The organism is Rhodococcus sp. IEGM 1307 (assembly GCF_030056915.1).
Taxonomy (GTDB): Bacteria; Actinomycetota; Actinomycetes; order Mycobacteriales; family Mycobacteriaceae; genus Rhodococcus_F; species Rhodococcus_F opacus_D.
Genome location: NZ_JASHKW010000017.1, coordinates 1 through 57,327, shown reverse-complemented (window position 1 = coordinate 57,327; position 57,327 = coordinate 1). Strand labels below are relative to the sequence as shown.

Annotated in this window: 50 protein-coding genes and 3 pseudogenes (1 of these 53 only partly in view); 26 read left to right on the top strand and 27 right to left on the bottom strand. The window is 67.1% G+C overall.

Annotated features, from left to right (window positions below; genetic code table 11):
- Together xsc and QM841_RS28620 are read left to right on the top strand one after the other, a co-directional pair.
- Positions 1–1,694, top strand: the 3' portion of a protein-coding gene (gene xsc, locus QM841_RS28625; RefSeq protein WP_280779192.1) for a sulfoacetaldehyde acetyltransferase. The gene continues 115 nt to the left of window position 1, outside the view; the window shows 1,694 of its 1,809 coding nt (coding positions 116–1,809); the start codon falls outside the window, past its left edge; it ends in the stop codon at positions 1,692–1,694.
- Positions 1,695–1,857: 163 nt separating this feature from the next.
- The gene (locus tag QM841_RS28620; RefSeq protein WP_005254313.1) at positions 1,858–2,613 is read left to right on the top strand and encodes a sulfite exporter TauE/SafE family protein; all 756 of its coding nucleotides are present in this window, start codon (positions 1,858–1,860) and stop codon (positions 2,611–2,613) included.
- Here the strand turns inward: QM841_RS28620 and QM841_RS28615 are convergent.
- On the bottom strand, positions 2,563–3,789 hold the full coding sequence (locus QM841_RS28615; protein WP_280779195.1) for a PucR family transcriptional regulator: 1,227 nt from the start codon (positions 3,787–3,789) through the stop codon (positions 2,563–2,565). The two genes, QM841_RS28620 and QM841_RS28615, sit on opposite strands and share 51 nt — an antisense overlap.
- A 179-nt stretch (positions 3,790–3,968) precedes the next feature.
- Between QM841_RS28615 and QM841_RS28610 the strand changes: the two genes are divergently transcribed.
- The 5 genes and pseudogenes from QM841_RS28610 (at position 3,969) to QM841_RS28590 (ending at position 8,855) form a co-directional block, all read left to right on the top strand.
- A complete protein-coding gene (locus tag QM841_RS28610; protein WP_283334645.1) occupies positions 3,969–4,226 on the top strand; it encodes a DUF3311 domain-containing protein in 258 nt (85 codons plus the stop codon).
- A complete protein-coding gene (locus QM841_RS28605) occupies positions 4,223–5,719 on the top strand; it encodes a sodium:solute symporter family protein (RefSeq protein WP_283334644.1) in 1,497 nt (498 codons plus the stop codon). The genes QM841_RS28610 and QM841_RS28605 overlap by 4 nt, the downstream gene beginning before the upstream one ends.
- Positions 5,719–7,323 carry an amidohydrolase gene (locus QM841_RS28600; protein ID WP_283334643.1) on the top strand — a complete coding sequence of 535 codons (1,605 nt, stop codon included), beginning with the start codon at positions 5,719–5,721 and terminating at the stop codon, positions 7,321–7,323. Before QM841_RS28605 ends, QM841_RS28600 begins: the two co-directional genes overlap by 1 nt.
- Before the next feature lie 103 nt (positions 7,324–7,426).
- Positions 7,427–7,628 (top strand): annotated as a pseudogene (locus tag QM841_RS28595) (ATP-dependent DNA ligase); the annotation flags it as partial.
- Between the two features lie 459 nt (positions 7,629–8,087).
- Complete coding sequence (locus QM841_RS28590; protein ID WP_283334733.1) at positions 8,088–8,855, top strand: hypothetical protein; 768 nt, start codon at positions 8,088–8,090, stop codon at positions 8,853–8,855.
- Positions 8,856–8,875: 20 nt separating this feature from the next.
- Here the strand turns inward: QM841_RS28590 and QM841_RS28585 are convergent, their stop codons facing one another.
- Positions 8,876–9,202 (bottom strand): hypothetical protein, encoded by a 327-nt coding sequence (locus QM841_RS28585; protein WP_283334642.1) that lies wholly within the window; start codon positions 9,200–9,202, stop codon positions 8,876–8,878.
- Positions 9,203–9,352: 150 nt separating this feature from the next.
- Between QM841_RS28585 and QM841_RS28580 the strand changes: the two genes are divergently transcribed.
- Positions 9,353–9,976 (top strand): hypothetical protein, encoded by a 624-nt coding sequence (locus QM841_RS28580; protein WP_283334641.1) that lies wholly within the window; start codon positions 9,353–9,355, stop codon positions 9,974–9,976.
- A gap of 138 nt (positions 9,977–10,114) precedes the next feature.
- Positions 10,115–10,495, top strand: coding sequence for a maleylpyruvate isomerase N-terminal domain-containing protein (locus tag QM841_RS28575; RefSeq protein ID WP_283334640.1), 381 nt, complete (start codon positions 10,115–10,117; stop codon positions 10,493–10,495).
- A 187-nt stretch (positions 10,496–10,682) separates the two neighbouring features.
- Here QM841_RS28575 and QM841_RS28570 read toward each other — a convergent pair whose 3' ends face one another.
- Entirely contained in the window at positions 10,683–11,258 is a 576-nt protein-coding gene (locus QM841_RS28570) for a TetR/AcrR family transcriptional regulator (protein WP_283334639.1), read from the bottom strand.
- Positions 11,259–11,336: 78 nt separating this feature from the next.
- On the opposite strand from QM841_RS28570, the gene QM841_RS28565 reads away from it, so the two are divergent.
- Positions 11,337–11,951 carry an NAD(P)H-dependent oxidoreductase gene (locus QM841_RS28565; protein ID WP_283334638.1) on the top strand — a complete coding sequence of 205 codons (615 nt, stop codon included), beginning with the start codon at positions 11,337–11,339 and terminating at the stop codon, positions 11,949–11,951.
- Positions 11,952–13,475: 1,524 nt separating this feature from the next.
- Positions 13,476–14,054 (top strand): annotated as a pseudogene (locus QM841_RS28560) (ATP-dependent DNA ligase); the annotation flags it as partial.
- Between the two features lie 321 nt (positions 14,055–14,375).
- Here the strand turns inward: QM841_RS28560 and QM841_RS28555 are convergent.
- From QM841_RS28555 to QM841_RS28540, 3 genes are all read right to left on the bottom strand, one after another.
- Positions 14,376–15,128 carry an SOS response-associated peptidase gene (locus QM841_RS28555; RefSeq protein ID WP_283334637.1) on the bottom strand — a complete coding sequence of 251 codons (753 nt, stop codon included), beginning with the start codon at positions 15,126–15,128 and terminating at the stop codon, positions 14,376–14,378.
- A gap of 52 nt (positions 15,129–15,180) precedes the next feature.
- Positions 15,181–15,528, bottom strand: coding sequence for a histone-like nucleoid-structuring protein Lsr2 (locus QM841_RS28550; RefSeq protein WP_283334636.1), 348 nt, complete (start codon positions 15,526–15,528; stop codon positions 15,181–15,183).
- A 618-nt stretch (positions 15,529–16,146) separates the two neighbouring features.
- On the bottom strand, positions 16,147–16,659 hold the full coding sequence (locus tag QM841_RS28540) for a hypothetical protein (protein ID WP_283334635.1): 513 nt from the start codon (positions 16,657–16,659) through the stop codon (positions 16,147–16,149).
- A 373-nt stretch (positions 16,660–17,032) separates the two neighbouring features.
- On the opposite strand from QM841_RS28540, the pseudogene QM841_RS28535 reads away from it, so the two are divergent.
- Positions 17,033–17,218: pseudogene (locus QM841_RS28535) on the top strand (MerR family transcriptional regulator); the annotation flags it as partial.
- Between the two features lie 143 nt (positions 17,219–17,361).
- Here the strand turns inward: QM841_RS28535 and QM841_RS28530 are convergent.
- The 4 genes from QM841_RS28530 to ald all read right to left on the bottom strand — a co-directional run bounded on the left by QM841_RS28530 (position 17,362) and on the right by ald (position 22,012).
- Positions 17,362–17,952: a dihydrofolate reductase family protein gene (locus tag QM841_RS28530; RefSeq protein WP_280779221.1), complete on the bottom strand. Its 591-nt coding sequence runs from the start codon at positions 17,950–17,952 to the stop codon at positions 17,362–17,364.
- Positions 17,953–18,056: 104 nt separating this feature from the next.
- Complete coding sequence (locus QM841_RS28525) at positions 18,057–19,172, bottom strand: hypothetical protein (protein WP_283334634.1); 1,116 nt, start codon at positions 19,170–19,172, stop codon at positions 18,057–18,059.
- A 145-nt stretch (positions 19,173–19,317) separates the two neighbouring features.
- Positions 19,318–20,787 carry a MocR-like pyridoxine biosynthesis transcription factor PdxR gene (gene pdxR, locus QM841_RS28520; RefSeq protein ID WP_105418015.1) on the bottom strand — a complete coding sequence of 490 codons (1,470 nt, stop codon included), beginning with the start codon at positions 20,785–20,787 and terminating at the stop codon, positions 19,318–19,320.
- A 103-nt stretch (positions 20,788–20,890) separates the two neighbouring features.
- Positions 20,891–22,012, bottom strand: a complete 1,122-nt coding sequence (gene ald, locus QM841_RS28515; RefSeq protein WP_005249214.1) for an alanine dehydrogenase — start codon at positions 22,010–22,012, stop codon at positions 20,891–20,893.
- A gap of 225 nt (positions 22,013–22,237) precedes the next feature.
- On the opposite strand from ald, the gene QM841_RS28510 reads away from it, so the two are divergent.
- The 3 genes from QM841_RS28510 to QM841_RS28500 all read left to right on the top strand — a co-directional run bounded on the left by QM841_RS28510 (position 22,238) and on the right by QM841_RS28500 (position 25,507).
- Entirely contained in the window at positions 22,238–23,608 is a 1,371-nt protein-coding gene (locus QM841_RS28510) for an aspartate aminotransferase family protein (RefSeq protein WP_283334633.1), read from the top strand.
- A gap of 89 nt (positions 23,609–23,697) precedes the next feature.
- A complete protein-coding gene (locus QM841_RS28505; protein ID WP_283334632.1) occupies positions 23,698–24,726 on the top strand; it encodes a phosphotransacetylase in 1,029 nt (342 codons plus the stop codon).
- Between the two features lie 49 nt (positions 24,727–24,775).
- Positions 24,776–25,507 carry a sulfite exporter TauE/SafE family protein gene (locus tag QM841_RS28500; protein WP_283334631.1) on the top strand — a complete coding sequence of 244 codons (732 nt, stop codon included), beginning with the start codon at positions 24,776–24,778 and terminating at the stop codon, positions 25,505–25,507.
- A gap of 7 nt (positions 25,508–25,514) precedes the next feature.
- Here QM841_RS28500 and QM841_RS28495 read toward each other — a convergent pair whose 3' ends face one another.
- On the bottom strand, positions 25,515–26,420 hold the full coding sequence (locus tag QM841_RS28495) for a LysR family transcriptional regulator (RefSeq protein ID WP_283334630.1): 906 nt from the start codon (positions 26,418–26,420) through the stop codon (positions 25,515–25,517).
- A 101-nt stretch (positions 26,421–26,521) separates the two neighbouring features.
- On the opposite strand from QM841_RS28495, the gene QM841_RS28490 reads away from it, so the two are divergent.
- The 3 genes from QM841_RS28490 (at position 26,522) to QM841_RS28480 (ending at position 30,472) form a co-directional block, all read left to right on the top strand.
- Positions 26,522–27,574 carry a YeiH family protein gene (locus tag QM841_RS28490; protein ID WP_005561845.1) on the top strand — a complete coding sequence of 351 codons (1,053 nt, stop codon included), beginning with the start codon at positions 26,522–26,524 and terminating at the stop codon, positions 27,572–27,574.
- 208 nt (positions 27,575–27,782) lie between these two features.
- A complete protein-coding gene (locus QM841_RS28485; protein WP_065492745.1) occupies positions 27,783–28,745 on the top strand; it encodes an MBL fold metallo-hydrolase in 963 nt (320 codons plus the stop codon).
- A 62-nt stretch (positions 28,746–28,807) separates the two neighbouring features.
- Positions 28,808–30,472: an FAD-dependent monooxygenase gene (locus QM841_RS28480; protein ID WP_283334629.1), complete on the top strand. Its 1,665-nt coding sequence runs from the start codon at positions 28,808–28,810 to the stop codon at positions 30,470–30,472.
- Here the strand turns inward: QM841_RS28480 and QM841_RS28475 are convergent.
- From QM841_RS28475 to QM841_RS28455, 5 genes are read right to left on the bottom strand one after another with little or no spacing between them, the layout of a single operon-like run.
- Positions 30,414–32,492, bottom strand: coding sequence for a heavy metal translocating P-type ATPase (locus tag QM841_RS28475; protein WP_283334628.1), 2,079 nt, complete (start codon positions 32,490–32,492; stop codon positions 30,414–30,416). The genes QM841_RS28480 and QM841_RS28475 overlap by 59 nt on opposite strands.
- Before the next feature lie 36 nt (positions 32,493–32,528).
- Complete coding sequence (locus QM841_RS28470; protein ID WP_280779237.1) at positions 32,529–32,855, bottom strand: metal-sensitive transcriptional regulator; 327 nt, start codon at positions 32,853–32,855, stop codon at positions 32,529–32,531.
- Positions 32,852–35,122 (bottom strand): heavy metal translocating P-type ATPase, encoded by a 2,271-nt coding sequence (locus tag QM841_RS28465; RefSeq protein ID WP_283334627.1) that lies wholly within the window; start codon positions 35,120–35,122, stop codon positions 32,852–32,854. Before QM841_RS28465 ends, QM841_RS28470 begins: the two co-directional genes overlap by 4 nt.
- On the bottom strand, positions 35,122–36,012 hold the full coding sequence (locus QM841_RS28460) for a DUF8832 domain-containing protein (protein WP_283334626.1): 891 nt from the start codon (positions 36,010–36,012) through the stop codon (positions 35,122–35,124). The genes QM841_RS28465 and QM841_RS28460 overlap by 1 nt, the downstream gene beginning before the upstream one ends.
- A 56-nt stretch (positions 36,013–36,068) precedes the next feature.
- Complete coding sequence (locus tag QM841_RS28455; RefSeq protein ID WP_105418026.1) at positions 36,069–36,275, bottom strand: heavy-metal-associated domain-containing protein; 207 nt, start codon at positions 36,273–36,275, stop codon at positions 36,069–36,071.
- A gap of 174 nt (positions 36,276–36,449) precedes the next feature.
- Here QM841_RS28455 and QM841_RS28450 point away from each other — a divergent pair, with 174 nt between their 5' ends.
- The 3 genes from QM841_RS28450 to ggh are packed head-to-tail and all read left to right on the top strand — an operon-like array spanning position 36,450 to position 40,081.
- On the top strand, positions 36,450–37,877 hold the full coding sequence (locus QM841_RS28450; protein WP_283334625.1) for an amino acid permease: 1,428 nt from the start codon (positions 36,450–36,452) through the stop codon (positions 37,875–37,877).
- Positions 37,870–38,697, top strand: a complete 828-nt coding sequence (locus QM841_RS28445) for a class I SAM-dependent methyltransferase (RefSeq protein ID WP_280779242.1) — start codon at positions 37,870–37,872, stop codon at positions 38,695–38,697. Before QM841_RS28450 ends, QM841_RS28445 begins: the two co-directional genes overlap by 8 nt.
- A gap of 46 nt (positions 38,698–38,743) precedes the next feature.
- Positions 38,744–40,081, top strand: a complete 1,338-nt coding sequence (gene ggh / locus QM841_RS28440; RefSeq protein ID WP_005249245.1) for a glucosylglycerate hydrolase — start codon at positions 38,744–38,746, stop codon at positions 40,079–40,081.
- Between the two features lie 52 nt (positions 40,082–40,133).
- Here ggh and QM841_RS28435 read toward each other — a convergent pair whose 3' ends face one another.
- From QM841_RS28435 to QM841_RS28420, 4 genes are all read right to left on the bottom strand, one after another.
- On the bottom strand, positions 40,134–41,822 hold the full coding sequence (locus tag QM841_RS28435; RefSeq protein WP_283334624.1) for a flavin monoamine oxidase family protein: 1,689 nt from the start codon (positions 41,820–41,822) through the stop codon (positions 40,134–40,136).
- Positions 41,819–42,619 carry a carbon-nitrogen hydrolase family protein gene (locus QM841_RS28430; RefSeq protein WP_283334623.1) on the bottom strand — a complete coding sequence of 267 codons (801 nt, stop codon included), beginning with the start codon at positions 42,617–42,619 and terminating at the stop codon, positions 41,819–41,821. The genes QM841_RS28435 and QM841_RS28430 overlap by 4 nt, the downstream gene beginning before the upstream one ends.
- Entirely contained in the window at positions 42,616–44,073 is a 1,458-nt protein-coding gene (locus QM841_RS28425) for an amino acid permease (RefSeq protein WP_280779245.1), read from the bottom strand. The genes QM841_RS28430 and QM841_RS28425 overlap by 4 nt, the downstream gene beginning before the upstream one ends.
- A gap of 93 nt (positions 44,074–44,166) precedes the next feature.
- Complete coding sequence (locus tag QM841_RS28420) at positions 44,167–44,787, bottom strand: helix-turn-helix domain-containing protein (protein ID WP_005249249.1); 621 nt, start codon at positions 44,785–44,787, stop codon at positions 44,167–44,169.
- A 108-nt stretch (positions 44,788–44,895) separates the two neighbouring features.
- Here QM841_RS28420 and speB point away from each other — a divergent pair, with 108 nt between their 5' ends.
- Together speB and QM841_RS28410 are read left to right on the top strand one after the other, a co-directional pair.
- Entirely contained in the window at positions 44,896–45,906 is a 1,011-nt protein-coding gene (gene speB, locus QM841_RS28415; protein ID WP_095868612.1) for an agmatinase, read from the top strand.
- A 47-nt stretch (positions 45,907–45,953) separates the two neighbouring features.
- The gene (locus QM841_RS28410; RefSeq protein ID WP_105418037.1) at positions 45,954–46,700 is read left to right on the top strand and encodes a glycoside hydrolase family 25 protein; all 747 of its coding nucleotides are present in this window, start codon (positions 45,954–45,956) and stop codon (positions 46,698–46,700) included.
- Positions 46,701–46,716: 16 nt separating this feature from the next.
- On the opposite strand, the gene QM841_RS28405 is transcribed toward QM841_RS28410, so the two are convergent.
- Positions 46,717–47,982: a hypothetical protein gene (locus QM841_RS28405; RefSeq protein WP_283334622.1), complete on the bottom strand. Its 1,266-nt coding sequence runs from the start codon at positions 47,980–47,982 to the stop codon at positions 46,717–46,719.
- 106 nt (positions 47,983–48,088) lie between these two features.
- Positions 48,089–48,703 (bottom strand): DUF1345 domain-containing protein, encoded by a 615-nt coding sequence (locus QM841_RS28400; RefSeq protein WP_283334621.1) that lies wholly within the window; start codon positions 48,701–48,703, stop codon positions 48,089–48,091.
- Positions 48,704–49,200: 497 nt separating this feature from the next.
- Between QM841_RS28400 and QM841_RS28395 the strand changes: the two genes are divergently transcribed.
- Together QM841_RS28395 and helR are read left to right on the top strand one after the other, a co-directional pair.
- The gene (locus QM841_RS28395; RefSeq protein WP_283334620.1) at positions 49,201–50,430 is read left to right on the top strand and encodes a glycosyltransferase; all 1,230 of its coding nucleotides are present in this window, start codon (positions 49,201–49,203) and stop codon (positions 50,428–50,430) included.
- Between the two features lie 4 nt (positions 50,431–50,434).
- Positions 50,435–52,579: an RNA polymerase recycling motor ATPase HelR gene (helR, locus tag QM841_RS28390; RefSeq protein WP_283334619.1), complete on the top strand. Its 2,145-nt coding sequence runs from the start codon at positions 50,435–50,437 to the stop codon at positions 52,577–52,579.
- 29 nt (positions 52,580–52,608) lie between these two features.
- Here the strand turns inward: helR and pip are convergent, their stop codons facing one another.
- Entirely contained in the window at positions 52,609–53,565 is a 957-nt protein-coding gene (gene pip, locus QM841_RS28385) for a prolyl aminopeptidase (RefSeq protein ID WP_283334618.1), read from the bottom strand.
- Positions 53,566–53,688: 123 nt separating this feature from the next.
- Between pip and QM841_RS28380 the strand changes: the two genes are divergently transcribed.
- Positions 53,689–54,468, top strand: a complete 780-nt coding sequence (locus QM841_RS28380; protein ID WP_283334617.1) for a DUF899 domain-containing protein — start codon at positions 53,689–53,691, stop codon at positions 54,466–54,468.
- A gap of 4 nt (positions 54,469–54,472) precedes the next feature.
- Here the strand turns inward: QM841_RS28380 and QM841_RS28375 are convergent, their stop codons facing one another.
- The 4 genes from QM841_RS28375 to QM841_RS28360 all read right to left on the bottom strand — a co-directional run bounded on the left by QM841_RS28375 (position 54,473) and on the right by QM841_RS28360 (position 57,210).
- The gene (locus QM841_RS28375) at positions 54,473–54,895 is read right to left on the bottom strand and encodes a hypothetical protein (RefSeq protein WP_283334616.1); all 423 of its coding nucleotides are present in this window, start codon (positions 54,893–54,895) and stop codon (positions 54,473–54,475) included.
- Between the two features lie 90 nt (positions 54,896–54,985).
- Positions 54,986–55,354, bottom strand: coding sequence for a gas vesicle protein GvpJ (gene gvpJ, locus QM841_RS28370; protein ID WP_005575060.1), 369 nt, complete (start codon positions 55,352–55,354; stop codon positions 54,986–54,988).
- Positions 55,351–55,953, bottom strand: a complete 603-nt coding sequence (locus QM841_RS28365) for a hypothetical protein (RefSeq protein WP_283334615.1) — start codon at positions 55,951–55,953, stop codon at positions 55,351–55,353. Before QM841_RS28365 ends, gvpJ begins: the two co-directional genes overlap by 4 nt.
- A 633-nt stretch (positions 55,954–56,586) precedes the next feature.
- The gene (locus QM841_RS28360) at positions 56,587–57,210 is read right to left on the bottom strand and encodes a saccharopine dehydrogenase family protein (RefSeq protein WP_283334614.1); all 624 of its coding nucleotides are present in this window, start codon (positions 57,208–57,210) and stop codon (positions 56,587–56,589) included.
- Positions 57,211–57,327: the final 117 nt, after the last annotated feature.

Here is a 57,327-nt window from a genome sequence, read left to right as displayed (position 1 = left end):
GCATCATGGGATCCGCCTTCATGGATGCGATGGACATCTTCGCTCCCGCCGGGATTCGACTCGTCCCGGTCGTGCACGAGCAGGGCGCGGGACACATGGCCGACGGGTATGCCCGGGTCAGCGGGCGGCACGGCATGGTGATCGGGCAGAACGGTCCGGGTATCAGCAACTGCGTCACCGCGATCGCCGCCGCGTTCTGGGCGCACAGCCCCGTCGTCATCGTCACTCCCGAGGCCGGCACCATGGGAACGGGCCTGGGCGGCTTCCAGGAAGCCAACCAGCTGCCGATGTTCCAGGAGTTCACGAAGTACCAGGGGCACGTCAACAACCCGAAGCGCATGGCCGAGTTCACGGGCCGCTGCTTCGACCGCGCGATGTCCGAGATGGGCCCGACGCAGCTCAACATTCCGCGCGACTACTTCTACGGTGAGATCGAGACGGAGATCCCGCAGCCCACCCGCCTCGACCGCGGTCCCGGTGGCGAGACGAGCCTGAACGAGGCGGCTGAACTGCTGGCGCAGGCCGAGTTCCCGGTCATCGTGTCCGGCGGCGGCGTGGTGATGGCCGACGGTGTCGAGGAGTGCAAGGCACTCGCCGAGCGTCTCGGCGCCCCCGTCGTCAACAGCTACCTGCACAACGACTCGTTCCCCGCCAGCCACCCGCTGTGGACCGGACCGCTCGGCTACCAGGGGTCCAAGGCCGCGATGAAGCTGATCAGCCAGGCGGACGTGGTGCTAGCCCTCGGCACCCGCCTCGGCCCCTTCGGGACTCTCCCGCAGCACGGCATGGACTACTGGCCGAAGAATGCCAAGATCATCCAGATCGACGCCGACCACAAGATGCTCGGTCTGGTCAAGAAGATCTCCGTCGGGATCTGCGGTGACGCGAAGGCCGCTGCCGTCGCGCTCACCGAGCGGCTCGAGGGCAAGTCCCTCGTCTGCGACGGCAATCGTGCGGCACGCGGCGAGAAGATCGACGCCGAGAAGGCCGCGTGGGAGACGGAACTCGACGAATGGACGCACGAGCGCGATGCGTTCAGCCTCGACATGATCGCCGAACAGGAAGGCGAGGAAGGCAACTGGCTGCACCCGCGTCAGGTGCTGCGCGAGCTGGAGAAGGCGATGCCGGAAGACGTGATGGTGTCCACGGACATCGGCAACATCAACTCCGTCGCCAACAGCTACCTCCGGTTCGAGAAGCCGCGCAGCTTCCTCGCCCCGATGAGCTTCGGTAACTGCGGTTACGCGCTGCCGACCATCATCGGCGCGAAGGCGGCGGCACCGGAACGGCCCGCCATCGCCTACGCAGGCGACGGCGCATGGGGGATGAGCCTGGGCGAGATCATGACGGCTGTCCGGCACGACATCCCGGTCACCGCCGTCGTCTTCCACAACCGGCAGTGGGGTGCGGAGAAGAAGAACCAGGTCGACTTCTACAACCGCCGCTTCGTCGCGGGTGAGCTCGAGAGCGAGTCCTTCGCCGGGATTGCACAGGCGATGGGCGCCGAGGGCATCGTGGTGGACAAGCTCGAAGAGGTCGGTCCCGCACTGCAGCGCGCGGTCGCCGCCCAGATGAACGAGGGCAAGACGACGGTCATCGAGATCATGTGCACCCGCGAACTCGGCGACCCCTTCCGCCGCGACGCGCTGTCGAAGCCGGTTCGCCTGCTCGACAAGTACAAGGACTACGTGTAGTCCGCTCCCTGCGAGCACGTGGCCCCCGGCGCAGTCGCCGGGGGCCACGTCCCGTGCCGTGCTGGTACCGACGATTCGCCGTCGTCTGGACCTGTCGCTTCGACGCCGCGACCCCCACACTTCTGACGGAGACAAACGGCGAACGGAAGCGGTGCAACAGGGTATGGCGGCAACAGTGTGGGATCTGTCGTTGCCTGCCCTCCTCTTCGCGCTCGGCGTGGTGGTGGCCGGCGGTGTCGTCCGCGGTTTCGGTGGGTTCGGTGGCGCGATGGTGTGGGTCGCGGGACTCGTCGTCCTGCTCCCCCCGACGTCGGTGATCCCCACCGTGTTCGTCCTCGAGGTCGTCGCGAGCGCCGCGATGCTGCCCCAGGTGTGGCGGCAGGTGCACTGGAAGTCGTTGCGCTGGTTGTTCGCCGGCACCCTGATCGGAATGCCGCTGGGGATGTGGGCGCTCACGCAACTGTCCGGTGACCTGGTGCGCGTCCTGCTGGGCGTCGCGATCATCGGCTCCGCCGTCGCCATGGCCGCCGTCCCCGACCGGCAGTCGCTGCCCGGCCCCGGGGTGACCACGGTGACGGGCGTGGCGTCCGGTCTCCTCAACGGCGGCTTCGCCCTCGGTGGCCCGCCCGCCGTCCTGATGTACTTCTCCGCGTCCACCCACGTGGCGGCCGGACGCGCCTCGCTCGTCGTGTTCTTCCTCGTCATCGACGCGTTCGGCGCCGCGGGGTCGGCCGCCGGTGGTCTCCTCACCGTGCCCGTCCTCGCACAGATCGCCCTGTTCACGCCGCTCTGCATGTTCGGCGCCGCCGCGGGGAAATGGCTGTTCGACCGCACCACCGCCCAGCAGGTCCGTCAACGCGTGCTGTGGCTACTCGGCTTCCTCGGCGCCGCCGTCCTCGTGCAGGTGGCGTTGCGCTGACCGCGTATCCCGTGAGCTCGAATCGCCCGAATCGCGCTGGAACAGACTCAGACTCGACACCGAGCGCTGCAGGCCGTCGAGGGTCCGGGGATCCCAGCCGGTCAGCTGTTGCCAGCGGTCGAGCCGGTAGGTGATCGAGTTCGCATGCAGGTGGATGTCCCGCCCGGCCGCGCTGATGGAGAACTCGTTGCGGGCGAAGGCCAGTACCGCCTCGACGAGGTGCGGATGGTCCGCGGCGACGGCGACACCCGGCTCCAGCAGCGTGGCGAGCTCGTCGCGATGATCCGCCAGGGTGGCGGCCACCCATTCGTCGGCGAAACGGACCACCTCGCCGGTCGGCGAGGCCAGATGCAGGACGCGGCGCGCGTCCGTGATGCTCATCGCCGCGCCGGCCAGGCCGGGGCGGCCCAATCCGACTCCGACCGTGGTGCCCGGGTGACCGAGCCGAACCTCGCGGATGATGTCGTCGACCGGTGCGCGCTGGCTCAGGGCGATGATGACGGTGCCGTGCCCGCTGCATTGAGTGGTGCCCGGGATCGTGTCCAGGGTGCGTTGCAGCCGTTCGAGCTGCGCTTCCGACCACTCCTCCGCGGCGACGCACACCGCTTGGAACTCGTGCTGCGGTGTGAAACCCAGCGCCTCTGCCAGCTCGCGCACATCGCGGTGGTCGCCGTCGACCGACCTCGCGAGGGCCTCGAAGAACCGGTATCGCACCCCCGCGCGGATGGCCTGTTCGCTTCGGGTCGCGTCGGTGTGTCCGACGGCGACCGCGCTGGTGGCGGTGTGGACGAGATCCCACATCATGCCGCCCGCGCGCAGCAGGTCGGTTGTCGGCTCGGCGGCGGTGGCCACCATCGTGTTCCACAATTCGCGGGACGCGATGTGGTACGTCTCGATGACGTCGGACAGTGGCAACCCCTGCATGGCCCGGCGCCTGCCGAGCTGACGCGAACGCTCGAGGACGTCGTCGGCGAGAGGCTCGCTCTCCGCGAGGGCGCGCAACGTCGCCGCGAGCTGGCGACTGATGTATCCGCGCTGCTCGTCGATCGGTACGGCGGCGTACGACTGCAATTCTGCGCGGATCTGACCCACCGCTCGGTCGGTGACCGATTCGATCTCCTCCGAGACCTGCCGGCACAGCCGTTGGATCGTGTCTTCACCCACGGACTCGGGCACCCTCTCCCTCGGTTTCCGCACTCCCGTGAAATTCACGAACCGCCTCGACGTTTTCCGGGATTCGCCCATGGCCCGAGGGGAGTGATTCAGACCACACTAGTGCCAGAGTGCACGTCGACCGGCACCGGACCCAACCCGCGACGCCGGTGGACGCAGTCGGAATAGGAGACAAAACAATCATGTCCAACGAGGCAAAAAGCGCCTTACTCGCGATAGGTGTCCCGTTCGCCGGGGTCCTGGGCGGCATCGTCGCCCTGTCCGGATCCACGGCCACGGTCTTCGGAGTCCCCATCCTGTTCGCGTGGTTGTTCCTGTGGATGCCGCTCACCTCGCTGTGCCTCCATCTCGCCTGGAAGCTATTCGACCGCAAGGACTTCGAAGCTGCCGAGCACGCCGAATCGGCCGCTGCGAACGCTGGGATGGGAGACCAGTCATGACCGCGGCCTTCTTCACCCTCGTGCTCGTCCTCGCCCTCGGGGCAGGCGTGCTGTCGCGGCGCGGCAGCAAGAAGGAGATCTCCGACTACCTGGTGGGTGGCCGGTCGTTCGGTCCGCTGCTGGTCTTCATCCTGGGAGCGGGCGAGGCGTACAGCATCGGCACCCTGATCGGGTTCCCCGGCGGCGTGTACGCGCACGGGGCGAGCTACGGCGTCTGGTTCATCGGGTACATCCTGCTGGCCTACCCGATCGGATACTTCTTCGCGCCCTACCTCTGGCGCGCGGGCAAGAGATACGGCGCCATGACCCTGCCCGATGTGGCCGGGCGCCACTTCCGGTCGCGTGGGCTGGAATTGACGATCGCCATCGCCTCGGTCGTATTCCTCATCCCGTGGGGCCAGCTTCAGCTCGCCGGACTGCAGATCGCGCTGACCGGTCTGGGTATCTCCATCGACCCCACCGTCGCGGTCTTCGCAGGCGCGGCCCTCGCGCTGCTGTTCCTCATGCTGTCCGGGGTGCGCGCCCCCGCGTTCGTGTCCTACGTCAAGGACACCGCCCTGTTGCTCGGCGCCGTCCTGATCGGACTGGCGGCAGTGATCGAGACCGGTGGCACCGAGAAACTGTTCGCCGCAGCGGCAGCCAGTGGTGGCGGCTCGACCTCACACTCCACGGTCACCGGGTCGTCACTGACGTTCGTCCTGACGACGATCGTGTTCCAATCGGTCGGGTTCTTCATCTTCCCGATCATCGTGCAGGCCGTGCTCGCGGCGAAGTCCGAGGCGACGATCAAGCGGGTCGCCAAGTTCAATCCCCTGTACATGCTCATGTACCCGTTCCTCGTCGCCGCCGCCTTCGGGGCGATCACGCTGCTGCCCACGAAGCTCGAGGGTACGGAATCCGACCAGGTGCTCCTGCAGTTGTCGCGACAACTGCTGCCCGACTGGCTGACCGGCGTCGTCGCAGGCGGCGCGGCCCTCTGCGCGATCGTGGTCCTGTGCGGGGCGGCCCTCGGAATCGGCGCGATCGTGTCGCGCAACATCATTCCCGGGATCCCGGAATCCCGCCAACGGGTCTGGGTGCGTGGAGTCGTCGTGGCGTACCTCGGGATCTCGCTCCTGCTCACCCTCGCGACACCTCAGCTCCTGCTCACCCTGGTCAACACGGCGTACTACGGCGTCACCCAGGCCGCGGTGGTCTTCGCGACGATGGTCTTCGGATGGAAGCTGCGACCCGCCGCCCTCGCCATGGGCGTGGTGCTCGGCGACGTCGTGGTGCTGTGGCTGTATCTCGACAAGCACGGCCCGGTGTCCGTGTGGCTCGCCGAGCACGGTGTCAATCTCGGCGCGGCTGCCCTGGTCCTCAACATCCTCTTCGTGGTGTCGACGCGGGTGTTCTGGCCACCCACCGATCCCGTCCGCGGCCTTCGCGCCGACGGCCGAACGTCCGGCACCGCCGCGGGATCCGTGGCCGCACGCAGCGAAGTGGGTGCCTGATGTTCAGGACACTGCTCACCGCCGATTCGATCCACACCCAGGACCCGTCGTCACCGACCGTCGAAGCGCTGGTCATCGACGGAGCCGACGTGATCGCCACCGGCACCAGGAAGGACATGGCCGACTACGCAGGCACCGGAGCCCGCCGCCTGGACCTGCCCGGCGCCACGGTGATCCCGGGACTGATCGAATCGCACATCCACCCCACCTACGCCGGCCTCACCGACGGCTGGGCGGACTGCCGGACACCACCGTGCCGGTCGATCGCCGACATCCAGCAGGCGTTGCGCGCCGCGGCCGCCGGCAGCGGATGGATCAGGGGGTGGGGTTACGACGACACCCAGATCGCCGAAGGACGGCATCCGACCAGGACGGATCTCGACGCCGTCAGCACCGATCGTCCGGTCATCGTCCTGCACATCTGCGGGCACTTCGCCGTCGCCAACACCGCCGCACTCGCGGCCGCAGGCATCGACGAATCCACGGTGCCGGTGGACGACCCGCTCTTCCCCCGCGGGGCCGACGGCCGTCTGACCGGGATGGCGTGGGAAATCGATGCGGTGGCAAGGCTCACCGCGGCGGTTCCCGCGCTGACCGAGCAGGAGGTCAACGGCGCCCTGCTTCGCAGCCTGCTGTCGGCGCGGTCGCGGGGCATCACCACCATCCACGATCTCGGGGTGGGTCTCTCGGCCGGCGAGCAGGAGCTGACCGCCTACCGCTCACTGGACGCGTCGGGTGAGCTACCGGTGCACGTCGTCGGGTTCCTGCGCGGTGACATGGCGCTCGAGGCCCTCGACGACCGCGGAGTCACGTTCGAGCGCACACCCGGGGCCGGCGCACGCTTCCGGCTGGCCGGCGCGAAGTTCTGGGCCGACGGATCGATCCAGGGGCTGTCCGCCGCACTCCGCACGCCGTACGCGTGCGACCCCAGCCATCACGGCGACCTGCTCTACCCGCAGGCGCAACTCGACGAGATGATCCTGCGGGTGCATCGTGCGGGCGGTCAGGTCGCCGTGCACGCCAACGGCGACGCGGCGGTCGGTGCCGCGATCACCTCGCTGCGGAGGGCGCAAGCCACCGACGGCCGGGTGGGACGGCACCGCATCGAACACTGCCAGGTGAGCGCGCCCAGCGACCTGGCCGCGATCCGGGAAGCCGAACTCGGGGTGAGTTTCTTCGTCAACCACGTCTTCTACTGGGGCGACCGCCACCGCGACCGGTTCCTCGGTGCCGAGCGCGCCGCCGAGATGGATCCCCTCGCCTGCGCCGACGAACTGGGGCTGCGATTCGGACTGCATTCGGACTGCCCGATCACCCCGATGGACCCGCTCGCGACCATCAGGACCGCGGTCACCAGGATGACGAGGGGCGGCACCGTGCTCGGCGGGAACCAGCGGATCGGAGTGGATCGCGCGATCCGGGCCATGACCATCGACAGCGCGTACCTGGTGCACGACGAGACCCGTGTCGGAACCTTGACGGCGGGCCGCCGTGCGGACCTGGTGGCGCTCGACGGCAGCCTCGGGGATCTCGCGGACGGCACCACCGAAATCCCCCGTCCCACAATGGTCATGATCGACGGAGAAGCGGCGGACATGCGCTAAGTCCGAACGTAAGTGCCTCAGCTGAAACGGAACCCGTCCTCGCCGATCAGGCGAGGGCGGGTTCCGGCTACCGGCGGAAACTCCGGGTGAGCTCCCGGAGGCAATGGGCGGCGGCTGGGCGGGGGAAATGAAGTACGACGGGTGCCGCCTCGTGGCTGCGGTCGGCGGCGGCGAGCCGCCGGTGTTGTGGACCCGCAACCTCAACGTCGTCACCTCCTCGTACCCGGAGGTGGCCGAAGACCCTGCGCCCGACTACGGCCCTGCGACGGCAGGTGCCGGTGACCTACCTTCCTTTCGGCGTTCTTTACCGGACTACGGGCTACTCCCCATCGCCTGCCTCGATGAGGCGAGATACCAAGCGCCGATTGCAACCTGATCGAGGGCGTCGCGTAGTAGCAACTATCGCAATGTGTGCGTTCGTCGACGCGAGTCGAAACCGGACGAGCACACCGTCGGCGCCGAGGGTGATCCGGTGCAGCATCGACCGTCCTAGCCGTCGTAGAACGGCGATTCCAGACCTGTTTCGAGGATTGAGGGGCGGTCTGCGCTCACCCAATTACCGACTCGACAATGACCCGGTTAGCGCCCCGGCAATGAGAATCTCACCGGACGGTGCTATCGGGTTCCTACTGGTCAGTGAGTTTCAGTCAGGGCCCGGCTTTCGGGACGTGCCGGTCAGCGTTCGTCTTTCGGACGTTCGCGATCGACGTCGTCGATGTTCGATCTGTGCTGTTCATCGGTTAGCACATGCAAGTATCGATGCCATGTCTGGAAAGCGAATCAACTTTGGTTACGTTGGCGATCCACCGCCTGGGTGGACTGCCCACCTAGTGTGGCGCGCCCGGATCTTACGACTGGTCGGCGAATCCATCTCGGACAAAGAACTTGAGCGCGAACTGGAACGTGAGGAGCAAGAACAACGCGACAAACGGGCTCAACGCCCACCGGGTCGCCGCGATGTACCGGAGTTCCGGAAACGACCGGACGCTTTCCTGACAACGGAGGACGAGGATCCAGTCCTCCATGAGCCGACGTTGTCCATCCCGTTCAGAACAAACAACGGGCTCGACCTCCAATTCACCCGAGTGAAGGTCTACGAGAACGGGGTGGGCTTTGATCTGGTCGCCCGAGAACCGGACCCCGACCCCACCGCCGGTATCCCGTTCGACACAGAAACCATCAATCTTGGTTTCAGGATCAGGCCGGACAAGGCCCACAAGACCAGAATTCGACTGGTCGTTGCTGTCTCACCCTCTCGTGGTGAACACGGCGCTTATGGGGGCACGGTGTTGTCCAACTCGTTCAAACCGGACGACTTCCCTGACGATCCGAACGAGCCATGGCTCTACGGGGGTGGAGACTCTCGCGGTCGTGTTCACGAGCTGGGTGTCATCGAGACGAGGGCGCATTACTTCCTCAGCCCGGTGCCCACCACAGGCACAATCCACGTCACGGTGGCTTACCCCGAGTTCGGACTGAAGATGACGAGCATTGAGTTCGATGCAGCTAGTTTCCGCATACCTGGCCGGTAGCCGATCCGTCACCGGACGCCTCACTCGTCGTGCGGTGCTTCAGCGACCCACTCTCCCTTGGGAACGGGTTCTGGATCGGCTGGCACTTCGCTGCCGGTAAGCCGCGCGAGGACAACTCGCCAGTGGAGGAGCTCTGCTTCGGTGGCCTTGAGCTCAGCGCGCACACTCTGGAGGACTTCGTGCGTGTCGTTGCTGGAGTTGGCCTCAATCCTCTGTGCGATGCGCCCGAGCCGTGCGACCCGCGCGGTCAACTGCTGGACGATCGAGTCCACCGGTTGTGCAAGCTCCTCGGATCGTGGAAGGGCGGCCGCGAACCGGTCGACAAGCTCGAACGTCGACTCGTACATCTGATCATGGTGGCAGCTGCGTAACCCCGCAGGTGACCTGTTCCGAAAACGGATCCCTGAGCGGATGCGACGGTCGACAGTTGGTCATCACCTGCCGGAATCATGGGCACCGTTCCTGACGGAGCGGATAACGGGAGACAGGAGCCGACGATGCGACGACGACTCAGTGGACAGGTCCACAGCGAGAACAGCAACTTCTTCCTGTTCGACGACCTTTTCGCGGCCCAAGCATCGACGATCGACGGGACTGCGGGTTTCCTGCAGCCTGGCCAGGGCGTGCTGGCTATCACCACCGAAGTCAGATGGGGACCCGTACAGGTGACGGTGGAGGTACATGATGGTCCGCCGACCGGCACACCATCGCCTCAGGATTGGGACAGAACAGCGGAGACCAGCTATCACACCAACAACGGCTCCCAGCGGATTCTCGACGGAGATTTCGGATCGGACCTGGGCGAGCTCGACGAAATTCTCACTGAGCCAGGACCGGCTACGGTTTTCGTGCGCGCCTTCGGCTGGGTAGCCGACTCCGGATACCCCGAGCGGTACTTACTCCAGATCTGGACACGAAGGGCAGAGAAGGAACCCTCCCGCGAACAGGCCGACTACGGAGCCGACTACACAGGCCCGCGCGGTGAGAACCGCACGGACGTCCCGCCGCAGCCGGGTAGCACTTTTGGCTCAAGCGAACAGACCAACAACGCAGGCCGGTCCGGGAAGTACCTCCATGTGCAGTACGGCCATCCATCTACGGCACCGATTGAGGATCAGTGACCAGTCAGCGATCCGCTTACGGAACCACCTGTCCGCCAGCGCGCTGTCGGCCGGCCTGTCCCGCTGGTGGTTCCCGAGAAGGACATCCGCCACGACGCACCTATCCGGAGCCAGTCCACGACCGCTACCGTGCGAAAGGTGGAACTTATTCTCGCTGCCTCGGCCGAATTCGAGCGCGTGGTGCGCCAACTGCCGGTGGACTCATGGGACCTGCCCACACCGTCACAGATTTCGGTGCGCGACCTGGTCGAGCACGTCGTGGTGGGAAATCGCTTCACTGCGCTCCTGCTTGCCGGCGTCGGTCGTGAACAAGCCCGGAACATGCTCGCAGATGACCAGCTCGGAGACGACCCGGTCGCTGCGGTGGCCGAATCGTCACGACACCAGGCCGAGGCCTTCGCCGCCGCACCACCGGAACAGCCAGTTCCAGGCCCGAACTGCGACGTCCCTGCCGAGGCGTTCCTGCGGTTCCGGCTCGTCGACCTTGTGGGACCTCCTTCGTGCGGCGGGCCTCGATGAAACTCTTGACCCGCCTGTGGTCGCCGGGCTGTCGCGTGTGGTCGAACCCATCTGGACGACATGCTCGCCTTCGGCGCGTACGGCGAGGGCCCGAGTCTCACATTGCCTCCCGACGCTTCGCAGCAGACCCGACTCCTCGACTGGTTCGGACGACGGCCCTAGCGCAACGCCAGACACGCCAGTGACGTCAGGCCCTGCCGACCACCGCGACGATCAGCGCGGCGAGTTCGCTTTTCGCCTCGTCGGACGAGAGCACTCCCGTTACCGCCGCGTGCGAGAGCGCCTCCGCAGCACCGAATATCGCCGTCATCGGTGGTTGCGCAAGTCCACCGGTGGTGCCGAAGGGGGCAAGTATCTCCCGGCATCGTTCGGAATAAACGTGCTCCGATTCACGCTTGACCTGCTCCAGCTCGGGCGAACCCTCCAGCGCTGCGAGCACACCCGTCAGTTCACGCCCCTGCGCCAGCGCGCATCCGACGTACGAGTTGGCGATGGCGTTCGCGCGCCCATTCAGTGACTCCTCCGCGGCCTCGAGATACTCCTCGAGCATCACCGTCTGACGGTCGTCGAATTCGCTGAAGAGGGCGGCCAACAGCGCGGCGCGGGAGGCAAAGTGGCTGTAGACGACCGGTTTTGCGACGCCTGCACGTTCGGCCAACCGGCCGAGGGTCAGCGCGTCCGCGCCTTCTGCTCGTACCAGGGCCCACGACACCTCCACAAGCTGGTCGTATCTGTCGGCCCGCGACAGTCTCGTGCGTGCCATCGGGCACCTCCTTGCGCTATATACGAATAGTAACCTACTCTTGGTACATAGACGTCTCACTCGCCGAAGGAAACGCTCATGACCGCACTCGTCGTAGTGTCCCATTCCGATCCCGACTCGCTGACCCAGCATGTCGCCCGAGCTACCGCCGACGCGATCCGCGCCACGGGCGGTGAAGTTGACATCGCCGACCTGGGAGTCGAGAACTTCGATCCCCGATTCTCCGAAGCCGATCTGGACCTGTTCCGCGGCAACGGGTCTGCGCCTGCTGACGTGGTAGCCGAGCAGAAACGAATCGATCGTGCAGAACATCTGATTCTCGTGTTTCCGATGTACTGGTGGTCGATGCCCGCACTACTCAAAGGCTGGATCGATCGCGTCTTCGTCAGCGGGTGGGCATACGAATTCACCCCGGGAAGCGAATTCGTGAAGAAGCTGGACCGACTCACCGTCCATCTGATCCCCGTTGCGGGCGACGACGCGGAGAGTTTCGAGCGCCACGGTGTGTACGAGGCCTTTCGAACGCAGATCGAGCGCGGCATTGTCGAATACTGCGGTGCCACAATGGGATCGACGACGTTCGTGCACGAGTCGGACACGAAGAGCCGCGATACCCTCGCCGCAGAGATCCGTGACCTCAGCGAGAGTATCGCGGCCCGCGTCGCCGGCCTGGCTAGCGCAGTTGCCCGTTGACGAACACCCTAACTAATCTTCGACCTCTGAAAAGCCGCCCAATCCGGGTACCACTCCGCCCGGGCACTTGCGAAGTGCAGAGAATGGATTTGAAACCAATGCGTTTGAGGCGCTGGCCGCAGACCCGACAGATAGACGTTCACCCCCATGCCGACGTAATCGGCGCGCGCCGCTTCCCCACGCCCGAGCGGCAACGCCTTGCCGATGTCCACCTGCACTGACCGCGGCGGGTAACGTCCTGATGGCCGGGTGTTCTGGCCATCGTTCGGTCCAACTGTCGGTGTTCATCACAGCGCAGCTCGCAGTGGGGCGTGGCCGGTTGCCTGGACCTTCGGGACCGTTCGCCAGGCCACCGAACCGGAGTCGCTACCCTCTACCGGACCAGTCGGCTTCTGCCACTCGAAGTCGACCTCTTGACCAGGGTCGAGCTTTCTGAATCCAGCGATGTCGAGCTCGCTGAAGTGCGCCCAGCAGCCACCGGGGGTCTGGGCGCAGTCATCTCCCGATGATGCAGGAAGTTCGCACCGGTCAGCGATCCGCTATCGGCACAGCACTGTGGCGCCCGTTGCGGCAGTCGGAGCCACGATCGATCGAATCCGGCAAATATCGGCGGCTTGCACACCGAACCCGTACGGGCTCGGTGTGGCGTATGACCGAGAATCCCGGAACTCGCGCGGGTTTGACAACTGGCGACACGGTGATGCTCCACGCTCAAGGGGTCTCGAAGTTCAAAATCCTCAGCATCGATGAGGACGGCCATGCACTCATCGAGTCCCTATCCATAACCCAGGAAAATATGCGTTCAGCGTCGCGGTGAAGTTTCTCGTCCCGGCGAAGTCCTGATCGTCTCTGTCACAGGGACGATCTACTCTGACAACCGCGACGAGCAACAGGTCGCCACTCACTGCCCAGACCGGTGATCATCACGGTCCTGATCTACGGTGTTCCGCGGATTGGCAGGTGTGGCGGCCTGTTTCTCTTTGCGATCTGCGGGTGAACCCGCCATCACTCGGCCTGCACCTACGGGCCCCACTCGATTGGGTAGCTGTACCGATCCGCCTCCGGCGGGCGATACACAGCGCAGGAGGTGCGCTTCCATTCAACAGAGCCCGTTCCGACCAAGGAGTTCGCCATGTTGGACCTGGGATTCTTCTACGCTTTCCCTCAGCTCCTCGACGCGTGGGTGGCACTAGGCAACGCGATCCAGTGGTGGCAGTCGCTTCCATTCAACTAACCCCGGAGGTGTTGACGTGATTCCGATCCGCCGTAACCGCGAGCGATGCGTAGTTGTCGGGGCCAACTTCAACGTGTGGAGGACGCCATGGACGACCTGAGTCTTTGGGGCATTCCCGAGTGGGCGCAGCCCGCCTTCTATGCGATCGCCAACGGTCTGGCACAGATCGCGTACTGGTGGTTCAGCGTCACGTGAGCAGCGTGAACATACGCTTGACGAATCGGCTGGTCTTCCGCATACCGGAACCGTAAGGGTCGCCCGGGCTGCGCAAATGGGCGCACAATCGGCCCATGCGGCTGATTGCGCCGATGTTGGCCACCCCGGGTGAACCTCCGGAGCAAATGGACGGTGGCTGGGCGGCGGAAATGAAGTACGACGGGTGCCGCGTCGTGGCTGCGGTCGGCGGCGGCGAGCCGCCGGTGTTGTGGACCCGCAACCCCAACGTCGTCACCTCCTCGTACCCAGAGGTGGCCGAGGCGTTGACCGAAGCATTCGGCGGTCGCGGCCGGATCGTGTTCGACGGCGAGATCGTGGCCCTCTCCCAGGGTCGGCTGTCGTTCGCGCGCTTGCAGAAGCGGATGAACACCCTGCGCCCGACTACGGCCCTGCGACGGCAGGTGCCGGTCACCTACCTCCCGTTCGACGTTCTGTCTGCCGACGGTTCCGATTTGATGGCGACGCGGTATCTGGAGCGCCGTGCCGCTCCCACCGACCTCGGTCACGAGTTACGCGGGCTCGGCGTGCCCGTGCAGATCTTGCCGCATTGCGTAGGAGTGGACGGTGCCGTCATTCTGGGGGCCGCCAGGAATTCCGGGATGGAGGGCGCGGTTTTCAAACGGGTGGGGTCGCCCTATCTACCGGGTCAGCGCGGAGACCTCGATCCGGGGTCGGTCACACGGGATTCGCTGTGACGGAACGTATCCGATCAAAGGGAAGCCGCTGTCGCCTTCCCCGGTGACAGCGGCTTCGTTTCCTTTTCGGGAACGCTACGCACTGTAGGTCTTACCCGGCCAGCGGGACGGTGACGCCATATCGCCTCTCGGCAAGTGGTCGCTCGCAGCGACTTTTCTGGTGTGGTACCCGGGGTATGTGCGCCACCGTCAGCCTGTTCAACAGCGGACCATCGGGTGGTATTCCGAGGCGGTGTGTCCGCCGGCAGTGCGTGGTGCTTGCGCGGGTCGCACCAGTGGTCAGTGGGCGTCCTCGAGAGTGATCGGCTTCAGCAGGTCTTCACCGTTGTTGCGAACGTTGTTGACGGCCTTGGACACCGGGTAGGTCTCGAGGCTGCCCGGTGCCGGCGGTGCCATCAAGGATCGGGTGTGGTCGACGTCGGTGTTGGTCGGGTCGAGCCAGTCCGCCCAGTTCTCCGGGGCGACGCTCATCGGCATCCGATCGTGGATATGCCCCACATCGTCGGTCGAGTTGGTTGTGATCACGCAAAATGTGATCAGCCAGGCGTCCGGATCGTTGTCGGGGACGTCGGGGTTGCGCCAGAAGTCGAAGATGCCGGCCAACGGGAGAATGTCGCTCTCGGCCGGGTGGATGTAGTACGGCTGCTTGAGGGGTTTCCCGGACTTGCCGACCTCGTCGGTCGGGAACCACTCATAGAACCCGGACACCGGGACGATCCCGCGCCGAGACTTGAAACACTGCCTGTACGCGGGCTTTTCGTGCACGGTCTCGGCGCGGGCGTTGATCATGCGTGAGCCGATCTTCGGATCTTTGGCCCAGAACGGTGTCAGGCCCCATTTGAGGTTGCGCAGCTGTCGTTGGGGTTGCTCGTCGTCGGTGTCTTTCGGTACCCGCGCGATCACAACTGGGGAGGTCTTCGTGGGCGCCACGTTGTAGTCCGGCGCCATCTCCGGGTCGGCCCGTTCAGGGGCGACATCGAAGGTCTCGAGCAGCGTTCCCCGGCTCGTCGTCGAGGCGTAACGACCACACATACCGATAGCCTGCCACGATCGACCACCGCGACGGGGAAGGCGCTGCGCAGGTTCAGTGGGCGTCGTGGAAAGCCTGCTCGATCTCGGTGGGGATACGTCCACGAGAGGACAGTTCGTAGCCCTGCTCGAGTGCCCAGGCGCGGATCTTCGTCGTTTCGCCCGACGGCCGTCTCTCGGCAGTGGGGTTGACCGTTCGGTCCGAGCGGTGCTTGCGGCCGCCGACGCGGGTGGAGTGCGCGATGTAGTACTCGAAGGTCTCTCGGAGTTCCTTCGCGTGCTCGTCCTTCAGGTCGATCACGTACTCGACGCCCTCGACTGCATAGTGGATGCTCTCGCCGTCCTCACCAAAGGTGGTGCCGTCGATGTCGTCGACCATCTCAACTACAACCTTGCGTGCCACAGATGTCACTCCTCAGCTCTCCAGTACGGACCAGATAACAGTACTGGCAGTATCAGTAATTTCGTGAGGTCCAGCGGGGACTGTGGGTACCCGTGGGACTACGAGAGCTGTGGCAGCTCGATCAGGTGACGCGGGAGTTCGACACTTCACCGCTTCACTGTCTCCGCTCTCACGCGCGGCGTTGCGCAGCGGCGACGTCGCGTGGTGGATCTCGGGATAGGCCGAGGGTGCGGTCGCGGTGTGCTCGTCCTCCGATGACGTCGCTCCGCAGGCGCACGATCCGCTGCGGGGCTGGAAGTCGTGCAATTGGGCCTGGAGGGCGGCGCGGGCCCGTTGGACACGGGATTTCATGCCGAACAACGAGATTCCCGCCTGCCGGACCCCCGGAATCCTGTCCGTCAGCGGAAGATCGTCCACACCGCGGCGGCGGCGAGTGCCACCACGACCACGCACATCACGACCGTGAGGAAGTGTTCGTTGTCCGCGAGGAGTTGCTGCATGACGGAGTGTGCGGTTTCGGCGCCGGTCGGAGCGAATCCACGAGCACCGATAACGGGATCGCGGACACGCACAACTCGGCGCCGATCGATGCGCACCGGGCCCCAACGGGTGAGGAGGCTAGTGCGCCTTGGCCGTCCCCTTCCTGCGTGCGGTTGTGTCCGGTCGTGCTTTCTGTGCGGATTGGTCGCGGGACTCCCCCGCCGAATCACTGGGTGTCGTGACCCGACGTTTGCGCAGTCTGTGCGGCTTCGCCTGTTGTTCTTCTTCGACCGTGGGAGACGAACGTCCGTCCTCGTCTTTTCCGTGCTCCGATATCTCGTCGACGGTGGAATCCTCGGGGTCCCGCGGGTGGGCGTGCCCGCGCCGACCGATCCTCTTCACCCCCGCGACCAGATGTCCGCCGCCGGCCACGACGTGCGCACCGCCCGACCGGAGGCGGTCGCGGAACGAATCGACGTGCCCACTGCTGGCCTCAGCCGTGGCGGCCGCCGTGTCGAGTAGCTCGTCCCGAACCGAATCGCCCAGTTCCCCAATCTCCGGAGACGAGGCCAGAAACTCGGATCCCTGTACGAGCAGATCCTCAGGCCCCTTGGGGGACCGCCCGCCCGCACCAGCGATCTTCACGGCCATCCTCAATTGGTGTGTGCGCCCCAGTAGATATCCGGCGCCGACCGCTGCGGCAACTTCAACTTTGGTTTTGGTCTTTCCTATTTTCATCATCGAACCCACCTGCTGTGTGTCGTCGCCACGCACTGCGTCGGGCGTCGGGAGCATGTGGAACATGGCGCGCCGGTGCGCGCGAGGCGTATACCGTGACTACCCCGTGTGCCCGGTCCCCAATCGCACGTGGCGGGCGCTCCGGTGCGCTGCCCGAGCGTGAGGCGGACTTATCCCGTTGACTACGCGAAGCTCATGCCGGCCGGATCCCGACCAGACGGCGCACCGCCGCGAGTCCCGCGGGCGTTCCTGGCCAGTGCTTGTCGACTGCCGCCGGTCCCGCGCGGAGGAGTACGGGCTGATCACTCCCCTCCGTACCGGCGCGGGCACCCGCCGGTACGGCGACCACGAACTGGCCCGGCTCGAACGCGTCGCCGAACTCATCGATGCCAGAGTCAACGTCGTCGGCATCGGCCTCGTCCTCGACCGCGAACACCGGACCGGCGAACTCGAACGCGACAACCGGCGCCTGGACGGAAGCCGGCGACCAGTGATCTCGAGTTGAACTTGCCGCAGGTGAGGTGATGGGGCGGATCGGCGTCGGCTGCCCGACCAGGGACAGCGATGCGCAAACGCAGCCTGAGACCCGATCTTGTGTCACCGTTCGCAGTCCGCTCAGATCGGTCGACGGCGCACCCGATAGCGCAGGTGAAGCACCCGGTTGCCCTGAATCACCTCGTCGGGATCCTCCAACAGGTGCTGTGCGTGGACCGACCCGAAGTAGCGCTTGCCGGCCCCGAACACGACGGGTACGACGTCCATGCGCACCTCGTCGATCAGGCCTGCGGCAAGCACCTGGCCACCGACGTCGCCGGCGGCGACCTCGACGATGCGGTCACCCGCGAGCTCCTGCGCCTTGGCCACGGCTGCCTCGATGCCGTCGACGAAGTGAAACGGCGCCTCGGGGTCCCAGCCCTCGGGCTTCGGCCGGTGCGTCACGACGACCACGTGGTCGATCCCGCTCGGAGGCTTTCCGTCCCAGCCGTCGGTCATGTCGAAGACGTGGCGGCCGACGAGTGTCGCCCCGATCTGGTCCCAGTACGACCGGGTGTAGTCGTAGGACGTCTGCGACACCTTCAGCTCGCCGCTTTCGTCCAACGGGACGTCACCGCTGGACAACCAGTCGAACAGCGGTCCGGGCTGGTCATTTTCGTCCGCGATGAAGCCGTCCACCGACACCGAGCTGTACATGACCACCTTGCCCATGGGGCTCTCCTCTACGTAGGGGTGCCCCAAATTTAGCGTGTCGCGTGCGGATTCCCGCCGGCATCGCGTTCGCGGATCCGCCTGCGGCTCAAGGACAGCAGTCCTCAGCGGTGAGTTTCGCCGACCCAGGAAGGATGTCTTCCACTGGTGTCGCACACCCAGGTCCGGGAATCGTCACTGTCGAGGTTGACGGTGTCGGTGAGCCAGTAGGTGTCGTCGGGCGCCCATCCCGCGATGACACTCGCGGTGTCGGTGTCGGTGTCGGTGTCGACGGCGATCGCGGTGCCCGCCGCGGCGAGATATCCCGCCACGGTGAGGTGTACGCCCTCGTACCGTTCGGAGAGCCGCGGCCAGTCGGGAATGACCCATCGTCCAGATCGTCCGGTGGTGCGGTACCAATCGTGTCGTTTCTGCGCGGTGACCTCGACGGGAAACTGTCTGCACAGTTCTGCCCACGCCTGCGCACCGTCGACCTCGTACACGCGAGCGCCGGCGGGGATGTTCATTCGTCGCGTGATGGCGCGCTCCCATCCCATGCTGTCCTCGACGAACCACAAACCGGCCGGGGTCCCGTCGAACAGCCGCCGGGACGAACACCGTGTGGGTGGAGTCGACCACCACCAGCCGGACCAGTTCGCCGACGGATCCGCCGGACGATCGCGTTCTGCTCGCACTTCCTCCGCGGCAGTCCGATCACGGTAGTCACGCAACAGTTCTGTGGTAGTCGAGTCAACGGGATCCGTATCGTCCTCACTCCAGCCCACCGACCACTGATCGGTCGCAGCGGGCGTCGTCCACCACTGCGCGTGCGGGGATCGTGCGATGTGCTCGGCGACCCGTCGAAGCTCACGGCGCACCGGCTCGGTATCGACGAGGATGTCTTCACCGTCCGGGTCCTGCCAGTAGCGCGCCGCGTCCACCGCGTCGGCGAGGGCCGAACGGAGTGCAACCGCTGTCACCTCGGGAAGCGGCACCTGGGACAGGCGATGCGCCACATCGTCTGCAGTGAGGACGGTCCGCCGAGCCTCTTCAGCGCCGGGCCCGAACAGCACGCGTGCGCCTTCGCGACCGGACTCGAGGTGATACGACGCCAGAAATACGGCGTGATCGAACGAGTCACTGCGGAACTCGGAGTGCAGAGTTCGTTCGGCGTCCCTCGCGTAGGCGAGCAGCATCCGACGCCCACGTGGGCCGGCCAACAAGGATTCTGCTGTAGTCATGTGCTGACCACCCTAGAGTCCCCGAGCCGACGCGCCTCCAATATGTTCTGACCACGGGCCGTGGGCCACTGCGGCTGCGAGGAAGCCGGCCGAACAGGCCGCCGTCTGGGCGGCAGGATGCGCGCAGGCGCGGGTGTTATCGGGTCTACCTGCCAAAGCGGAAACTCGCCTGGCACGCCTGGCCGAGAAGTGCGATGCCTTCTTCGATGGACCGCAGGGGGATCGCGCCGTAGCCGATGCGGAAGTGGTTGCGGGGCGGGACCGGCTGCGTGAAGAAGATGTCGCCCCGTTCGATGAGCACACCGCGGGCTTCCGCCTCGCGCACGAGCACCCGGCAGTCGAGGTTCTCCGGACCGGTCATCCACAAGCTGACGCCACCGGGCGGATAGGGTTCCTGCGGCCACGGAAGGTACTTGTCGACGGCCGCACACAGACGCTCCCATTTGTGTTTCATCTGGGTGCGGTGATGGCGCAGCGCGCGGTGGTACTCCCCGCTGTCGATGAGCATGGCCAGGGCCCGTTGTTGGTGACCCGGGGGATGACGGAGCACGTACCGTCGGGCCTTCCGCAGTTCGCGCACCAGGTCCGCAGGTCCGACGAGGTAGCCCAGACGCAGACCGGGGGCCAGGAACTTCGAGAACGTGCCGAGGTACACGGCGTCGCCGCTGGAATCGAGCGCTTTCAGCGCCGGGCTGGGGCTGCCGTGATAGCGGAACTCGCTGTCGTAGTCGTCCTCCACGATCACGGTGCCGGACTCCGCGGCGAGCTGCAGCAGACGTTGACGACGGTCGATGCCGAGCGTCGCGTTGGTCGGATGGTGATGGCTCGGTGTCAGATACATCAGGTCTGTGCCGCGGAGAGTCTCCGGCGGGCGCAGGCCGCGATCGTCGACGTCGATGCCGTACACCTGGGCGCCCGTGCGCAGGAAGATGTGTCGCGCATCGAGATAGCCGGGGTTTTCGATGGCAACCCGATCCTCGGGTCCGAGTAGCACCCGGCCGACGAGGTCCAGCCCCTGCTGGGAACCGACCGTCACCAGAACTTCGTCCGCACTCGCCTCGATGCCGCGCGAGGGCAGCAGATGCTGGCGGATCATGTCGATCAGCATCGGGTCGTCCGCACCGACGCTGTCCTGGAGGCTCGCGTAGGCGTGGGGTTGGTATAGCGCGTCGCGGAGACAACGCACCCACGCGCGGGCGGGGAAACTGCGGATGTCGATCTGCCCGGCCAGAAACGGGTACGGATAGCTGTGCCAGTCGACGTTCTTCTCGATGTGCGGGACGTCGGCGTCGGGGTAACTCCGGATGCGGGACGACCAGTCGATGCGCGGGATGGTCGCGCGGGCGTCCGTTGCGAGCGTCTCGATCATGTCGGGATTGACGAACATGCCCGAGCGCTGGTGGCTTTGAACGAGTCCCTCGGCGATCAGTTCCTGATACGCCAGGTTGATCGTGTTCCGGGAGATCGCGAGATCGACCGCGAGTTCCCGCGAACTCGGAAGGCGGTGGCGTGGATCGAACAGTCCGTTGGCGATGCCGTGTTCGATCGCCCGTCGAACCTGGCGGTAGAGCGGTTCGGCGGAATTGCGGTCGACCTCGATCAGTGTTCTCGGCACGCATCGCCTCCTGTGGATCCAAGAGTGGCCAGAGGTAGGCCGACCCGGCACGCCGAGAAGTTCTCGAACGAGCACTTCTCAGTATGCCGGGCCGGCGGCGAAATCAAACCAGGTTGAGCGCGTCGTCGACGCTGACCGACTCGATCCCGAGTGCCTCACCGACGGCATCGTTCGTCAGGCGCCCGGCGACGGTGCTGACACCGGCCCGGAGTGCGGCATTCTCCCTGGCCGCGCGGGCGAGGCCCTTCTCGGCGATCTGCAGGGTGTACGGCAAGGTCACGTTGGTGAGTGCGTACGTCGACGTGTGGGGCACCGCTCCCGGCATGTTCGCCACGCAGTAGAACACCGAGTCGTGAACCTTGAACGTGGGCTCCGCGTGGGTGGTGGGACGCGAATCCTCGAAGCAACCACCCTGGTCGATCGCGATGTCGACGAGAACGCTGCCCGGCTTCATCCGCGAGACCAGCGAGTTCGAGATGATCTTCGGTGCCTTGGCGCCCGGGACGAGCACGGCACCGATGACGAGGTCGGCCTGCATGACCTCCTGCTCGATCGAGTAGGCGTTCGCGGCGAGGGTGCGGATCCGGCCCTGGTACATCCGGTCGGCGGCGCGCAGCTTGTCGACGTTCTTGTCGAACAGGACCACGTCGGCCCAGGTGCCTGCGGCGACGGCGACGGCGTTCATGCCCGATACACCCGCACCGATCACGACGACGCGAGCCGGCAACACACCGGACACGCCGCCGATCAGTACGCCTCGGCCACCCTCCGGGCGCATGAGTGCCTGTGCACCGACGAGCGGTGCGAGCCGGCCGGCGACCTCACTCATCGGGAACAGCAGGGGCAGGGAACCGTCGGGAAGCTGAACAGTCTCGTACGCAACGGAATTGGTACCGGCGGCGAGCAGTGCCCGGGTGCACTCTTCACCCGCAGCGAGGTGCAGGTAGGTGAACAACGTGAGGTCCGAACGCATCCGGTGGTATTCCTCGGCGATGGGCTCCTTGACCTTGAGCAGCAGTTCCGCGCTCTGCCACACCGCGTCGGCGGAGTCGAGGATCTTCGCGCCGGCGGCGCCGTAGGCGTCGTCACCGATCGACGAGCCCTCCCCCGCACCGCGTTCCACGAACACGTCGTGCCCGTGGGCGACCATTTCGTGGACACCGGCGGGAGTGGCCGCCACCCGGTACTCGTGGTTCTTGACTTCCTTGGGGATACCGATCCTCATCTGAGACCTCCGTTAGCTGGGGCTGTTCGCCGCTCCGACCACACGTCGTGGTGCCCGAGCGATTCGATACCGAAGTCTGGATCACTCTGGCATGGGACCAGAAGGACCAGTTGAGCGCCGTCTACGGGGACCAGACTGGACCCATCGAATACCGCTCTTCTGGCCCTGACCTGCGGTCTGCCCCGTCGGTATGTTGTGGATCACAGCCATTCGACAACGAAGGAGATGGTCGTGGACGTCACCGAATTGCGAGCACGGGCCCGCCGGCACCTCGGACCTCATTTCACCCGTAAGGACACCTGGGAAAGCGACTTTCCGGTGTTCGTTCGTGGCGAGGGAAGCTATCTGATCGACACCGAGGGGGACCGTTTCCTCGACGGTCTGGCAGGCCTGTTCTGCGTGAACATCGGTCACGGCCGCGACGACATCGCCAAGGCGGCGAGCGAGCAGATCGGGACGCTGGCGTACGCCTCCAACTGGGGCAGCGCCCACATTCCCGCGATCGAGGCGTCCGCGCTCATCGCCGACCTGGCGCCCGGTGATCTCGGGACGACCTTCTTCGTCAACTCGGGTTCGGAGGCCGTGGAGACGGCCGTCAAGTTCGCCCGGCAGTACCACCGCAGCCAGGGCAACCCGCAGCGCACCAAGATCATCAGCCGCGAGATGGCCTACCACGGAACCACTCTCGGCGCGCTCTCTGTAACTCAGCTGCCCAAGATCAAAGACCCGTTCGGACCGCTGCTGCCCGGGGTACGCTCCGTGCCCAACACCCTCGGTTACCTCGGCGACTGCGGCCCGGCGAACGAGCTCGACTGCATCGCCGCGATCGAAGCCGTCATTGAGGAAGAGGGCGCCGAGACCATCGCCGCTGTGTTCGCCGAGCCGGTTCAGAACGGGCGCGGCGCCCTCGTCCCGCCGGACGGATACTGGGCCGCGCTGCGCGCGCTGTGCGACAAGCACGGGATCCTGCTGGTCTCCGACGAGGTGATCTGCTCGTTCGGCCGCCTCGGACACTGGTTCGGGCACGGGCTGACCGGTGTGGTTCCCGACATGATCACGTTCGCGAAAGGTTCCACGTCCGGATACGCCCCGCTCGGCGGCCTGATCGTGCGTGAGCAGCTGGTTCGCGAGCTCTACGACTCGCCCAAGGGCGGCGTGTTCACACACGGCGCGACGTGGGGCGGACACCCGGTGTCTACGGCGGTGGCGGTCGCGAACATCACCGCGATGCGCGACGAGAACGTGCTGGGCAACGTCTCCGCGCGCGGACCGAAGTTGAAGTCGGCACTCGACTCGCTGATGAGCTCGCACCGCTGCGTCAAGGACGTGCGCGGCACCGGATTCTTCTACGCGATCGAATTGATGGCCGACAGCGACAGCGGCCGCGAGTTCACCGAGCAGGAATCGCTGACGGTGTTGCGCAAGGTACTGCCGGAGGCGTTCGCCCGCACCAAGGTGATTCTCCGCGGCGACGACCGTGGTGCCACGATGCTGATGATCTCACCGCCCCTCGTGGCCGACGACGAGGTGCTCTCGGAACTGCTCCACGGCATCGACAGCATGCTCACCGACATCGAAAAGGCAATCCAGCCGTAGGGAACGATACGTTCCCCGAGTTCCAGCGGGTGGCGGTCGTCGAGATCGACGACCGCCACCCTTCTTCGTAGTGATGGGAGAGCGAGGCCATGGCCCCGGGCGTCACCGCTGTACCACCCACCGACGCTGCACGACTGAATGATTCGTCGCTGATCGACCACTGGGTCGCCACCCTGCGTGGGGAGGGCCGCGTCGTCGGTCTCGCCGACGGAGAAGACGAGCGCGCGATCCGCGCGGCCCACCATCTGCACCACAAATGTGTCGTCTCCCCGCGGCTGTTCGGGCGGCGGGACGCCATCCGGCGCATCGCCGAGGCCGCGGGTATCCCGCTGGCCGAGGAACTCGTCGTCGACCTCGACGAGGCGGCCGCCGACCCCGCGATCCGGGACGCCGTCGAATCGGGATTCGCCAGGTACCCCGACCGGATCGAGTCGGCGCTGTCCGACCCGGTGTGCCTCGCCGCGGGGGCACTGCGCGCCGGAGTGGTCGACGCCTGCGTCGCGGGCGCGAGCAGGCCGACGTCCGATGTGCTGCGGGCCGGGCTGCGCATCGTCGGTCTCGCGCCGGGTTCGAGCATCCTGTCGAGCTCGTTTCTGATGTTGCTGTCGGACGGAAGGCAGTTGACGTTCTCCGACTGCGCCGTCGTACCCGACCCCACGGTCGAGGAACTCGTCGACATCGCGCTGGCCGCCAGCGCCACCCACTTCCAGCTCACCGAGCAGACTCCGATCGCGGCGATGCTGTCGTTCAGCACCCAGGGCAGCGCCAGCCACCCGCGAGTGGAGAAGGTCCGCGAGGCCACGGAACTGGTGCGCGTCCGGGACCCGCAGTTGCACGTGGACGGTGACCTGCAATTCGATGCCGCGCTGGTCGCCGAGATCGGCGCGTCCAAGGCGCCCGGTTCACGGGTCGCCGGCCGGGCGAACGTGTTGGTCTTCCCCAATCTCGATGCCGGCAACATCGGGTACAAAATTGCTCAGCGGCTCGGCGGTGCAATAGCCTTGGGTCCCATCCTGCAAGGCTTGGCCGCACCGTGGAACGACCTGTCCCGAGGATGCACCGGCAGCGACATCGAACTGATGGCTCTGGTGAGCGCAGTCCAATCTTTGGCCACCTGAACATCAGACCTGCACGGGAACGTGCCACCGGATCGGGAAGGGAGTCGCGATGACGATGCTCCTCATCGGTGCCCTGTGCATCGGCATCGCGTCGGTCATCGGCGGCGCCACCGGGTTCGGGACGGCACTGATCGCGACGCCGGTGATGCTGATGGTTGGATTCGCCGTTCCCGAAGTGGTATTCGTCAATCTGGTGGCGGGCCTGATCACGCGGATCGGCGCCGCGTACCAGTTGCGAGAACACATCACTTGGGGACGGGTGGCGCTGCTCGGTGGTGGCAGTCTGCCCGGCGCCTGGCTGGGCGCGGTCACCCTCGGTCTGCTGCCGGAGCAGTATCTGAAGCCCGCAGCGGGAGTTGTGGTGATGCTGTGCGGGCTCGCGATGGCGTTCCCCAACCGGGCGGAAGTCACGCGTGCGCCGTCCACGACTGCGCACCTCCTCACCGGTTCCGTGGGTGGCTACCTCGGAACGACGACATCGCTCAACGGACCGCCACCGGTCCTGTTGTTGATGCGCGCGCGGTTGCCACCGATGGCTTTCATCGCCGATCTCGCAGGCTATTTCATCATCGCGAACGTGATGGCGCTCGCTGTCCTGTGGTTACACGACGAAATCACGGAATCGATGTTCTGGCCGCGACTCCCGGTCTTCGTCGCCGCCGCGCTGATCGGCAACGTCACCGGGCTCGCGATCGCCCGACGACTCCCGCCGGGGGTGTTCCGTTCCGCGGTCATCGTACTGGTGATCGCCGCCGGTGCGGCGACCTGCATTCTCGGGTGACAGCCGCTCACGGCTCGGCACCGACCCGGCGGACCAGACGCACCAGTTCGCCTGCGGGACCTTCGAGCTGACGCGCGCCCCGCCACACGGCGCGCAGCACCCTGTCGAGCTCGAGACCGTCGACGTCGATCACTTTCAGCTCTCCGGCGCCGACCTGCTCCGCCACCGCCAGGGTGCTCATCACCGCGGGACCGACCCCGGCCAGCACGCTGGTGCGAATCGCGGCGGCGCTGCCCAGCTCGAGAAGCGGTGCCGCCCGGTCGTATTCCTGCAATGCCACGTCAAGGGTGGTTCGCGTGCCGGATCCCGGCTCGCGGACCAGGAGCGGTGTCAGCGCCAACTCGGCGACGGTCAGCGCCTTCCGTCGCCGGGCCCACGGGTGGGTGGGATGAACGACGACGACCAGGCGGTCACGCGCCACCGTGAGACTCTTCAACGGTCGCGGCACCGTCGGCGATTCGACGAACCCGACGTCGCAGATCCTGCTGTTGATCCGCTCGAACACCTGAGTCGAGTTGTGCACCTGCAGGTGAATGGTCACGTCGGAGTGCAAACGGCGAAACTGCCCCAGCCACCCCGGCATCAGGTGTTCCGCGACAGTCATGCTGGCACCCACCGTCAACTCGGCGGCGCGTTCCGCGCGCAGTCCCTCGGCCACGTCGAGCAGCCGGCGAGTGTCGGAGAGCACCCGGCGTGCCCAGTGCGCGATCACGGTACCTTGCGGTGTCAGTATCGAGCCCGTCGGGCTGCGCTGCAACAGCGTCATGCCGAACTGGCGCTCGAGTTGCTTGATGGCGCGACTCGCATTCGGCTGCGCCATTCCGGCGATTCTGGCGGCAGCGCTGAGGCTTCCGTGGTCGTCGACGCCCACGAGCAACTCGAGAACGGGGAACTCGGGCCATCTGCGGGACATGCATCGAGTATATGACCCCGGCGCAAGACATATCACGATGATATGTGTTCATGTCGAGATGACGGCTACCGGAGACGGCCACCGTGACGGACCGTGGATCCATGAGTAGTCAACTGAGCGAGAAGTCCGAGGAACAGCGCGTCGAGAGCCCGGCAACGCTGCCGCGACTGCAGACCGCCACGGCCACTCTCCTGCCGGGTCTGGCGCTGTGCGCCGTCGCCACCGCCGTCGCCATGGGTGTCGGCCGGTTCCTTCCGACGGTGAGCCCGCTGCTCATCGCCATCGTGCTCGGCGCCGTTCTGTCGAACGTCGTGCATCTGCCCGAACGCCTGCGCCCGGGACTGCAGTTCTCTGCCAAGAAACTGTTGCGGGTGGGCATCGCCCTCCTCGGACTCCAATTGATGCTGAGCGACATCCTCGGACTGGGCTGGGGCGTCATCGTCGTGGTCGTCTCGATCGTCTGTCTCGGCATCGTGGGAACGATGTTCGCGGGCAAGCTGCTCGGCCTCAGCTGGACCCAGCGACTGCTCATCGCCTGCGGATTCTCGATCTGCGGCGCGGCCGCGGTGGCAGCGGTGGACGGTGTCGTCGACGCCGACGAGGAAGAGGTGATCACCGCGGTCGCGCTCGTCGTCATCTTCGGCACGCTCATGATCCCCGCGATCCCGCTGCTGTCGCGGGCGCTGGGACTCTCCGACACCGACGCCGGCCTGTGGGCGGGCGGCTCCATCCACGAGGTCGCCCAGGTGGTCGCCGCGGGCGGCGCGATCGGTGGTGCCGCTTTGGGCGTGGCCGCGGTAGTCAAACTCGCCCGCGTCCTCATGCTCGCCCCGGTCATGGCCGTCCTCAGCGTGCGCCAGCGCAGGCTCGCCGGCACCGACGCCGACGTGAAGCGGCCGCCGCTCGTCCCGCTCTTCGTCCTCGCCTTCCTCGCCTGCGTCGGCCTGCGGTCGTCCGGCCTGCTGCCCACGGGCCTGCTCGCCGAGGCCAAGATCGTGCAGACCGCCCTCCTCACCGCCGCGATGTTCGCCCTCGGCGCCGGTGTCCAGATCGCGACGATCAAGAAGGTCGGCGCACGACCCTTCGTGCTCGCGGGCATCTCCACCGTCTGGGTGGCGTCGATCGCCCTGGTCGGGGTACTGCTCGCGGGGTGATGCCGCTACCCACCCCGTCGCCCCCACTTCCCCCCGTCGCCCCCGTCGCGACGAACGGGACGCTCGTTGCGTCAGATCGAACGAGCGTCCCGTTCGTTCGATCGGGGCCCGGTCGAGAGACCAAATTTTGATCAAGGCTTTCATTATTTTGTGATCCGGGTTACTGTGGCCACCATCAATCAAACCTTTGATTAGTTAGGTGGATCGCATGAGCCCCACAAGCTTCGCTTCGTCGGCCGACCTCGGTGAAAAGGAGCAGACCCTCGAGGTCCTCGCCGACGGCGTGTACGCCCTCACCGCCGAGGGGGATCCGAACATCGGCGCCATCGAGGGCGAGGACTTCGTCGTCTGCTTCGAGGCGCTCGCCACCCCGGTGGCCGCGCAGGACTGGTTGCGCAAGTTGCGCGAGCACACCGACAAGCCGGTCCGGTACCTGGTGCTCTCGCACTACCACGCCGTCCGCGTGCTCGGTGCGTCCGCGTTCGACGCCGAGACCATCGTCTCGCATGAGACCACCCGTGCCCTCATCGAGGAGCGTGGAAAGGAAGACTGGGCAAGCGAATTCGGCCGAATGCCGCGCCTGGCCAAGGCGGCCGACTCGGTGCCCGGACTGACGTGGCCCACCCTGACGTTCGCCGACAAGCTCACCATCGACCTCGGCGGCGGACGCGGCGACCTTGTGCTCCAGCACTTCGGACGCGGGCACACCGAGGGCGACATCACCGCGTGGCTGCCGAAACAGAAGATTCTGTTCGCCGGCGACCTCGTGGAGGCGCAAGCCGCGCTCTACACCGGCGACGCCTTCCACCGCGACTGGTCCACCGGCACCCTCGATGCGATCAAGGCGCTCGGCGCGGAGGTCCTGATCGGCGGACGCGGCGCCGTCTCCCACGGGCGGGACGCCGTCGACGCCGCCATCGAGCAGACCCGCCACTTCATCGAGGTCATGCTGGCCGAAGTCGGGGCGGTGCAGCAGCGCGGGGGCACCCTGAAGGAAGCGTTCGAAGCCACCCACGCCGCACTGAACGAGCAGTACGGGCACTGGCCGATCTTCGAACACTGCCTCCCCTTCGACGTCTCCCGCGTGTGGGACGAGCTGTCGGGCATCGAACGGCCCGTCATCTGGACCGCCGAGCGTGACCGCGAGGTCTGGGACCAGTTGCAGGGCTGACGTCCGTCACCGTTTCACAGGGCTGACATCCGTCACCGTTTCACACTGACAAGGCGAGGATCATGGGAAGACGACACACCCGCGGCGGCACGGTCACCGTCGTGGGCAACGGCCCGGTGGGGCAGACGACGGCGTTGCTGTTGGCGCGCTGGGGAATACCGGTGACTTTGCTCGACGCGCGGGCTGAGCGTGACCCGATCGGATCGAAAGCCATCTGCCAGCAGCGGGACGTCCTCGAGGTGTGGGACGCGATCGGCGTCGGCAGGCAGCTGGCCGACGAGGGCGTGACGTGGGGGTGCGCACGCACCTTCCACCGCGACCACGAACTGTTCGCGCAGACGTTCGTCGACCGCGGCATCTCGTCGTTCCCGCCGTTCGTCAACATCTCCCAGGCGCGAACCGAGGAACTGCTCGACGAGCGGATCGCGGCCACGTCGTCGATCGACGTTCGGTGGGGATACGAGGCCACGTCCGTGGATCAGGACGAGACCGGCGTGACCATCACCTGCCGCACCGGCTCTGGCGAGGAGACCGTCACCTCGGACTATGCGGTGGTGGCCGTAGGGTCGCGGGGCAGCGCGATCCGGCGCCAGCTGGGTGTCACGTTCGACGGTCGTTCGTTCGACGACAAGTTCCTGATCTGCGACATCGCCGCCGACATTCCGGGCTGGGCCGACGAGCGCCGCTTCTACTTCGACCCGGAGTGGAACCCGGGAAGGCAGGTGCTCATCCACCCGTGCCCGGACTCGACGTTCCGCATCGACTGGCAGGTGCCCGGCGAGTACGATCTCGAGGCCGAGGAGAAGTCGGGTGCGCTGGACGCGCGGATCCGGAAGATCATCGGCGACACCGACTACCGGATCGTGTGGAAATCGGTGTACCGCTTCCACTCCCGGGTCGCGAACCGGATGCGCGTCGACCGGGTGCTGCTCGCCGGGGACGCCGCGCACATCGTGTCCCCGTTCGGGGCGCGCGGCCTGAATTCCGGTGTCGCCGACGCCGAGAACGCCGCGTGGAAGCTCGCGTTCGTCCTGCGGGGCTGGGCCGACGAGTCGCTGCTCGAGACGTATCACACCGAGCGGCACGCGGCTGCCGTCGACAACATCGCGGTCACCACGGCGACGATGGATTTCCTCGTTCCGCAGTCCGAGGACCAGCACCGGCACCGGCACGACGTGCTCACTGCGGCGGTCACCGACCCGCAGGCGCGGGCACACGTCGACAGCGGTCGTCTCGCCGAGCCGTTCTGGTACGTCGAATCACCCTTGACCACAACCGATCCGGAACGACCCTTCGCCGGGCGCCCCGAGCGTGGCTGCACCCCGGCCGCCGCGCCGGGAATCCTCGTGCCCGATACCCCGGTGACGCTGCGCGGCGGTGCCGGCAGCCGGCTCCGCGACATCGCCCGGCACGGCATCCTGCTTCTCGCGGGTGACGGCGTGGACGTCGACGCGATCCGCAGCGCGGCACTCGCAGCGGTGCACACGCCGATCCGCCTCGTCCGGCTGTCGGAGATCGACGGAACCGGCGTCCTCACCGCCGCCTTGGACGCGAAGCCCGGCGAGGTGTGGGTCATCCGCCCCGACGCCTACATCGCGGCGGTCACCGACACGGTCGACGGGCTGGTGTCCGCGCTGCACCGAATCACCGAACCCCTCGTCACCGTGCTCACTTCCGTGCCAGCCGTTCCGGATCCAGATCGAGTCGGCGCAGCAGTTGCGCGTTGAGGGCGACGACGATGGTGGAGACGGACATCAGGATCGCGGCGGCCGCGGGTGAGATCGCGACCCCGGCGAACGCGAGGGCCCCGGCGGCCAGGGGGACGGCGATGACGTTGTATCCGGTGGCCCACACCAGGTTCTGCCACATCTTGCGGTAGCTGGCCTGCGACAGGTCGATGATCGAGAGCACGGCGCGGGGGTCGTCGGCGGCGAGGACGACACCGGCCGATTCGATGGCGACATCCGTGCCGGCGCCGATCGCGACGCCCACGTCGGCGCGGGCGAGTGCGGGCGCGTCGTTGACGCCGTCGCCGACCATCGCCACCCGGTGACCGCGGGCCTGGAGTGCGGCGACCTCGGCGTCCTTGTTCTCCGGCAGCACGTCGGCGAACGCTTCGTCGATGCCGAGATCGGCGGCGACGGTGTCGGCCACCTGACGGGCGTCTCCGGTGATCATCGCGACCTTCACACCCCGCTCGTGCAGGGCGTCGATCGCCTGCCTCGACTCCTCGCGGACGGCGTCCTCGAGCGCCACCGCGCCGAGCACCCGTCCGTCGCGGACCACGTGGAGGACGGAGGCGCCGCGTTCGACCCACCGTGTCGTCTGCGCCGCAACGTCACCGGGGACCGTCACGTTCAGTTCGGTGAGCATCGCCGGTCCGCCGACGGCCACTTCCACGCCTCCGACGTTCGCGCGCACCCCGCGTCCGGGCAGTGACCGGAAGTCGGACGCGGTGCGCCGCTCGTCCGCGGGCACGTTCGACGCCGCCTCGGCGACGATGGCCCGCGCGACCGGGTGCTCGCTGTCGGCCTCCACGGCGGCGGCGAGCGCGAGCAGTTCGGTCTCGGTGACACCCGCGGTGGTGACCACCCCGGTGACGGCGTGCCTGCCCTGGGTCAGGGTGCCGGTCTTGTCGAACAGGACGACGTCGACGTTGCGCATGCGTTCGAGTGCCAACCGGTCCTTCACCAGGACACCGGCCTTTGCGGCGCGCTCGGTGGAGATGGCGATCACGAGGGGTATCGCCAGGCCGAGCGCGTGCGGGCAGGCGATCACCAGAACGGTGACGGTCCGCACCACGGCCTCGTCCACGTTGCCGAGCAGCGACCACACCACGAACGTGAGAAGCCCTGCGATCGAGGCGAAGTAGAACAGGAACGCCGCGGCGCGGTCGGCGAGGGCCTGCGCCCGGGACGAGGACGACTGCGCGTCGGCGACCAGTCGTTGGATGCCGGCGAGGGCGGTGTCCTCCCCCACCGCGCCCACCTGGATGCGCAGCGCGCTGTCGGTGGCGACGGTGCCGGCCACCACGGTGTCGCCGACCGACCGTGGGACAGGGTTGGATTCGCCGGTGATCATCGATTCGTCGACCTCCGCGCGGCCGTCCTCGACGGTGCCGTCGGCCGGGATGCGGCCACCGGCCCGCACCAGCACGAGGTCGCCGGTGGCGAGTTCGGAGACGGGCACTTCGGTGACGCCGTCGTCGGTGACCCTGTCGGCGGTGTCCGGCAGCAGCGCGGCGAGTGCGTCGAGGGCACCGGACGCCGACCCCAGCGCCCGCATCTCCAGCCAGTGTCCGAGGAGCATGATGACGATGAGAAGCGCGAGCTCCCACCAGAAGTCGAGGTTGAATCCGCCGATCTGGAGGGTCGTCACCCACGACGCGAGGAATGCGACCGTGATCGCCATGCCGATCAGCAGCATCATGCCGGGCCGCCGCGACTTCAGCTCACCCCATGCGCCGGTGAGGAACGGCGCGCCGCCGTAGAAGTAGATCGCGGTGCCGACCACCGGCGGAATCCACGACGCACCCGGGAAGTCGGGGACGGGGTAGCCGAGGAGGTCGGCGAACATGTGGCTGAACACCACGACCGGCACCGACAGCGCGAGACTGATCCAGAATTTCTGCCGGAACACCTCACCGTGCGCGCCGTGACCGGCATGCCGATCCGCGTGCTCACTGTGTGCGTCGTGCCCGGTGTCCCGGACCTGTTCCACTTCCTGCTGCTGATGATCGTGAGACATGCCTGCTCCCTCGGAAGCTGCTCTCGTGGTCCGGTTTCAGGAACGCACCAGTCGTGCGATGGCGTCGGTGGCTTCCTTGATCTTCGCGTCGGCCTCGGTGCCGCCCGCGACGGCGGCGTCGACGACGCAGTGGCTGATGTGGTCTTCGAGCAGACCCAGCGCCACGGCCTGCAACGCCTTGGTCATCGCGGAGACCTGGGTGAGGATGTCGATGCAGTACTTCTCGTCCTCGACCATCCGCTGCAGACCCCGCGCCTGGCCCTCGATGCGGCGCAGGCGCTTGAGGTAGTCGTCCTTGGCGCTGATGTACCCGTGGCCGGTTGTGTGGTCGTCAGCGTGGTCGGTGGTCGGTTGCTCGGTCATGAGTGTTCCCCTCGGGTGGGAGTGGTCAGGGGCTGGAAGCGGCGCAGTCGCAGGCTGTTGCTCACGACGAACACCGATGAGAATGCCATGGCGGCACCGGCCAGCATGGGGTTGAGCAGGCCCGCCGCGGCCAGCGGCAACGCCGCGACGTTGTAGGCGAAGGCCCAGAACAGGTTGCCCTTGATCGTGCTCAACGTCCTGCGCGACAACCGGATCGCGTCGGCCGCGGCCCGGAGGTCGCCGCGCACCAGCGTGAGGTCGCTGGCCTCGATGGCCACGTCCGTGCCGGTTCCCATGGCGAGACCGAGGTCGGCCTGCGCGAGGGCGGCGGCGTCGTTGACCCCGTCGCCGACCATCGCGACCACCTTGCCGTCGGCCTGCAGACGCTTGATCACGTCGACCTTGTCCTGGGGCAGTACCTCCGCGACGACTTCGCCGATGCCGACCTGGGCGGCGATCGCCCGGGCCGCGGAAGTGTTGTCGCCGGTGAGCATGATCGGGGTGAGGCCCAGTTCGCGGAACTGCGCCACCGCCTCGCGTGACGTCGGCTTCACGGTGTCGGCGACCACGAGCACGCCGCGCGCATGGCCGTCCCAGCCGATCCCGACGGCGGTCTTGCCCTCCGACTCCGCCGCGTCGACGACGCGCTGGAGTTCCGTGGTGAGCTGCAGCGACCAGTCGCGGAGCAGTTTCGCGCGGCCGATGACCACCGCGTGTCCGTCGATCATGCCCTGGACGCCGAGTCCGGCGATGTTGGTGAACTGTTCGACTTCGGGGAGCGTCGTCAGCCGCTCCTTCGCGCCGCGGGTGATCGCCCGCGCGATGGGATGCTCGGACGCGTCCTCGAGTGCGCCGGCGTACCGGAGAACCTGCTCCTCGTCCTGGCTGTCGGCGGCGACCACGTCGTGCAGCGACATCGTGCCGGTGGTGACGGTGCCGGTCTTGTCGACGACCACGGTGTCGACCCGCCGCGTCGATTCCAGAACTTCGGGTCCCTTGATCAGGATGCCCAGCTGGGCCCCGCGTCCCGTGCCCACCATGAGGGCGGTCGGGGTGGCGAGTCCGAGCGCACACGGGCACGCGATGATCAGGACGGCGACGGCTGCGGTGAACGCGGCGGCGATCGAACCGCCGGTCCCGATCCAGAAACCGAGGGTCGCGACCGACAACGCGATCACGATCGGGACGAAGATGCCGGAGATCTGGTCGGCCAGGCGTTGCACCTCGGCCTTGCCGGTCTGCGCGTCCTCGACCATCCACGCCATCTGCGCGAGCTGGGTGTCGGCGCCGATCCGGCTGGCGCGAACCACGATTCGGCCGCCGACGTTGACCGTCGCACCCGCCACCTCGGAGTCCGGCGACACCTCGACCGGCACGGATTCACCGGTCAGCATCGACGCATCCACCGCCGACGAACCTTCGACGACGACGCCGTCGGTGGCGATCTTCTCACCGGGACGGACCACGAAGAGGTCGCCGACGTCGAGTTGGTCGATGCCGATCAGCTGTTCGGTGCCGTCACGCAGCACCGACACTTCCTTGGCGCCCAGTTCGAGCAGCGCCCGCAGTGCCGCTCCCGCCCGCCGTTTGGCGCGGGCCTCGAAGTAACGGCCGGCGAGGATGAACGTGGTGACACCGGCCGCGGCCTCCAGATAGATGTTGCCGGTGCCGTCGACCCGCGCGATCGTGAGCTCGAACGGGTGCGTCATTCCCGGCATGCCGGCGGTGCCCCAGAACAGGGCGTACAGCGACCAGCCGAACGCGGCCAGCGTGCCCATCGACACCAGGGTGTCCATGGTCGCGGTGCCGTGCCGCAGGTTCGTCCAGGCGGCCTTGTGGAACGGCCACGCACCCCAGACCACGACCGGGGCCGCGAGGGTGAGCGAGAGCCACTGCCAGTTCGTGAACTGCAGCGCCGGGATCATCGCCATCGTGATGACGGGAACCGTCAGCACCGCCGACACGAGCAGCCGCTGCCGCAGTTCCGCCGCCGGGTCCTCTTCCTCCGGGGCCGGGGGCTTCACCTCGGGCAGTCGCGCCGTGTACCCGGCCTGCTCGACCGTGGCGACCAGGTCTTCGGGCGAGACGTCGGCGGCGTCGTAATGGACGCGGGCCTTCTCCGTCGCGTAGTTGACGGTCGCGGTGACGCCGTCGAGTTTGTTCAGCTTGCGCTCGATGCGGTTGGCGCACGACGCGCACGTCATCCCGCCGATGGCCAGTTCGATCTGGGAATCGGGTGGTGCAGCAATGTCGGTCCCGCGGGTCATCACTTCTCCTCCGGTCCGGCGGAGGCGGTGAACTCCGCGGTGTGGACGGCGCCGGCGTGCTGGAAGTCCAGGAACAGCCGGTAGTCGCCCGCGCTGGGTGCGGCGACGGCGAAGTCGATTCCCGGGCCCGCCGCGGTGACGCCGTCGCCGGGATGTCCGTCCGGGTGCACGTGCAGGTATCCGAGGTCGGTGGTGCGCAACGCCACCAGGTGACCGTATGCGCCGAGGTAGGGCTGCAGATCGGTGACCGGCTGTCCGTCGCGGCTCACCGAGAGGGTCACGTTCGACGTCTCTCCCGGTCGCAGCGCCCCGCCGAGGGTGACGGTGTACCCGTCCACGGTGGCGGTCGGTGCCGGAGCCGGCAGTTCCTGCGGGTCGTAGGTGCCCGCGACGCGCAGGTCCGTGCCCAGGGTGACGCCTTCGCCGCCTGCCGGGGTGAAGTCCGCGAACACGCGGTAGTCGCCGCCGCGGGTGAGGTCGAGGGGGACGCTCCACGTTCCGGCCGCGTCGAGCGTCGGGTGCACGTGCTGGAATCCGGCGAGGTCCCGGCGGACGACGATCAGGTGCAGCAGTTTCTCGTGCTCGACGGTGTAGTCCGTCACGGGTACCCCCGAGGGGTTCGTGATCCGGAACTGCACCGGGACCGCGGCACCGGCGGTGACCTGGTCGGATGCGAGTTCGAGGGTGTAGCCGTCCGCAGTGGGCGTCAGTCCGCCCGGGGTCGGGTCGGCGGCGGCGTCGTGGCCTCCCGCTCCGTGCCCGTCGTCCTCGGCCGTGTGCGCGGCGGGCTCGGCCACGTCCGGGCCGGCAACCGACCCGAGTGCGAGCGCGGCGCCGAAGATCACGACGAGGCCGACGGTGAATCCGGCGAACTTGCCGGTTGCGTTCATGATGGGTCTCCTGTGGTGGAGGTGCCGGCTCAGCCGGCCGCGTTGGAGGTGCCGGCTCAGCCGGCGACTGAATACCCGGCTTCTTCGACGGCACCCGCGACGTCGCTCGGATCGAGGTCGGTGGTGCTGTCGATGACGACCTTGCCGGTGGTCAGATCGACGTTCACGTTGGTGACGCCGGGGAGTGCGCTGATCTCCTCGGTGACCGAGGACACGCAGTGGTTGCAGGTCATGCCGGTGACGGTGACGCTCGAGGTGCTCACGGGTCTGCCTCTCTTCGGGGGTCGATGTCGTCTCTGAGAACTACCATACCCCCCTACCGTATTACCGCAAGGGTGACGGCGGCCACCGAGTACCGTGTTCCACGCCCACGCGGGCCCCGAAAGGTGATTGAGTGAGATACCGCATCTCACCCCACTGGGAAACGGAGCCCGGCAATGTCGATGGACAAGTTGCGCACCCAAATGCTGCGCCGCAAACCCCTCACCGAGGTGGACGAGGACACTCCGCCCGACGAGCGTCTGACCAAATCGCTCGGCCTGTGGCAACTCACCGCGATCGGCGTCGGCGGCATCATCGGCGCAGGCGTCTTCTCACTCGCCGGCTCGGTCGCGCATTCCGTCACCGGTCCGGCCGTGCTGATCTCCTTCCTGATCGCCGGTGTCGCCAGTGCCGCGGCCGCACTGTGCTACGCCGAGTTCGCCGGAATGATCCCCAAGGCAGGATCGGCCTACACCTACGGTTACGTGGCGCTCGGCGAGATCGTGGGCTGGTTCATCGGCTGGGACCTGCTGCTCGAATACATCGCGGTGGCGGCCGTCGTCGCCATCGGCGTATCCGGCTACTTCCGGTTTCTCCTCGAACAGATCGGCATCAGCCTGCCCGACTGGATGATGGGCGCGCTGGGCACCGGTGACGGGCACGTGTTCGACGTCTTCGCGGCCCTGTTCTGCCTGGGCACCGCCTGGGTGCTCTCGCGCGGAATCCGCAGCGTCGGTCGATTCGAGACGATCGCGGTGGCGATCAAGGTGGCGCTGGTCGTCCTCATCATCGTGCTGGGCGTCTTCCACATCGACAGCGCCAACTACACCCCCTACTTCCCGTTCGGCACCGCCGCCGTGTTCACCGGCGCGGCCACCGTCTTCTTCGCGGTGTTCGGATACGACGCGATGAGCACCGCCGCCGAGGAATCGAAGGACGCCACCAAACACCTGCCGAAGGCGATCCTGTACTCCCTCGGCATCGCGATGACCCTGTACGTCCTGGTCACCCTGGTGCTGACCGGAATGCAGAAGTACACCGAGATCAGCCCCGAGAGCGGCTTCTCCACCGCCTTCGATTCGGTCGGCATGCCCGGGGTCGCGAACATCATCGCGGTCGGGGCCATCGTCGGCATCATCACCGTCGTGCTCACCTTCATGCTCGGCGTGACCCGCGTCTGGTACGCGATGAGCCGGGACGGCCTGCTCCCGGAATGGTTCGCGAAGACGCACCCGGTCCGCAAGGTGCCGACGCGGGTCACCTGGATCGTGGGCATCGGTTCGGCTCTGCTGGCCGGGTTCTTCCCCATCAACACCGTCGCGGAACTCACCAACATCGGAATCCTGTCGGCGTTCATCGTCGTCTGCATCGCGGTCACGGTGCTCCGGCGCACCCGCCCCGAGGTCCCGCGCACGTTCACGCTTCCGTTCATGCCGGTCATCCCGATCATCGGCGTCGTGTTCTCCGGCTGGCTCATCCTCTCGCTGCCGTGGGAGACCTGGCTGCGCTTCGGGATCTGGCTGATCCTCGGTCTGATCGTGTACTTCTTCTACTCCCGCAAGCACTCAAAGCTCGAAGAGGCAGAGCCGGTGCCGCGTGGCTGACGAAAACCGGGAACGGGTGGACGCGACCGCCCTGACCGGCGTTCCCGCGACAATGATGTGGACCCTCCGCAACCGTGCCGTCGAGGCGTCGAGTCCGGGCGGCACGTTGGTCGACCCGCTCGCCGTGAGGCTCTACGAGACCCTCGACTATCCGTACGAGAACTTCGGGAAACCGAGCCAATCCCACGCCCTGCGCGCTCGGGCCTTCGACGACGAGATACGGGCGTTTCTCGCCGACCACCCCGGCGGAACGGTCGTCGCCCTCGGTGAAGGATTGCAGACCAGCTACTGGCGGATCGGCGACCCGGACGTCCGGTGGGTATCGATCGACCTGCCCGAGGTGGTCGCGCTGCGCAGGAAACTGCTGCCGGAGGAGCCGAACGTCACCACACTTACGGTGTCCGCGCTGGACCGCTCGTGGATGGACCACGTCGACACCGGCCGGGGCGTGTTCGTCTCGGCGGAGGGTCTGCTGATGTATCTGCCCGCCGACGAGTCGCTGTCCCTGATCGGCGACTGCGCCCGGCGTTTCCCCGGCGGCCGGATGATGTTCGATTCGATACCGAAATGGTTGAGCCGCAAGACGCAGAAGGGACTGCGAATTCACGGCGACTACACCGTCCCTCCGATGCCGTTCCACCTCTCCGCCGGCGACGCGGCGGACCTGCCCGGACAGGTGCCGGACCTCGCGTTCACCCGCGAGGTGACGCTGCCCCTCGGCCGGGGCCTGTGGGGGTCGACCCTGCTCCGCAGGCTGTCGGACCTGCGGCCGCTGCGCAACTCGCGTCCGACGCTGACCCTGTGCGGATTCGCGGGCTGAACCCGTCCGACGAGCGATGTGGGCCGACCCGCAGCAGAATGGTGCAATGGCGGACCGCGGATTCACCCCCACACAGCTCGCGGCTCGTGCCGCGTACCTGCTTCGCGGCAACGACCTCGGCACGATGACGAGTGCCGCGCCGCGCCTGTACCCGCACATGTGGAGTTGGGACGCGGCGTTCGTCGCGGTCGGCTTGGCGCCCCTGAGCGTGGAGCGGGCCGTCGTCGAACTCGACACCCTGCTGTCGGCGCAGTGGAAGAACGGGATGATCCCGCACATCGTTTTCGCGAACGGCGTCGACGGGTACTTCCCCGGCCCCGGGAGGTGGGAGTGCGGGACCCTCGCGGCGCACGCGCCGAGCGGCACGCAGACGTCGGGGATCACCCAGCCGCCCGTGCACGCCATCGCGGTGCAGCGCATCCTCGACCACTCGCGCAGGCACGGTCGCAGCACCCGCGCCGTCGCCGAGGAGTTCCTCGACCGGCGCTGGCCCGACCTCGTGCGCTGGCACCGCTGGCTGGCCAACGCCCGCGACCTCGACGGCAACGGCCGGATCGCGCTGTACCACGGCTGGGAGTCCGGCATGGACAACTCGCCGCGCTGGGACCACTCGTACGCCAACGTCGTGGCCGGGGTGATGCCCACGTATCTGCGCGAGGATCTGTCCCACGTCGCCGACACCGGACAGCGGCCGTCCAACGGCGAGTACGACCGCTACCTGTGGCTGCTCGAGGAAATGAAGACCGTCCGCTACGACGACGCGGAACTGGCCACCGCCATGAGCTTCGCGGTGGAGGACGTGTTCGTCAGCGCCGTGTTCTCGATGGCGTGCGAGGTGCTCGCGACCATCGGCGAGGAACACTCGATGCCGAACTCCGACGTCCGGGAACTGCACGGGTGGGCGGCCCGGTTCCGGCAGGGCGTCCTCACCACCACCGACCAACGGTCCGGGGCGGCACGCGATTTCGATCTGCGCAGCGGCCGGTGGATTTCCACCGAAACCCTCGCCATGTTCTCGCCCCTGCTGTGCGGCGGCCTGAGCCGGGACGCCGAACGCGCCCTGCTCCGCACGTTCGAGGGACCGAAATTCTGCGGTCACCCCGACCTCCGGTACGCCGTGCCGCCGTCGACGTCGCCGGTGTCGGGCGACTTCCGGCCGCGCGAGTACTGGCGCGGTCCGGTGTGGCCGGTGATGACGTGGCTGTTCTCCTGGGCGTTCGCCCGGCGCGGGTGGGCCGAGCGCGCGCACCTGCTGCGGTCCGAGGGGCTGCGGCAGGCGAGCGACGGCAGCTTCGCCGAATACTACGAGCCGTTCACCGGTCAGCCCCTCGGCAGCATGCAGCAGTCGTGGACGGCCGCCGCGGTCCTGGACTGGTTGGGCTGACGCCCCCGTGAGTACTTATTAGCCGCGGGACGTTAATAAGTACTCACAGGTGCTAGTCGCACAAGCGGATCGGACCGAGTTCGGCGTACCGATCGCCGGGGCCGGGGTTGTCGGCCGGGGCGGCGCCGCCCAGATGGTGCATCACGCCCCAGACGGCGTTGAGCGCGGTCTGCACGGCGCCCTCCGCCCAGCCCGCGGTCCACGAGATGTCGTCTCCGGCAAGGAAGATGCCGCGGTGTCGCGGGTGGAGTTCGTCCTGGATGAAATGGCTGAACAGCCGTTCCTGGTACCGGTAGTGGCCGGGGAGGTTCGCCTTGAACGCACCCATGAAGTCGCGTTCGGTCTCCCAGGACAGCGTGACCGGGGTCGAGATGATGTGACTGCGGAAGTCGACTCCCGGGTAGATCTCCTCGAGCGACTTGATCATGAGGTTCATCCGCTCCGTCGCGTCGAGCGGCAGCAGCTTGAGCGAATCGTCGGACCACGTGTAGGACAGGCAGATCAGGCCGGGCTTGTCGTCACCGTGGTCGAGGAGGTAGGTGCCGCGGCTCATCCGGTCCGTCAGGGTCATGCTGACGAGGTCGCGGCCGGTGACCGGATCCTTGTCCTTCCAGAACGGGCGATCCACGAGGGCGAACACCTTCGTCGACCCCATGTAGTGGGTGCGTTCGATGGCGGTCCAGTGGTCGATCGGGAACAGGTCGTCGTCGCAGTGAATGTTGTTGAGCAGCATCCAGCTCTGCGCCGTGAAGACCGCGGCGGGGTACGTGCGGATTTCCCCGGACGAGTCGGTGACCGTCACCTGGTGCGGTGCGGTCCTCCGGACCTCGGTGACGCGGGGACGGGTGCTTCCGCCGTTCAGTGCGCGCACCGACGTGCCGTCCGGCCAGTGCGCCATCCCCGCCGGGGAGTCGGTCCACAGGCGCAGGGGCAGTTGCTGCGACCCGCCGACGATGCCGCGGTGGTGGTCGTCGGCGGCGGTGATCACGACGCGCAGGATCTCGAGGATCGAGTTGGGGAAGTCGGTGTCCCAGCCACCCGTTCCGAAACCGACCTGCCCGAACACTTCCCGATGCCGGAACGACGCGAAGTGCTTCGACGAGGCGAGGAAGCCGTAGAACGTCTGATCGTCCAGCCGGACCACCAGGTCGTTCCAGATGCGCTTGAGTTCGGCGGTGTCACGGTCGCGGATTGCTTGCTGGAGCGGAATCAGCTCGGCGTGATCCTCGAGCGTGCGCTGCCACGCATCCGAGACCTCCCGGAACACGGGTGGCAGGTCGTCGAGGTGCTGCGCGTAGTAGCTTTCGCCCTTGAGGTCGATGACCGTGCTGGGGGTGCTGTCGGCGAGCGGGTTCGGGAACGCTTCGGTCCGCAGTCCCATGGCGTCGAGGTAGTGGAACAGGGTGGTCGACGATGGTGGGAACCGCATCGCACCCATCTCGGCCACCACGTCCGGGTGCCCGTCGAACGGATGCGACCGCATCCGGCCACCGATCTGATCGGCCTCGTAGACAATCGGTTTCAGGCCGAGTTTCATCAGCTCGTACGCGGTGACCATCCCCGACAGTCCGCCGCCGATGACTGCCACCTCGGTGCCGTGGCGATCGGTGGGCACCGCGCCGAGACCCGAGCGGTGCGTGACGTAGTCGTCGTAGGCGAACGGGAAGTCGGGGCCGAACATGGTGAGCGGCCGGGGATCGGTGTCCGCGGCGGTGCTGTCCGGGGTGACGGGGATCGTCATGAAGTCTTCTCCTGCATGAAGGGGTAGAGGTCGACGCGTCGATCGTCGAGATGGGTGTTCTCACGGCGGGATCGGCGGAGGACGTCGAGTTCGAGGTCGACGATGGCCAGCTCTTCGTGGCGGCCGGCGCGGGCGAGTTCGGTGCCGTCGGGCGCGATCGCACAACTGGATCCGCAGTAGTCGAGGTCGGCTTCGGTGCCGCACCGGTTGACGTACGTGACGAACAGCTGACTCTCGTAGGCCCGGGTGGGGACGACGCTCTCCGCGATGAATTCGTACGGGCTCATCAGGCCGGTGGGGACGACGAGCCACTGGATTCCCCGGTCGGCATGTGCGCGAACGGCTTCCGGGAACTCGACGTCGTAGCAGATCAGGAGTCCGCACCGGATTCCGGCGTGGTCGAACTGGACCACCAGTTCGTCGCCGGCGGCGAAGTGCGACCGGTCGAGCTCACCGAACAGGTGGGTCTTGCGGTAGTTGGCGAGCGACGTCCCGGACGGGTCGAACACCTGCACGCTGTTGTAGACGACGCCCCCATCCGCCTCGGGGTATCCGTAGACGACGGCGATCCCGGACTCGCGTGCGATCTCCGCGATCCGCGCCGCGATCGGTCCGTCGGCGGGTTCGGCCCGCTCCGCGATCAGGGATCCGATGTTGTAGCCGGTGGCCGCCATCTCCGGGCAGACCAGGATGGACGCCCCGGCTGCCGCCGCCGTCTGCGCGGCCGACGCGATGGCGGCGAGGTTCGCGGCGACGTCGAAGGACAGTTCGGGACCTTGGAACAGCGCTGCCCTCATGGTGCCGGCACCCTTTCCGGGCTGTTGCGGAGTTCGGACTTGCGGACGCCGTACGCGAAGTAGATCGCGAGCCCGACTGCCATCCACAGCGCGAACGCCACCCACGTCGAGACGCCCAGGCCGAACAGCAGCAGCGCGCAGAACACGACGCCGAGAACCGGCATCAGCGGGAACAGCGGGGTCCGGAAGCTGCGGTGCAGGTCGGGATGGCGCCGGCGCAGGATGATCACGGCGATGTTGACGAGCATGAACGCGAACAGCGAGCCGATGCTCGTCGCGTCGGCCAGTTCGCCCAGCGGCACGAAGCCGGCGAGCGCGGAGACGACACCGCCGACGACCACGATGTTGACGACGGGCACCCGGGTGCGCGGGTTGACGCGGGAGAAGACCCGCGGAACGAGACCGTCGAGCGACATCGCGTACAGGATCCGGGTCTGCCCGTACATCACGGCGAGGACGACGCTGGCGATGGCGATCACCGCGCCCGCGGACAGGAGGATGGCGGGCCAGGTGCTGGTGGTCGCGGCATTGAGGATGGTCGCGAGTGCGGCGCCCTCACCCGCGATGTCCTGCCAGGGCATCGCGCCGACGGCGGCGATCGCGACCAGGCAGTAGAGGATCGTGACGATCAGGAGCGAGAGGATGATCGCGCGGGGAAGGTCGCGTTTCGCGTTCTTCGCCTCGTCGCCTGCGGTCGACGCGGCGTCGAAGCCGATGTAGGCGAAGAACACCTGGGACGCCGCGGCCGTCACGCCGGCCGCGCCGAGGGGGATGAACGGTGCGAAGTTTCCGGCGCGGAACGCGGTGAACGCGACCGCGCAGAAGAACACGAGCACGAGGATCTTGAGGGCGACCATGACCGTGTTCACCAGGGCGCTCTCGGACGCTCCCCGGGTCAGCAGTGCCACCGCGACGAGCACGATGACGATGGCGGGCACGTTGACGATGCCGCCCGCGCCCGGTGATTCGCTGATCGCGGCGGGTAGTGCGATGCCGAACATGCCGTGGAGTAGTTCGTTGATGTACTCGCCCCAGCCGACGGCGACGGCCGCGACCGAGACGCCGTATTCGAGCATCAGGCACCAGCCGCAGATCCACGCGAAGAGTTCGCCCATCGTCGCGTAGGTGTACGAGTAGGAGCTACCGGAGACGGGGATGCTGCCTGCGAGTTCCGCGTAGGAGAGGGCGGAGAAGAGGGCGGTGAACGCCGCGAGCACGAAGGCGAGGACGACGGCGGGACCGGCCTTGGGTGTCGCCTCGCCGAGGATGACGAAGATGCCCGTTCCCAGCGACGCACCGATGCTCAGTGCGGTGAGGTGCACCAGGCCCATCGACCGCTTGAGGCCGTGACCGGGTTCCTGGTCGTTGCGCGCCACGATCGCGTCGACCGATTTGCGGGCGCGGAGTGCGCCGGCCAGTCCCGGCGGGCGCGGAGAAATCTTGGTGATGTCCAACGTTGAGCTCCTGAGCGGTGGAGTGATGTGGACAACAATGAACGGGCGAGCCGTGACTGTCAACACATGTTTCCTAAACCGCTTGACGGTTTCCTAGCGGGAGGTGGGCCGGACGTCGTCCGGTAGTGCGGGGGCCAGAATCCACAGAACGGTCGCCGTGTCGTCGCCGAGCGCGCGGAAGCTGTGCGGCAGCTGGGGCGAGAAGGTGAACGCGTCCCCGGTCGCGAGCGACACGTCCTCCCCGGCCCCCGGACCGTTGAAGGAAATGCAGATCCGGCCCGAGACGACGTAGACGAAGGCGACGTCGACCGGCAGTTCGTACGTTTCCGAGCCGCTCCCGCCGCCGGGCTCGATCCGGCTCAGGAGCGACTGGATGCGGCGCTCGCCGAACGGTGTCAACAGGAACTCGGCCATCCGCTCCCCGCCGAAACTGATCGGCGGGTAGTTGTCGGCCCGTACCACCTCACCTGCGGCGGAGCTCTCGAACAGCGACCCGACGGGAATGTTCAGGGCGGCGCAGATCCGCACCAGCGTGGCGACGGAGGCGCTCGCGTGGTCCCGTTCGATCTTCGACAGGTAGCCCTTGGTGATGCCGCAGCTCGCGGCCAGGTCGTCGAGGGTGAGGCGCTGGGCCTGCCGGGCCGCCTTGAGCCGGGGGCCGATCCGTGGCGCGTCGACGCCCGACGCGCCTTCGGTTGCGAGCTCGTTCGCCATGCATCGATCCTTCGTTGTGTCTCGTATAGGAAACAGGTGTTGACAAGAATGCGTTCCAAGGAAACGATACGACGACGCCACGTCTCCGGCACACACCGAAGGATTCCGATGAGTACAGATGACATAAAGGGCCCCGTCGACGCCACCCGCACGCCGCGCTACGCCGAACCCAGCACATTCGCTCGCCTCCCCCGGCTCGACGAGGTGTCCCGCGCCGACGTCACCGTGATGGGCGTCCCGTTCGACTCCGGCGTGAGCTACCGTCCCGGCGCACGCTTCGGTCCCGGCCACATCCGCGCCGCATCGAAGCTGCTGCGTCCGTACAACCCCGCACTCGACGTGCACCCCTTCGCGGCGCAGCAGGTCGCCGACTTCGGCGACATCGGCGTCAACCCGTTCGACATCCAGGAGGCCCTGGCCACCGTCGACGGCGCCGTCACCGACCTGCGCAAGGACGGCTCGACCGTGCTGACGCTCGGCGGCGACCACACCATCGCCCTGCCGATCCTGCGTTCCCTCGCCCGCGACCACGGTCCCATCGCCGTGCTGCACTTCGACGCGCACCTCGACACGTGGGACACCTACTTCGGCGCCCCCTACACGCACGGCACCCCGTTCCGGCGGGCCAGCGAAGAGGGGCTCATCGACCTCGAGCGTTCGCAGCACATCGGCATCCGCGGCCCGCTGTACAGCAAGAAGGACCTCGAGGACGACGCCGTCCTCGGATTCCAGGTCATCCGCTCCGACGACTACGAGGTGGACGGCGTCGCCAGCATCGTCGAACGGATGCGTCGACGGCTCGACGGCGGACCGGTCTATGTGTCCGTGGACATCGACGTCCTCGATCCCGCGCACGCGCCGGGCACCGGAACACCCGAGGCTGGAGGCATGACGTCCCGCGAGTTGCTGAACACGCTGCGCGGACTCGTCGGCCTGAATGTGGTCGGCGCCGACATCGTGGAGGTCGCGCCCGCATACGACCACGCCGAGATCACCGGTATCGCGGCAGCGCACGTCGCGTACGAGTTGCTGTCGGTGCTCGCGATCAACGCGTCGTCCGCCCCGGGGCGGGCTGCGCGCGGCGAGACGCTCCGGCAGGCGGCGTACGTGACGAAGTGACGTCCGTTGCCACGTGCGGGCAGCGGGAAGACGTTACCCTCGGGCGCATGGCTATCGGGGTGAAGGTCCGAAGGTTCTCCAAGATCGCACCACTACTGCTCGCCGGTGCGCTCGCGGCCGCAGTGCCGGGGCACGCTGCCGCCGAACCTGTCAGAGGTCCGGACGTGGCCTCGTGGCAACACCCGGGCGGGTCACCGATCGACTGGTTCGCCGTCCGCAACGCCGGCCACGACTTCGCGATGGTCAAGGCCACCGAGAGTCTCAATTACGTCAATCCGTTCTTCGTCCAGGACTGCCTCGCCATGCGGGTGGCCGGCGTCTCCCGGGGCGCGTACCACTACGCCGACCCCACCCAGTCGCCGGAAGCGCAGGCTGCGTTCTACTCGACAGTGGTGCTGGGCATCAACGGTCCGGGTGACATGCCTCCGGTCCTCGACATCGAGCATTCCGGTGGGCTGCCGCCCGCGGCCCTGATCGACTGGACGCACCGCTACCTCAACACGGTCCAATCGCTCACCGGACGTCAGCCGATCATCTACACGTACCCGAACTTCTGGCGGACGGCGATGGCGAACACCAACGAGTTCGCCGGATACCCGCTGTGGATCGCCGACTACAACGGTCAGAACACGCCCGGCCCCCTCCCCGGTGGCTGGAGCAACTGGACGTTCTGGCAGTACACCAGCACCGGTCGCATCGCCGGCGTCAACGGCGACGTCGACCTCAACGTCTACAGCGGGGCGCAGGGTGACTTCGCGCGGTACTCCAACAGCGCATCCCCCTTCGGCAGCTGACGCCTGACGGGCGCGATCAATCCCGGCACACCGGGTTTCCGGGGAACGCCGGGACGCCGACTCGGCAGCCGACGTCGGTGACGGCGTTCAGCCGCTCGACCGGCTCCCGGATCTCGAGCGCCGGCACGAGGCCGTCGGTGAGGAGTGCATTCTTGGTCGTCGGCGTCGTGGCGCGCTCGTCCAGGGTTCCGCGCACCCGTGCGAAGTTGACGAGTTCGTCGTACACCATCGACAGGGCCGCCTCGGTGGTCCGGTCTTCCGGGTGCAGCCCGGCGAAGTCCACGCCCGTCTCGTATTCGTGGCGGACGGCGTGCGGACCCTGGTCGCAGGTGGGCTGGTTCAGATCGATCCGGAAGTCCGGCCCTGCCGGACCCGGCGGCGTGATCGTGCCGGCGTCGGTGCAGACATGGTGCGAGATGCGATCGCCGAGTGCGTGAATGTAGATGCCGGTCCTCGCATTCCAGGAATTCTCGCCGATCCAGGAGTCGAATTGTGACGACAGGACCGTGTCGGAGATGACCTGCTGCCCCGTCATGTTGGTGAACGGGATGGCGGCGGGCGTCTCCAGGCTGTACGTGCCGTTGATCTGCACGGGATCGGCATCGCCGTAACACGTTGCGCCGGTGGCGTAGTCGCCGTTTTCCGAGGGGTTCGTGAAACCTCCCGTGCACAACGGTGCGCCACTTCCCGGCCCGGCCAGCGCCCAAGTTCTCAGGTGCGTGAGCATGATCTCGTGCCGGGGATCGTCGACATCCGGTTGCAGGCCGTTGGGCAGGGGATCCGCCGGTCCGCGCAGCGTGGGCAGGAAGTGGAAGAGGAACCCGCCGGTGGCGAAGTGGGTGCGCACCAGGCCGCTGATGTCCTTGGTGGTCAATGAGTCGGCGTCCGGGACGAGCCGGCCGAAGATGTCGCGTGGGGCGAATGTGCCGAGGTCGGTCGCTTCGTCGTACGCCGCGATCCAGTAAGCGTCCCGCTCGGAGAAGCCGACGGTGCGGGCGATGAGGTACGTCGAGTCCGAATGCACGAGACTCCGTCCGCCGAGTGGGCGGCGCAACGTGAAGCCATAGCGGAGGAACGCCTCGGCGCCGCAGATCGGCGAGTTGGGATCGTCGAGTAGACATTCGGGTGGCAGCGGAGCGCAGTTGTGCGGTGGGGCACCGTCCTCGGTGTAGCAAATATCCTCGGCGAATCCGTACACCGGTGGTGGTGACACGACGAATGCCGCGGCGGTAAGCGTCAGCGCCACGATGGTTCCACCGACTCTTCGAGTGAATCTTCTCATCGAGGTGCACCTTTCGGTGTGGCCGAGTAGATCAACATTAACACCGGGGACCAGGCAAGATGCTCGGTTCTCGCAGGCGCCGAAATCAGTACGAGAACCCCAGTCTTCACCTGGTGAGGATCCCGGCGACCAGGTTGATCGTCGTCGCGAGGATGACTGCACCGAAAACGTAGGACAACAGGCAGTGCCGGAGCGCGACCGCCCGAATCTCCGGGCTCGAGACGTCGGTATCGGATACCTGGTAGGTCATTCCGAGGTTGTAACTGAAGTAGAAGAAGTCGCGAAACGCGGGCGGGGCGGTGGAATTGAAATCTATACCACCCGTTGACTTTTCGGGACCAGATCCCTCGTAGTACAGAAAGGCGTATCGGGCCGCGTACATCAGATGCAGGGAAGCCCACGCCAGGAATACCCCGATCAGAGCCACGGCGGCGTGCGCGGTTCCCGCCGAGGATCCGCCGGCCACCTGAAGTGCGACGATTCCTCCGAGACCTCCTGAAGCCGCTGTCACCACGACCAATTCGTCGACTATCGGACGAAAATCCTCATGTCCCACGTTGCGGCGAGTTGCCGCCGCATCCATCGGCCACAACACCGCCCAACCGGATACGACGAACACGGCGGCAGCGGCGGCGATGCCGACGAGAGCCCCCAACGCGGCTGTGATCACCAGGCCGCCGATGAAGCCCGCCGCGACACCGACCACCACCGCGGCGGCCACTCTCGGGATGGCGGAGGTCGGGAGAGGTAGGTGCAATGCCTATGCCTCTTGCAGGAGGCGTCGAGGCCGGTGCGGCATCACCCGTGACGGGATCGGGTGAGCCGTCACCATCGGCGCTCCCCACGCCGGGTGGCGACGTTCAGGTCGTCGCACGAGTGCGGAGTCATGTGCGACCTCCTGAGTGTTGACACGGGGCGCCCGCGAGGGCAGACGGCAGGCCAGGGCGTACCAGCGACGTATTCCGAGCAGTCTATCCCGCCCATCGCTGTGATCGGACGGCGTTACCGTGATCGGTGAGCTCGATTGTGGGCGAACGCATTCGATTTACGACGCGGCGGCGAGGCCTGAGGATTGTCCGAATCGGACGAGGAAGTGGAGAGGAGTACCAAACCCTTTCCACTTTCAATTTATAGCGCACCCCGGGGCTTGCGGCAAGGCCCGGGTCGTGCCGCAGAATTACCGGCCGAAGCCAGAACCTGCAGAAATAGGAGTCGCGAGTGCGTGTGTTGTTGTCGACGTATGGGTCGCGTGGGGACGTCGAACCGTTGGTGGGACTCGTGGTGCAGTTGCAGGCACTCGGCGCGGAGGTGCGGGTGTGCGCACCGCCGGACGAGGACTTCGCGCAGCGGCTGGCCGGGGTCGGTGTGTCGATGGTGCCCGTCGGCCGGTCGGCGCGCGCGCTGACGACTGCGGCGCCGTCGGCGGCGGACCTGCCGCGGCGCGCGGCCGAGTTGATCGCCGGCCAGTTCGACGCGGTCACCGCGGCGGCCGAGGGATGTGACGCGTTGGTGGCGACCGGCGTGATGCTGGCCGCTGCCGGTGCACTGTCGGTGGCCGAGAAGCTGGGCATCCGCTCCGTGTCCGTGACGTTCCAGCAGCTGACCCTGCCGTCGCCGCATCGCCCGCCGCTCGCGTATCCGGGCCGGGCGTTCCCGCCGGACGTGACGGACAACCGGGCGCTGTGGGATCTGGACGCTCAGAGCATCGATGCACTGTTCGGGGAGGCGCTCGACACCAACCGGGCGTCGATCGGCCTGCCCCCGGTGGGCAACGTTCGCGACTACGTCATCGGCGACCGGCCGTGGCTGGCGACGGACCCGACCCTGGATCCGTGGCAGGAGACGCCGGACCTCGACGTCGTACAGACCGGTGCGTGGATCTTGCCCGACGACCGCCCACTCCCGGCCGAGTTGGTGGCGTTCCTGGACGCAGGCACACCACCGGTGTTCGTGGGCTTCGGCAGCATGCCCTTGCACGCGGCGACGGACGCCGCCGAGGTGGCCATCGAGGCGGTCCGCGCGCAGGGCCGCCGCGTACTCGTCGGGCGCGGTTGGGCCGACCTGGCCCTGATCGACGACGTGGACGACTGCTTCGCCGTCGGCGAGGTCAACCAGCAGGCACTGTTCCGGCGCGTGGCCGCTGTCGTGCATCACGGCGGCGCCGGGACTACGACGACGGCCACCCGGGCCGGCGCGCCTCAGGTGGTGGTGCCGCAGGCGGTGGATCAGCCGTACTGGGCCGGCCGGGTGGCCGACTTGGGCATCGGCGCGGCGCACGACGGTCCGGTTCCGGCCGTCGAGTCACTGTCGGCCGCGCTCACGGCGGCCCTGACCCCCGAGACCGGAGCACGCGCGGCCGCCGTGGCGGGCACGATCCGCACCGACGGTGCGGCGGTCGCCGCGACGTTGCTGCTCGACACGATCGCCCGCACCTCAGATCGGAGCTGATGACATGAAGAATCTGACTACCAGCGCGTTCGACCTTCCCGACCACCTCGCACCCAAGGCCGACCCGGCGCTGATCGCCGATGACGAGCTGCACTTCGCGGCTATCGCGGAAAGCCTCGAGCAGTCGATCGCCGACCTCGACCACCGCATCGACACCGAGCGCAAGGCACCCCGCCGATTGGGCCAGGAGGCGATGGAGCGGGACATGATGGTCCACCGGCTGAACGCCGAGCTGCGTGCCTTGCGCCGCTACGGTTTGGACCTGTGCCTCGGGCACTTCGTCAGTGCAGACAACCCCGAGCCCGTGTACGTGGGACGACTCGGCCTCATGGACCGTGCGGGCAATCAGCTGCTCGTCGACTGGCGCTCCCCCGTGGCCGAGCCGTTCTTCGGTGCGACCCACGGCAATCCGATGGGTCTGGAACGCCGCCGCAGGTACCGCTGGACCCGCGGCCGGGTCAGCGACTACTGGGACGAGGTGTTCACCCCGGACGGGTTCGCAGGCAACGCCGCGCTCGACGACCAGTCCGCGTTCATCGCCAGCCTGGGCAGCAACCGGTCGGCCCGGATGCGGGACGTGCTCGGCACCATCCAGGCCGACCAGGATGCCATCATCCGCGCGGGATCCCGTGGCGCCCTCGTCGTCGACGGCGGGCCGGGTACGGGCAAGACCGTCGTCGCGTTGCACCGCGCCGCGTATCTCCTCTACTCCGACCCCCGACTCCGTCACGGCGTGCTGTTCGTCGGCCCGCACGAGCCCTACCTGGCCTACGTCGCCGATGTCCTGCCCAGCCTCGGAGAGGAGGGCGTGCAGCTCTGCACCCTGCGGGAGCTCGTCGCCGAGGGTGCCACCGCGACGGTCGAGACCGACCGGGATGTGGCCCGCCTGAAGTCGTCCGCGGATCTGGTGAAGGCCATCGACGCGGCGGTCGCGTTCTACGAGGAGCCGCCGACCGACGGTATGACGGTCGCGACCGAGTGGTCCGACATCTGGCTGAGCGCCGACGACTGGGCCGAGGCGTTCGAAGCGCCGGAACCCGGTACTCCGCACAACGAGGCGCGCGAGCAGATCTGGGAGCTGCTGCTCACGATCCTGATCGACAAGTACGACGGTGACGTTCCGGCCGCCCAGCTCCGGAAGTCATTGCAGCAGAACGACGAACTACGCACGACCCTCGACAACGCGTGGACCCTGATCGAGGCGGCCGACCTCGTCGCCGACCTGTGGTCGGTGCCCGCCTACCTGCACAAGTGCGCGCCCTGGCTCAGCCCCGACGACGTTCGGAAGCTGCAACGCCCGGACGCCCAGCGCTGGACGGTGTCCGACCTGCCGCTCCTCGACGCAGCACGGCAGCGGCTCGGCGACCCGGAGGAATCACGACGCCGGCGTCGCCACCAGGCCGCCGTCGCCGCCGAACGCGAGCAGAGGTCCAAGGTCATCGACGACCTGATCGCGTCCGATGCCTACGACGACGGTGAAAGTTTGATGACACAACTGCGGCAGAAGGACCTGCAGGAGATGCTGGTCGACGAAGCCGCGCTGTCCGGCACCGACCCCGACCTGCTCGACCGCACGTTCGCACACGTCGTCGTGGACGAAGCGCAGGAACTGACGGACGCCGAGTGGCAGATGTTGTTGCTGCGCTGCCCGTCCCGGAGCTTCACCATCGTCGGCGACCGGGCCCAGGCCCGGCACGGGTTCACGGAGTCGTGGCAGGAACGGCTCGAGAGGGTCGGGCTCGACCGGATCGAACTGGCCTCTCTGACCGTCAATTACCGGACACCGAAAGAGGTCATGGCGGAAGCCGAGCCGGTCATCCGCGCCGCGCTCCCGGACGCCAACGTGCCGACCTCCATCCGCAGCAACGACATCCCCGTCGCACACGGATCCTTTTCCGATCTGGGCTCGATCCTCGACACCTGGCACGAAACAAACTCCGACGGGATCGCCTGCGTCATCGGCGATTCGACGTTCCGGGCCACGCCCCGCGTCCGTTCGCTGACCCCGGAGCTGTCGAAGGGGCTCGAATTCGACCTGGTCGTCCTCGTCGACCCGGACACCTTCGGCACGGGGATCGAAGGGGCCGTCGACCGCTACGTCGCCATGACCCGGGCGACCCAGCGACTCGTCATCCTCACGAGTACCTGACGTCGGCCGAAGCTCTCGAAGCGCCGCGATCATGGCCCGCTGAAGGAGTCCAAGGCGGCCACCAGCGCGGAGCTGAATCCGCCTCCACCGTGGCCGGCATCGTCAACCACGACGAGTCGACTCTCCGGCCAGGCCCGCGAGAGCTTCCAGGCCGTGTCCAACGGTCCCGAAACATCGAAGCGGCCGTGGACCAGCACTGCCGGGATACCTACCAGACGGCTCATTCCCTCCAGTATCTGGTTCGGCACGAGGAAGCACTCGTGACTCCAGTAATGCGTCACCAACCTGGCGAAAATCATCCGGAACGTTGCGTCCTCGTATCGGGGGCTCGGTCTCCATCCCGGCATCAACGACACGTGGGTGTCCTCCCACGCACACCACCTCCTCGCCGCCTCCTCGCGCACCGCCGCGTCCGGGTCGGCGAGGAGGCACGCATACGCGGCCGCCAGATCCCCGTCCCGTTCGCCGGCCGGCACGGGAGCGATGAATTCCTCCCACTCCCTGGGGAGGATCCGACCCATGTCACGGGTGATCCAGTCGATCTCGGTTCGGGATCCGGACGTGATCGCTCCGAGCGCCATCGCGAGGACACGCTCGGGATGGCGCTGGGCGTAGACCAAACCCAGGGTCACACCCCAGGACACCCCGGCCACGACCCAACACCTGATCCCCAGATGCTTACGCAGGCGTTCGATGTCCTCCATCAAATGTGCTGTCGTGTTGGTCGATAGGTCGGTGTCGGGGCCGGCGGCAAGCGGGCGGCTGCGCCCGCATCCGCGTTGGTCGAACAGCACCGCGCGAAAAGCATTCGGGTCGAAGAAGCGTCGTGCGCCGGGAGTGCATCCAGATCCCGGCCCTCCGTGCAGATACAGCACCGGCGTCCCCGTGGGATTTCCGGTGGTCTCCCAATACAGGGAATGGCCGTCGGAAACGTCGAGAAACCCGGCTTCGTACGGTTCCACCGCAGGATGGAGAGCGCTACTCACGAACTCAGCTTCGCATCCTGCACGAGGAGACGAACCGCGAATCAGTCGTTCCCGGCCTTGGTGGTAGCCACCGCCGAGAGTCGCCTGCGACGATTGCAGGTGCCCTTCGAGAGGAGACGAACGATGACAGCGTCCGATCCACAGGTCACCACCCGCGAGGAGTGGCTCATCGCGCGGCGCGAGTTACTCGCACAGGAGAAGGAGCTGACCCGCCACCGCGACCGGGTCAACGCCGCCAGGCGCGCGCTGCCGATGGTCGAGATCACCGAGAATTACGCATTCGACGGCCCCGACGGCAGGACCGGATTCGCCGACCTGTTCGACGGCCGCAGCCAACTCCTGATCTACCACTTCATGTTCGAACCCGACGCCGACGAGGGATGCCCCTCCTGCTCGTTCACGATGGACAACGTCGGCAACCTCCGGCACCTCTACGCCCGGGACACCTCGTTCGCGGCCGTCTCCCGCGCACCGCTGAACAAACTCGAGCAGTACCGACAGCGAATGGGCTGGACCTTCCCCTGGTACTCCTCGCACGGCAGCGACTTTAATTACGACTTCCACGTCACCCTCGACGCGTCGGTCGCACCGGTCGAATACAACTACAAGGACGAGGCCGAACTCGTGCAGTCGGACCCCGCGTGGAAAGGCTGGTGCGGCGAAGAGCACGGCGTCAGTGCTTTCCTCCGCCAGGGTGAGCGCATCTTCCACACCTACTCCGGTTACGCGCGCTCCACCGAGATCCTCCTCGGCACCTATCACTGGCTCGACCTCACTGCCCGCGGCCGTCAGGAGGACTGGGAACCGCAACCTCGCCGCGGCGACGACCCCTTCATGAGTTGGCTACGCCGCCACGACGAATACGAACCAGGCGAGATTTCCGGAGAGAAGATCCCCGAGTGACCGCCTACATCAGTTCGAGCCCCGTTGCCTGCAATTCGAGATAGTCCCGCACCAACAGGGGAGAACACGGCGTGGACACCGCGGTCCAGGGCGTGTGTTGGGGTAATTGCAGTGTCAGCGATTCGGGTACCGCCTCGCGACACCTGATGACCGCCCGGAGTCGCGGCGTCAGGGAGTTCCACCACGCATCCAGCACATACCTGCACTGGGAGAGGTATTCGGAGAGTGGCCCTTGGAGAACCGCCATCTGCGGTACCGAATCAACTCCACCACTGATCCCCGCGACGCACGCGTCCCCGCATACGGCCATCACCTGCCCGATGAATTGCGGCGGCATGATGCCTTCGGGGTTTCGCAGCAGAGCGAGGCGCGCGCCGGCGGACAGGGCTTCATAAGCCACTTCGGGGTCGATTGCCTCGTCACCCATGCCACGAACGTACCCGGCTGTGGGCGTCTCCTATCGGGAACAGCAATATGTAATCAGCCTGAGCGCCGGCGCGGCCACGTCAGCGTCCGATCACTTTCGCCTCCGGCGCGGCTCGGGTTCGCGTTCGGCTTCCGATCCGCCGAGCAGGTCACCGAGCGTCTCCCCCACGGCCTCGAGCGCGCCCTTGGTCTTGGACTTCGTGCTGCCGCTGCCCTTCACATCGGAAACGAGGTCGGTCAGGCCCTTCGGTTCGCTGCCGATCTCCAGTCGGTTCACCGCCTCGGCGAAGCGCAGGTAGGTATCCACACTGGCGACAACGACGCGGGCGTCGATGGTGAGCAGTTCGATACCGACCAGCGAGACCCGCACGTAGGCGTCGATGACGAGGCCCTTGTCCAAGATGGTGTCGATGACATCGGCGAGGCTGCTGGAACTCGGGCCGCCACCTGCTGTGGTCATCGCTGTGCTCCTCGCTTTCGACTACCGGAGGTTTTCGCCGGGGTGCTCCGCTTGCGGGGCGGTCGCCGCGCCGGTCGTTCCTCGGCCTCCTCTGCCGTCTCGTCGTCGACGTCGTCCGGCGGCGGTGTCTTCTTCGGTCGTTTTTTGCGTCCCAGCGCGCCCACCACACCCACGGTGTCGTCGACGAGCTTGTGCATTCTGCCCGCGGTGTCATCGGCGGCTTCCTCCACCGTGTCCACAGTGTCGTCGCTGACGTCTCCGGCCATGTCCGCGGTGTCCTCGACCAGGTCTTCGGCGGTCTCCAGGACCGCATCGCTGCCGGAGAGCAGCCGATTGTTGAGTGCGTCGACTCGGGCGGTGGCGGCGGTCATGGCCGCCACTTTCACGGCGTCGAGGAGTTGGCCACGCACCGATTCACTGAGCTCGGCGAACTCGGGCGAGGTTTGCAGCAGTTTCGAGGCCCGGTCCACCATCTCCTGGGGTCCGCCGGCGAGGCGGCCGGCACCCGCCGCCGCGAGCAGCAGTCCCAGTTTCTTCCGGTGCCCTCGGCCCAGCCAATAGCCCACGACCACCGCTGCCGCGATTTGCAATCGGGTCATCATCGTCGACTCCCTTCACCCGCATCGGCCGTCATCGGTCGACGCCGAGCGCCCGGAGCCGGCCGCCCGGCGTACCCCCAGATCGGTAAGTCCGGTGCGAACCAACCCCGAACACGACTACCCGCAACGGATGGCCGTCAATCGGTCAAAAGGCCGCAATGGGGTGGGAAATTCGGTGGGTGTGACCGACGGTGGAAACCGCCCGACCGGTCGCTCCTCGGCGTACCCCGTGCACTCCGCGACGACCCGCTAGGTCGCCGAGCGTGGTCGACAGTCACCCGAATGTCCGATTCACACTTCGAGTTACCGGGTCTGTGCCATCGTGTGCCGCACGCAAAGCTGACGGTTCGTCGACATCGTGAAGACCGACCTCGGACGCGCCGATTCGGAGAGTGTCGAGGCCGAAGGCCGCGACAGGGCCGTGCACGCCGGGCTCGAGGACGGCATCCGGCGCTGCCGCGCGGACGGCACCCCAGGCCAAGAGCGATGCTGTCATCTCATAAGGATCAGGTCCGGCAAGGGCCGTCGTGGCCAATGCCCGACCGGAGTCGTCGCGGGCGACGGCGATGACCAGCGAACGGCCGTCGCTGTCCGGCTCACGGTGCGATCCGGGGAGCCGCTCGGACAGCCAGGTCAGTGCGGCCCGTGCCGGCGCCGACCGCAGGAGGGGTGCAGGGAGCGCGGTGGCCGTCCGTATCGGACGCGTCCATCGCCCCAACCACCCCATGCACACGTCGATATTCTCCAGCTGGGCGAAGACTCCGGCAGGCCCAGATGCTCCGAGCCGGCGACGGTCATCGCCGCACGGTTCACGCCCGCGTAGCTGAAGGTGCGCACACGCTTGCCGACGCGCTCGTCGACCAGGCGGGCGGGAGCCCCGGCGTGCGGGTGGCGATAGGCGAACGCATCATCGGCCGCCGCACCGACCAGGGTCTTCCGCGTGCCCCCCGTGGTCAGGCTGAAGACATCACGCAGGCCGCTTCGGTATCGCAGCGCGTCACCATGTCCTGCACGGGTGAGGAAGTAGCCGATCTCCATCCGGGTGGCCCGATCCCCCGCGCTCGTCAGCGCGAGCGCGCCGGCGAGGTTGCCCGGTACATAGTCGTAGCCGAACGCCGGCACTACGGTCGCTCCGCGGGCTGTCGCGACGGAGTCCAACTCGAAGACACGCCGGACGAAGGTTCCCTCCCCGGTGGAGTCGAAGTAGTGCGCCCCCGCCTGTACCGCCGCGGTCACCGTCGCCAGACCGAGCTGCATGAATGGCCCCACTAGTATGGTTTCGGCCGACCAGGGTCGGCTCCTCACCGCGTGCGAGCAGCTCTAGTGTCCTGAGTCTTTAATTCTGGCGCAGTAGTGTGCGATGGAGTCGAGGAT

Coding starts and splice junctions, on each gene's coding strand:
- QM841_RS28405 (WP_283334622.1), bottom strand. CDS start 47,982: ATGAGAAGATTCACTCGAAGAGTCGGTGGAACCATCGTGGCGCTGACG.
- QM841_RS28375 (WP_283334616.1), bottom strand. CDS start 54,895: ATGGGTGACGAGGCAATCGACCCCGAAGTGGCTTATGAAGCCCTGTCC.
- helR (WP_283334619.1), top strand. CDS start 50,435: ATGAAGAATCTGACTACCAGCGCGTTCGACCTTCCCGACCACCTCGCA.
- QM841_RS28410 (WP_105418037.1), top strand. CDS start 45,954: ATGGCTATCGGGGTGAAGGTCCGAAGGTTCTCCAAGATCGCACCACTA.
- QM841_RS28540 (WP_283334635.1), bottom strand. CDS start 16,659: ATGGCCGTGAAGATCGCTGGTGCGGGCGGGCGGTCCCCCAAGGGGCCT.
- QM841_RS28585 (WP_283334642.1), bottom strand. CDS start 9,202: ATGTACGAGTCGACGTTCGAGCTTGTCGACCGGTTCGCGGCCGCCCTT.
- QM841_RS28470 (WP_280779237.1), bottom strand. CDS start 32,855: ATGACCGAGCAACCGACCACCGACCACGCTGACGACCACACAACCGGC.
- QM841_RS28480 (WP_283334629.1), top strand. CDS start 28,808: ATGGGAAGACGACACACCCGCGGCGGCACGGTCACCGTCGTGGGCAAC.
- speB (WP_095868612.1), top strand. CDS start 44,896: ATGAGTACAGATGACATAAAGGGCCCCGTCGACGCCACCCGCACGCCG.
- QM841_RS28360 (WP_283334614.1), bottom strand. CDS start 57,210: ATGCAGCTCGGTCTGGCGACGGTGACCGCGGCGGTACAGGCGGGGGCG.
- QM841_RS28580 (WP_283334641.1), top strand. CDS start 9,353: ATGCGACGACGACTCAGTGGACAGGTCCACAGCGAGAACAGCAACTTC.
- QM841_RS28500 (WP_283334631.1), top strand. CDS start 24,776: ATGACGATGCTCCTCATCGGTGCCCTGTGCATCGGCATCGCGTCGGTC.
- QM841_RS28590 (WP_283334733.1), top strand. CDS start 8,088: ATGTCTGGAAAGCGAATCAACTTTGGTTACGTTGGCGATCCACCGCCT.
- QM841_RS28565 (WP_283334638.1), top strand. CDS start 11,337: ATGACCGCACTCGTCGTAGTGTCCCATTCCGATCCCGACTCGCTGACC.
- QM841_RS28430 (WP_283334623.1), bottom strand. CDS start 42,619: ATGAGGGCAGCGCTGTTCCAAGGTCCCGAACTGTCCTTCGACGTCGCC.
- ald (WP_005249214.1), bottom strand. CDS start 22,012: ATGAGGATCGGTATCCCCAAGGAAGTCAAGAACCACGAGTACCGGGTG.
- QM841_RS28605 (WP_283334644.1), top strand. CDS start 4,223: ATGACCGCGGCCTTCTTCACCCTCGTGCTCGTCCTCGCCCTCGGGGCA.
- QM841_RS28460 (WP_283334626.1), bottom strand. CDS start 36,012: ATGAACGCAACCGGCAAGTTCGCCGGATTCACCGTCGGCCTCGTCGTG.
- QM841_RS28510 (WP_283334633.1), top strand. CDS start 22,238: ATGGTCGTGGACGTCACCGAATTGCGAGCACGGGCCCGCCGGCACCTC.
- QM841_RS28495 (WP_283334630.1), bottom strand. CDS start 26,420: ATGTCCCGCAGATGGCCCGAGTTCCCCGTTCTCGAGTTGCTCGTGGGC.
- QM841_RS28435 (WP_283334624.1), bottom strand. CDS start 41,822: ATGACGATCCCCGTCACCCCGGACAGCACCGCCGCGGACACCGATCCC.
- QM841_RS28525 (WP_283334634.1), bottom strand. CDS start 19,172: ATGACTACAGCAGAATCCTTGTTGGCCGGCCCACGTGGGCGTCGGATG.
- QM841_RS28530 (WP_280779221.1), bottom strand. CDS start 17,952: ATGGGCAAGGTGGTCATGTACAGCTCGGTGTCGGTGGACGGCTTCATC.
- QM841_RS28555 (WP_283334637.1), bottom strand. CDS start 15,128: ATGTGTGGTCGTTACGCCTCGACGACGAGCCGGGGAACGCTGCTCGAG.
- QM841_RS28485 (WP_065492745.1), top strand. CDS start 27,783: ATGAGCCCCACAAGCTTCGCTTCGTCGGCCGACCTCGGTGAAAAGGAG.
- QM841_RS28600 (WP_283334643.1), top strand. CDS start 5,719: ATGTTCAGGACACTGCTCACCGCCGATTCGATCCACACCCAGGACCCG.
- gvpJ (WP_005575060.1), bottom strand. CDS start 55,354: ATGACCACAGCAGGTGGCGGCCCGAGTTCCAGCAGCCTCGCCGATGTC.
- QM841_RS28490 (WP_005561845.1), top strand. CDS start 26,522: ATGAGTAGTCAACTGAGCGAGAAGTCCGAGGAACAGCGCGTCGAGAGC.
- QM841_RS28505 (WP_283334632.1), top strand. CDS start 23,698: ATGGCCCCGGGCGTCACCGCTGTACCACCCACCGACGCTGCACGACTG.
- QM841_RS28450 (WP_283334625.1), top strand. CDS start 36,450: ATGTCGATGGACAAGTTGCGCACCCAAATGCTGCGCCGCAAACCCCTC.
- QM841_RS28380 (WP_283334617.1), top strand. CDS start 53,689: ATGACAGCGTCCGATCCACAGGTCACCACCCGCGAGGAGTGGCTCATC.
- ggh (WP_005249245.1), top strand. CDS start 38,744: ATGGCGGACCGCGGATTCACCCCCACACAGCTCGCGGCTCGTGCCGCG.
- QM841_RS28610 (WP_283334645.1), top strand. CDS start 3,969: ATGTCCAACGAGGCAAAAAGCGCCTTACTCGCGATAGGTGTCCCGTTC.
- QM841_RS28620 (WP_005254313.1), top strand. CDS start 1,858: ATGGCGGCAACAGTGTGGGATCTGTCGTTGCCTGCCCTCCTCTTCGCG.
- QM841_RS28475 (WP_283334628.1), bottom strand. CDS start 32,492: ATGTCTCACGATCATCAGCAGCAGGAAGTGGAACAGGTCCGGGACACC.
- QM841_RS28570 (WP_283334639.1), bottom strand. CDS start 11,258: ATGGCACGCACGAGACTGTCGCGGGCCGACAGATACGACCAGCTTGTG.
- QM841_RS28365 (WP_283334615.1), bottom strand. CDS start 55,953: ATGACCCGATTGCAAATCGCGGCAGCGGTGGTCGTGGGCTATTGGCTG.
- QM841_RS28420 (WP_005249249.1), bottom strand. CDS start 44,787: ATGGCGAACGAGCTCGCAACCGAAGGCGCGTCGGGCGTCGACGCGCCA.
- QM841_RS28465 (WP_283334627.1), bottom strand. CDS start 35,122: ATGACCCGCGGGACCGACATTGCTGCACCACCCGATTCCCAGATCGAA.